This is a genomic window from Algicola sagamiensis DSM 14643 (assembly GCF_000374485.1).
Lineage (GTDB): Bacteria > Pseudomonadota > Gammaproteobacteria > Enterobacterales > Alteromonadaceae > Algicola > Algicola sagamiensis.
Genome location: NZ_KB894492.1, coordinates 368,537 through 426,207, shown reverse-complemented (window position 1 = coordinate 426,207; position 57,671 = coordinate 368,537). Strand labels below are relative to the sequence as shown.

Annotated in this window: 59 protein-coding genes (2 of these 59 running past the window's edge); 34 read left to right on the top strand and 25 right to left on the bottom strand. The window is 42.7% G+C overall.

Annotated features, from left to right (window positions below):
* Positions 1–370 carry the 3' portion of an alkaline phosphatase gene (locus C505_RS0105615; RefSeq protein ID WP_018691614.1) on the top strand. 1,211 nt of this gene lie to the left of the window's left edge, so 370 of the gene's 1,581 nt are visible here — the last part of the coding sequence; its start codon lies beyond the left edge, outside the window; its stop codon occupies positions 368–370.
* 60 nt (positions 371–430) lie between these two features.
* On the opposite strand, the gene C505_RS0105610 is transcribed toward C505_RS0105615, so the two are convergent.
* On the bottom strand, positions 431–832 hold the full coding sequence (locus C505_RS0105610) for a Spy/CpxP family protein refolding chaperone (RefSeq protein ID WP_018691613.1): 402 nt from the start codon (positions 830–832) through the stop codon (positions 431–433).
* Positions 833–993: 161 nt separating this feature from the next.
* Here C505_RS0105610 and C505_RS0105605 point away from each other — a divergent pair, with 161 nt between their 5' ends.
* From C505_RS0105605 to C505_RS21540, 3 genes are all read left to right on the top strand, one after another.
* A complete protein-coding gene (locus C505_RS0105605) occupies positions 994–1,695 on the top strand; it encodes a response regulator transcription factor (RefSeq protein WP_018691612.1) in 702 nt (233 codons plus the stop codon).
* A 71-nt stretch (positions 1,696–1,766) separates the two neighbouring features.
* Positions 1,767–3,101, top strand: coding sequence for an ATP-binding protein (locus tag C505_RS21545; RefSeq protein ID WP_157368823.1), 1,335 nt, complete (start codon positions 1,767–1,769; stop codon positions 3,099–3,101).
* Between the two features lie 60 nt (positions 3,102–3,161).
* Complete coding sequence (locus C505_RS21540; protein ID WP_018691610.1) at positions 3,162–4,136, top strand: alpha/beta fold hydrolase; 975 nt, start codon at positions 3,162–3,164, stop codon at positions 4,134–4,136.
* Here C505_RS21540 and C505_RS0105590 read toward each other — a convergent pair.
* Positions 4,127–4,831, bottom strand: a complete 705-nt coding sequence (locus C505_RS0105590; RefSeq protein WP_018691609.1) for a 2OG-Fe(II) oxygenase — start codon at positions 4,829–4,831, stop codon at positions 4,127–4,129. The two genes, C505_RS21540 and C505_RS0105590, sit on opposite strands and share 10 nt — an antisense overlap.
* A gap of 270 nt (positions 4,832–5,101) precedes the next feature.
* Here C505_RS0105590 and C505_RS0105580 point away from each other — a divergent pair, with 270 nt between their 5' ends.
* From C505_RS0105580 to C505_RS0105565, 4 genes are all read left to right on the top strand, one after another.
* On the top strand, positions 5,102–6,010 hold the full coding sequence (locus tag C505_RS0105580; protein WP_018691607.1) for a glutaminase: 909 nt from the start codon (positions 5,102–5,104) through the stop codon (positions 6,008–6,010).
* 9 nt (positions 6,011–6,019) lie between these two features.
* The gene (locus C505_RS0105575) at positions 6,020–6,415 is read left to right on the top strand and encodes an acyl-CoA thioesterase (protein ID WP_018691606.1); all 396 of its coding nucleotides are present in this window, start codon (positions 6,020–6,022) and stop codon (positions 6,413–6,415) included.
* 207 nt (positions 6,416–6,622) lie between these two features.
* Positions 6,623–6,973: an iron-sulfur cluster insertion protein ErpA gene (gene erpA / locus C505_RS0105570; protein WP_018691605.1), complete on the top strand. Its 351-nt coding sequence runs from the start codon at positions 6,623–6,625 to the stop codon at positions 6,971–6,973.
* A 153-nt stretch (positions 6,974–7,126) separates the two neighbouring features.
* Positions 7,127–8,767, top strand: coding sequence for a lytic polysaccharide monooxygenase (locus C505_RS0105565; RefSeq protein WP_018691604.1), 1,641 nt, complete (start codon positions 7,127–7,129; stop codon positions 8,765–8,767).
* Positions 8,768–8,801: 34 nt separating this feature from the next.
* Here the strand turns inward: C505_RS0105565 and C505_RS0105560 are convergent, their stop codons facing one another.
* Entirely contained in the window at positions 8,802–9,218 is a 417-nt protein-coding gene (locus C505_RS0105560; RefSeq protein WP_018691603.1) for a BLUF domain-containing protein, read from the bottom strand.
* A 79-nt stretch (positions 9,219–9,297) separates the two neighbouring features.
* Here C505_RS0105560 and C505_RS0105555 point away from each other — a divergent pair, with 79 nt between their 5' ends.
* Entirely contained in the window at positions 9,298–11,076 is a 1,779-nt protein-coding gene (locus tag C505_RS0105555; RefSeq protein WP_018691602.1) for a sensor histidine kinase, read from the top strand.
* Positions 11,077–11,708: 632 nt separating this feature from the next.
* Positions 11,709–11,948: a helix-turn-helix domain-containing protein gene (locus C505_RS0105550; protein ID WP_026317773.1), complete on the top strand. Its 240-nt coding sequence runs from the start codon at positions 11,709–11,711 to the stop codon at positions 11,946–11,948.
* Between the two features lies 1 nt (position 11,949).
* Here the strand turns inward: C505_RS0105550 and C505_RS0105545 are convergent, their stop codons facing one another.
* From C505_RS0105545 to C505_RS0105525, 5 genes are all read right to left on the bottom strand, one after another.
* Complete coding sequence (locus C505_RS0105545) at positions 11,950–13,251, bottom strand: AmpG family muropeptide MFS transporter (RefSeq protein WP_211215055.1); 1,302 nt, start codon at positions 13,249–13,251, stop codon at positions 11,950–11,952.
* Between the two features lie 53 nt (positions 13,252–13,304).
* Positions 13,305–13,628 (bottom strand): hypothetical protein, encoded by a 324-nt coding sequence (locus C505_RS21535; protein ID WP_018691599.1) that lies wholly within the window; start codon positions 13,626–13,628, stop codon positions 13,305–13,307.
* 170 nt (positions 13,629–13,798) lie between these two features.
* Positions 13,799–14,401 carry a peptidylprolyl isomerase gene (locus C505_RS0105535; protein ID WP_018691598.1) on the bottom strand — a complete coding sequence of 201 codons (603 nt, stop codon included), beginning with the start codon at positions 14,399–14,401 and terminating at the stop codon, positions 13,799–13,801.
* A complete protein-coding gene (locus C505_RS0105530) occupies positions 14,398–14,976 on the bottom strand; it encodes a YajG family lipoprotein (RefSeq protein WP_026317772.1) in 579 nt (192 codons plus the stop codon). The genes C505_RS0105535 and C505_RS0105530 overlap by 4 nt, the downstream gene beginning before the upstream one ends.
* A gap of 4 nt (positions 14,977–14,980) precedes the next feature.
* A complete protein-coding gene (locus tag C505_RS0105525) occupies positions 14,981–16,123 on the bottom strand; it encodes a methyltransferase (protein WP_018691596.1) in 1,143 nt (380 codons plus the stop codon).
* A gap of 26 nt (positions 16,124–16,149) precedes the next feature.
* On the opposite strand from C505_RS0105525, the gene C505_RS0105520 reads away from it, so the two are divergent.
* The 16 genes from C505_RS0105520 (at position 16,150) to recG (ending at position 31,660) form a co-directional block, all read left to right on the top strand.
* The gene (locus C505_RS0105520) at positions 16,150–16,764 is read left to right on the top strand and encodes an alpha-ketoglutarate-dependent dioxygenase AlkB family protein (RefSeq protein WP_018691595.1); all 615 of its coding nucleotides are present in this window, start codon (positions 16,150–16,152) and stop codon (positions 16,762–16,764) included.
* Between the two features lie 134 nt (positions 16,765–16,898).
* Positions 16,899–17,231, top strand: a complete 333-nt coding sequence (locus C505_RS0105510; RefSeq protein WP_018691593.1) for a BolA family protein — start codon at positions 16,899–16,901, stop codon at positions 17,229–17,231.
* 89 nt (positions 17,232–17,320) lie between these two features.
* A complete protein-coding gene (locus C505_RS0105505; RefSeq protein ID WP_018691592.1) occupies positions 17,321–17,869 on the top strand; it encodes a TRAP transporter small permease subunit in 549 nt (182 codons plus the stop codon).
* A complete protein-coding gene (locus C505_RS0105500; protein ID WP_018691591.1) occupies positions 17,857–19,227 on the top strand; it encodes a TRAP transporter large permease in 1,371 nt (456 codons plus the stop codon). Before C505_RS0105505 ends, C505_RS0105500 begins: the two co-directional genes overlap by 13 nt.
* Before the next feature lie 11 nt (positions 19,228–19,238).
* A complete protein-coding gene (locus C505_RS0105495; RefSeq protein ID WP_018691590.1) occupies positions 19,239–20,339 on the top strand; it encodes a TRAP transporter substrate-binding protein in 1,101 nt (366 codons plus the stop codon).
* A 156-nt stretch (positions 20,340–20,495) separates the two neighbouring features.
* On the top strand, positions 20,496–20,693 hold the full coding sequence (locus C505_RS0105485) for a hypothetical protein (protein ID WP_018691589.1): 198 nt from the start codon (positions 20,496–20,498) through the stop codon (positions 20,691–20,693).
* A gap of 9 nt (positions 20,694–20,702) precedes the next feature.
* Complete coding sequence (locus C505_RS0105480) at positions 20,703–21,248, top strand: hypothetical protein (RefSeq protein ID WP_018691588.1); 546 nt, start codon at positions 20,703–20,705, stop codon at positions 21,246–21,248.
* Between the two features lie 143 nt (positions 21,249–21,391).
* On the top strand, positions 21,392–22,582 hold the full coding sequence (gene fabV, locus C505_RS0105475) for an enoyl-ACP reductase FabV (protein ID WP_018691587.1): 1,191 nt from the start codon (positions 21,392–21,394) through the stop codon (positions 22,580–22,582).
* Positions 22,583–22,779: 197 nt separating this feature from the next.
* Positions 22,780–24,336, top strand: coding sequence for a Na+/H+ antiporter NhaC family protein (locus C505_RS0105470; RefSeq protein ID WP_018691586.1), 1,557 nt, complete (start codon positions 22,780–22,782; stop codon positions 24,334–24,336).
* 90 nt (positions 24,337–24,426) lie between these two features.
* Positions 24,427–24,954, top strand: coding sequence for an RNA 2',3'-cyclic phosphodiesterase (thpR, locus tag C505_RS0105465; protein ID WP_018691585.1), 528 nt, complete (start codon positions 24,427–24,429; stop codon positions 24,952–24,954).
* Positions 24,955–25,023: 69 nt separating this feature from the next.
* Positions 25,024–25,647, top strand: a complete 624-nt coding sequence (gene gmk / locus C505_RS0105460) for a guanylate kinase (protein ID WP_018691584.1) — start codon at positions 25,024–25,026, stop codon at positions 25,645–25,647.
* 54 nt (positions 25,648–25,701) lie between these two features.
* Positions 25,702–25,977: a DNA-directed RNA polymerase subunit omega gene (rpoZ, locus tag C505_RS0105455; RefSeq protein WP_018691583.1), complete on the top strand. Its 276-nt coding sequence runs from the start codon at positions 25,702–25,704 to the stop codon at positions 25,975–25,977.
* Between the two features lie 119 nt (positions 25,978–26,096).
* Positions 26,097–28,208, top strand: a complete 2,112-nt coding sequence (spoT, locus tag C505_RS0105450) for a bifunctional GTP diphosphokinase/guanosine-3',5'-bis pyrophosphate 3'-pyrophosphohydrolase (protein WP_026317770.1) — start codon at positions 26,097–26,099, stop codon at positions 28,206–28,208.
* Between the two features lie 3 nt (positions 28,209–28,211).
* Complete coding sequence (locus C505_RS0105445; protein WP_018691581.1) at positions 28,212–28,604, top strand: RidA family protein; 393 nt, start codon at positions 28,212–28,214, stop codon at positions 28,602–28,604.
* Positions 28,605–28,868: 264 nt separating this feature from the next.
* Positions 28,869–29,555, top strand: coding sequence for a tRNA (guanosine(18)-2'-O)-methyltransferase TrmH (trmH, locus tag C505_RS0105440; protein WP_018691580.1), 687 nt, complete (start codon positions 28,869–28,871; stop codon positions 29,553–29,555).
* Between the two features lie 26 nt (positions 29,556–29,581).
* Positions 29,582–31,660 (top strand): ATP-dependent DNA helicase RecG, encoded by a 2,079-nt coding sequence (recG, locus tag C505_RS0105435; protein ID WP_018691579.1) that lies wholly within the window; start codon positions 29,582–29,584, stop codon positions 31,658–31,660.
* Between the two features lie 20 nt (positions 31,661–31,680).
* On the opposite strand, the gene panP is transcribed toward recG, so the two are convergent.
* Positions 31,681–33,330 carry a pyridoxal-dependent aspartate 1-decarboxylase PanP gene (gene panP, locus C505_RS0105430; protein ID WP_018691578.1) on the bottom strand — a complete coding sequence of 550 codons (1,650 nt, stop codon included), beginning with the start codon at positions 33,328–33,330 and terminating at the stop codon, positions 31,681–31,683.
* Positions 33,331–33,607: 277 nt separating this feature from the next.
* On the opposite strand from panP, the gene C505_RS21530 reads away from it, so the two are divergent.
* Positions 33,608–35,548, top strand: a complete 1,941-nt coding sequence (locus tag C505_RS21530) for an EAL domain-containing protein (protein ID WP_083938272.1) — start codon at positions 33,608–33,610, stop codon at positions 35,546–35,548.
* On the opposite strand, the gene trmB is transcribed toward C505_RS21530, so the two are convergent.
* From trmB to mpl, 5 genes are read right to left on the bottom strand one after another with little or no spacing between them, the layout of a single operon-like run.
* Positions 35,524–36,198 (bottom strand): tRNA (guanine(46)-N(7))-methyltransferase TrmB, encoded by a 675-nt coding sequence (trmB, locus tag C505_RS0105420; protein ID WP_018691576.1) that lies wholly within the window; start codon positions 36,196–36,198, stop codon positions 35,524–35,526. The two genes, C505_RS21530 and trmB, sit on opposite strands and share 25 nt — an antisense overlap.
* Before the next feature lies 1 nt (position 36,199).
* Complete coding sequence (locus C505_RS0105415) at positions 36,200–36,973, bottom strand: ABC transporter permease (RefSeq protein WP_018691575.1); 774 nt, start codon at positions 36,971–36,973, stop codon at positions 36,200–36,202.
* 2 nt (positions 36,974–36,975) lie between these two features.
* Positions 36,976–37,887, bottom strand: coding sequence for an ABC transporter ATP-binding protein (locus C505_RS0105410; protein ID WP_018691574.1), 912 nt, complete (start codon positions 37,885–37,887; stop codon positions 36,976–36,978).
* Positions 37,887–38,510: a flavin prenyltransferase UbiX gene (locus C505_RS0105405; RefSeq protein ID WP_018691573.1), complete on the bottom strand. Its 624-nt coding sequence runs from the start codon at positions 38,508–38,510 to the stop codon at positions 37,887–37,889. The genes C505_RS0105410 and C505_RS0105405 overlap by 1 nt, the downstream gene beginning before the upstream one ends.
* On the bottom strand, positions 38,507–39,874 hold the full coding sequence (gene mpl, locus C505_RS0105400) for a UDP-N-acetylmuramate:L-alanyl-gamma-D-glutamyl-meso-diaminopimelate ligase (protein ID WP_026317769.1): 1,368 nt from the start codon (positions 39,872–39,874) through the stop codon (positions 38,507–38,509). The genes C505_RS0105405 and mpl overlap by 4 nt, the downstream gene beginning before the upstream one ends.
* A gap of 246 nt (positions 39,875–40,120) precedes the next feature.
* On the opposite strand from mpl, the gene C505_RS0105395 reads away from it, so the two are divergent.
* Together C505_RS0105395 and C505_RS0105390 are read left to right on the top strand one after the other, a co-directional pair.
* Entirely contained in the window at positions 40,121–40,423 is a 303-nt protein-coding gene (locus tag C505_RS0105395) for a hypothetical protein (RefSeq protein ID WP_018691571.1), read from the top strand.
* 1 nt (position 40,424) lies between these two features.
* Complete coding sequence (locus tag C505_RS0105390) at positions 40,425–40,634, top strand: DUF2970 domain-containing protein (RefSeq protein ID WP_018691570.1); 210 nt, start codon at positions 40,425–40,427, stop codon at positions 40,632–40,634.
* A gap of 47 nt (positions 40,635–40,681) precedes the next feature.
* On the opposite strand, the gene C505_RS0105385 is transcribed toward C505_RS0105390, so the two are convergent.
* The 9 genes from C505_RS0105385 to C505_RS0105345 all read right to left on the bottom strand — a co-directional run bounded on the left by C505_RS0105385 (position 40,682) and on the right by C505_RS0105345 (position 49,619).
* Positions 40,682–41,518, bottom strand: coding sequence for a Dam family site-specific DNA-(adenine-N6)-methyltransferase (locus C505_RS0105385; RefSeq protein ID WP_018691569.1), 837 nt, complete (start codon positions 41,516–41,518; stop codon positions 40,682–40,684).
* Positions 41,519–41,572: 54 nt separating this feature from the next.
* On the bottom strand, positions 41,573–42,910 hold the full coding sequence (locus tag C505_RS0105380) for an SPOR domain-containing protein (RefSeq protein ID WP_018691568.1): 1,338 nt from the start codon (positions 42,908–42,910) through the stop codon (positions 41,573–41,575).
* Between the two features lie 98 nt (positions 42,911–43,008).
* Entirely contained in the window at positions 43,009–44,073 is a 1,065-nt protein-coding gene (aroB, locus tag C505_RS0105375) for a 3-dehydroquinate synthase (protein WP_026317767.1), read from the bottom strand.
* Positions 44,074–44,091: 18 nt separating this feature from the next.
* Entirely contained in the window at positions 44,092–44,610 is a 519-nt protein-coding gene (aroK, locus tag C505_RS0105370) for a shikimate kinase AroK (RefSeq protein WP_018691566.1), read from the bottom strand.
* Positions 44,611–44,757: 147 nt separating this feature from the next.
* The gene (locus C505_RS0105365; protein WP_245556333.1) at positions 44,758–46,818 is read right to left on the bottom strand and encodes a type IV pilus secretin PilQ; all 2,061 of its coding nucleotides are present in this window, start codon (positions 46,816–46,818) and stop codon (positions 44,758–44,760) included.
* 32 nt (positions 46,819–46,850) lie between these two features.
* On the bottom strand, positions 46,851–47,378 hold the full coding sequence (locus tag C505_RS0105360) for a pilus assembly protein PilP (RefSeq protein ID WP_018691564.1): 528 nt from the start codon (positions 47,376–47,378) through the stop codon (positions 46,851–46,853).
* A complete protein-coding gene (locus tag C505_RS0105355) occupies positions 47,378–47,980 on the bottom strand; it encodes a type IV pilus inner membrane component PilO (protein ID WP_018691563.1) in 603 nt (200 codons plus the stop codon). Before C505_RS0105355 ends, C505_RS0105360 begins: the two co-directional genes overlap by 1 nt.
* 2 nt (positions 47,981–47,982) lie before the next feature.
* Positions 47,983–48,549, bottom strand: a complete 567-nt coding sequence (locus tag C505_RS0105350; RefSeq protein WP_018691562.1) for a PilN domain-containing protein — start codon at positions 48,547–48,549, stop codon at positions 47,983–47,985.
* On the bottom strand, positions 48,537–49,619 hold the full coding sequence (locus tag C505_RS0105345) for a pilus assembly protein PilM (RefSeq protein WP_040439451.1): 1,083 nt from the start codon (positions 49,617–49,619) through the stop codon (positions 48,537–48,539). Before C505_RS0105345 ends, C505_RS0105350 begins: the two co-directional genes overlap by 13 nt.
* A gap of 132 nt (positions 49,620–49,751) precedes the next feature.
* Between C505_RS0105345 and C505_RS0105340 the strand changes: the two genes are divergently transcribed.
* Positions 49,752–52,292: a penicillin-binding protein 1A gene (locus C505_RS0105340; RefSeq protein ID WP_040439346.1), complete on the top strand. Its 2,541-nt coding sequence runs from the start codon at positions 49,752–49,754 to the stop codon at positions 52,290–52,292.
* Positions 52,293–52,602: 310 nt separating this feature from the next.
* Here the strand turns inward: C505_RS0105340 and C505_RS0105330 are convergent, their stop codons facing one another.
* Together C505_RS0105330 and gpmM are read right to left on the bottom strand one after the other, a co-directional pair.
* Positions 52,603–53,784, bottom strand: a complete 1,182-nt coding sequence (locus C505_RS0105330) for a murein hydrolase activator EnvC family protein (RefSeq protein ID WP_018691559.1) — start codon at positions 53,782–53,784, stop codon at positions 52,603–52,605.
* A gap of 45 nt (positions 53,785–53,829) precedes the next feature.
* On the bottom strand, positions 53,830–55,377 hold the full coding sequence (gene gpmM / locus C505_RS0105325) for a 2,3-bisphosphoglycerate-independent phosphoglycerate mutase (RefSeq protein WP_018691558.1): 1,548 nt from the start codon (positions 55,375–55,377) through the stop codon (positions 53,830–53,832).
* Positions 55,378–55,649: 272 nt separating this feature from the next.
* Between gpmM and C505_RS0105320 the strand changes: the two genes are divergently transcribed.
* From C505_RS0105320 to gpsA, 4 genes are all read left to right on the top strand, one after another.
* Positions 55,650–56,078 (top strand): rhodanese-like domain-containing protein, encoded by a 429-nt coding sequence (locus C505_RS0105320; protein ID WP_018691557.1) that lies wholly within the window; start codon positions 55,650–55,652, stop codon positions 56,076–56,078.
* A 10-nt stretch (positions 56,079–56,088) separates the two neighbouring features.
* Complete coding sequence (gene grxC / locus C505_RS0105315; protein ID WP_018691556.1) at positions 56,089–56,346, top strand: glutaredoxin 3; 258 nt, start codon at positions 56,089–56,091, stop codon at positions 56,344–56,346.
* Between the two features lie 62 nt (positions 56,347–56,408).
* Positions 56,409–56,891, top strand: coding sequence for a protein-export chaperone SecB (gene secB, locus C505_RS0105310; protein WP_018691555.1), 483 nt, complete (start codon positions 56,409–56,411; stop codon positions 56,889–56,891).
* Positions 56,892–56,931: 40 nt separating this feature from the next.
* Positions 56,932–57,671, top strand: partial view of an NAD(P)H-dependent glycerol-3-phosphate dehydrogenase gene (gene gpsA / locus C505_RS0105305; RefSeq protein WP_018691554.1) — the 5' portion only. 256 nt of this gene lie beyond the right edge of the window; 740 of the gene's 996 nt are visible here — the first part of the coding sequence; the start codon lies at positions 56,932–56,934; its stop codon lies beyond the right edge, outside the window.

The window sequence follows — 57,671 nt, the reverse complement described above, 5'->3', positions numbered from 1 at the left end:
AGGCAACCCCATCCTTGGACTCGTCAAAGAAAACGATAAACAAGGGAACCCAAAAACCACTGCCAGCTTAGATAACAATGGACAGCCATACACAACGCTGGGCTATATGAATGGAAAAGGCTATCACGTAAAAGGGGACGATACGCGTCAGATTGGCCGCCAGGATCTAACCGATATTGATGTGACGCATCTCGATTACCATCAAGAGGCGCTCATCCCATTGAAATCAGAAACACATGCATCTGAAGATGTCGGGATCTATGCTTCTGGTCCAAGTGCCAGCCTTCTCACTGGCACGAACGAACAAAACGTCATATTTCATGTCATGAATCATGCTGCGAATTTAAAAGAACGAGTCACCGCAAGGTAAATCTCATCAAGCAAGCATCAGGAACATGCCTGATGCTTGCCCTTCTTATTGAAGATGAATTCAGTGTTTCTTGCGATGCCGTTCAGCAATTAAACCATTCCATTTCTCGCGTTGTTCAGGTGTCAGGATCTGCCATAGTGCATTCTCAAATTCAGCCCTTTTCATTGCTCGTTCCATTTTTTTCTGAAACAAGAGCTCATACTTTTGGCGAACAACAGCTGCATCAAACTGATCACGATGAACCAGCTGTTGGATCTCTTGTCTGATTTTACGAATATCCGCACCAGGCGCCTCTCCAGTCTTCGGCTTATGGGGACGCATCGCTTTCATTGATGCGCGTTGGGAATCGGTTAAAGAAAGTTGTTCTGCTAACCTATTTATAGGCGGTGCTTTTGCATTAGCGAATGCGGAAAAGCTCATCGTCAATAGAGAAACCAGCAAGCAAAGTGAAGACTTTTTCATAGACATAACCTCATGTGTCTCAGTAAAAATTGGATCTGGACACATCTGAGTGTAGTGCGAAAGATGCAAAGATAACTTAAGGTTTTGTAAAGTCTTTGTAAAAGTAATCACGGTGTATTTGAACTTGATATGATGACGATAAATAGCGAAGAGGGTTCATGATGCAATCGACATCGGTATTATTGATTGACGATGATGAAGACTTAACTGATCTTTTGAGTGAATATTTGACCTCGGAAGGACTTGAGATCACGATAAAAAATGATGGTGTCGAAGGGTTGAATGCCGCCATTCACGGTGAGCATCAATTGATCCTGCTGGATGTCATGCTTCCGGGGATGGACGGCTTTGAAGTATTAAAACAACTGCGCCAAAAGAAAATGACACCCGTCATCATGCTCACCGCTAAGGGCGATGATTTCGACCGAATCTTTGGCCTTGAATTAGGCGCAGATGACTACTTGCCAAAGCCATTTAATCATCGGGAGTTGCTCGCTCGCATCCGTGCGATGACACGTCGTATGGAACATCTTTCTACTGCTTCAATCAGTCCCAATTTAGCTCATAATGGTGTTCGCATTGTCGAGCGTACAAGGGAGATTTATTGCGAAGATAATTTGGTACCAGTCACTGGCACAGAGTTTCAAATGATGAAGGTTTTGCTTGAAAGCGTTGGTGAAATCGTTTCGAAAGATCAACTCAGTCAAGAAGCACTTGGCAGGAAGCTCAGCCCATTTGATCGCAGTATCGACATGCATGTCAGCAATATTCGCAAAAAGCTGGGTAAATTTACAAGGAATGAAAAAATTAAAACGGTGCGTGGCGTTGGTTACATTTTTTTACAGGGAGAAGCGGATCCGTGACGCTTCTCCTGTCCAAGCTGAATCCATTTAATTACCTTGTAGGAAAAATTTTCATTTTTTTCTGGCTGACAATGAGCAGTACCGTTGTGCTGACCTATGTCACCACTTATCATGACTTTTCACAAGCAGGTCCACAAGTTGCCGATTCGGTTGAACTCAGTCATCTGGATCAAGTAGAAAAACGCGTTTTCAGACTATCAAATCTGCATCCAAACCGCGTCCGCCGTTGGATTGGTCCCCCACGAAATGGAGACCATGCCATCCTATACGATCTCCAAAACAAGATGTGGTACGCCCCACCACACTTGATCCATCAATTTAAACATGAGCGGTTGAATGAAATGTTGAGCAGCCGTCAAAGTTATCGCTGGAATGAAGAGAAGTTTTTTGTGATTGGCCCAAAAAAAGCGACCTTCAATCAGCGAGAATACCTACTATTTATCATCAACCGTAAACCCCCGACGTTCTTCTTTCAGGTCAGTCGCCTCCCCCTTAAATTAAAGTTAATGATTGAACTGCTCACAACAGCACTCTTCAGTTATATACTGGCCTACTCCATCGCAAGACCAATCAAACAGCTCAGAACAACCAGCCACCACCTTGCCTGCGGCGACTTGACGTCAAGGGCACATAGTGTTGCAAAACGAAACGACGAGCTAGGACAACTTGGAAAGGATTTTAATTTTATGGCAGAACAAATTGAGCGTCTGATTTTATCGCATAAGCGACTCATGGGTGACATTTCCCATGAGCTTCGGTCACCTCTCACGCGTTTACAACTTGCTTTAGGTTTAGCACAAAGTGCTGAAGGAGAGGATGTTGAAAAATATTTTAAGCGAATCGAAAAAGAAGCCAATCAATTGGAAACCATGATTGCAGATGTACTCACTTTATCTAGGTTGAACAGTGAAACACAACATTTAGATATCGCTGAAATGCCGCTCAAAACCCTCGTCTCTCCGATACTGGAAGATGCCAAGTTTGAGGCCCATGCAGCCGGTAAAAAATTTATCTCTGGAGCAATCCCTGATGTGATGCTTTACGTCGATGCGCAGCTCATGGCCAGTGCCATCGAAAATGTGATCCGCAATGCTATCAAGTACACGCATGATGGCACAACAGTATCCATTGATTTTCAGTGTTTGGAATGTCAAAACCAGGAACGCCAATTAATGATTGCTGTTCAAGATAATGGCCCTGGAGTTCCGTCAGAACATCTAGATAAATTATTTGATGCTTTTTATCGGGTCAGTGACTCTAGGCAACGAAAGACTGGCGGTGCAGGATTGGGGCTTGCAATTACTTCAAAAGCGATTGAAATCCATCATGGCGCAATCACCGCAGATAACCTTCATCCGAATGGCTTAAAAATCACAATACATCTTCCGATTCATCTCATGGAGTAATTGAGCAATACGCATTGTAGAATTAGAATAGATGCATGTTCTATTCTCATCTAAAAATCCATGAGTTTTAAGAAGAAATATCAGGATCATATTCAGCCCTTTTGGCAAAAGCACCTCAACAGAGCAGAATTCAAAACAGCGGATGGGATAACCATTGCATTTGCACATATTCCATTTGAACCGAGCAATACACAGCCATGTCGTGGAACCTGTGTTGTCTCCCCTGGACGCATTGAGTGTTACGAAAAATATCAGGAGCTGGCTTATGAGCTGCATGCTCGTGGCTATCATGTGTATATCATTGACCACCGAGGCCAAGGCCATTCCAGCAGACTGCTTTCAAATTTGCACAAAGGCTATGTGAAGAAATTTCATGATTATGTGGACGATCTCCACCAGCTGATCACTGAGTTTGTTCAGCCGAACGCTTCTGGCCCCCTGTTGCTGCTTGGTCATTCGATGGGATCCGCCATTGGAATGCGCTATATGCAAACATATCCCGATGTCTTTTACAAAGCGATTCTCAATGCACCGATGTTTGGGATCCACACCGGTGCAATCCCCCAAGGTTTTGCGAAAGCTATGGTACAGCGTATGTGGGAGCTGGAACAAAAAATTGGTGAGGAAAGCTGGTACTTTTTAGGGCAAGTGAACTATCAATCGAAGCCATTCCAAGATAATCTTCTGACCCATGACCACGAACGTTATGCTTGGCTGAAGGAGCTTTACGAAGACAATCCGGCAATCCAACTTGGTGGTGTAACCGTACATTGGCTACTTCAGGCAATTCGTGCGATGGATCAAATTCTCATTCAAGCAAATGAAACATTACCTGAATTACTCATCCTGCAAGCCGAGCATGATCAAATCGTTGATAACGAAGCACAAAACCAGTTTTGTCAAAAACGTTTTGGAAGCCAATGGCAAGAACATCTGAAGCTCATCCCAAATGCCAGACATGAGATTTTCATCGAAACCGATAAAAAAAGAACCCTTGCCTGGCGTTATATGGATGCGTTCTTAGGTCACGATTGAGGCGCTCCGTATATTTGCTCTGCGCGCTGGAAAAGTACCCATGAAGTAACAATATATTTGTCATTGGAGACTGGAATACTACCCCGGTGAGTATGGGTGAAATAGGCTGGTGCAATCACCATACTCCCCGCTTTGGGTTTAATCGAACGCTGCTGATAAAAGAAATCGGTTTCACCACCCTCTTCGACATCATTGAGATAAAACATAAATAACAACGCACGATGCAAGGCTTCATTCTGGTTGAGTTCAGGATAAACCTCGCTATGCCAGTAAGGGTAACCTCCTTTTCCTTTATCGTACTTCTGAGCATTAATATAGCCGAGACGAAATAACTGCTGCATCAACACATGCGATTGCGGTTTGCCTACTTCGTCGTAGTTTTCCTGGGTAAGTTTAACGGGTTGGCCTGTTTTTGGATGATGAACTGTAAGTCCAAAGGGACCAATCAGTAAAAAATGATACTTAGTAAAGTACTCGGCCATCATCTGTCCTGTTACATGAGAGATATGTTGCAGTTCATTTGCAAACTCTTGGTGTTTATTGAGGTAAATATCTTTACTGAGCTTTTTCGATGTATCGACACCACCACCGGTAATGCCTTGCTCTTGATGCGGGCTTTTTTCAAATTTTCGAATAAAATCAGTGCAAAATTCAGGGCTTAGCGCGTTTTCATACACCTCGATAAAGTCGGTCATCCTGCTTCCATCCCATCAAAAGTTCAATACCGCATCTTGCCAAAAAGATGCAAGCTGTACCAGAAAAAACTGACAATCAAACATTTACTTCTCTGGTTGAAGATCAATCATTGATTCAGAGGATCATTCTTGTATAGAATGCCGCACTCGCAAAACTCACAATCTATCGCCATAGTTTTAGCGTGAATAGTTTTATCGTGATTAGTTTTATTTTGAAAATTTTTATCGTGATTGCGAAATTGTCATCCTGCTTGAAAAAAGAAGTGAAGCATGCAGCAAGTCTTAGACCGAATCCTTGAAGAAACCCGGAAACTCAACCCACCAGGGCAAGTTGCCGACTATATTCCTGCTTTACAGCGGGTCAATCCAGATCAAATCGCATTATCTGTCGCAACAGTCGATGGTCAACAGTTTTCCTCTGGGGATTGGGATACGCCTTTTTCAGTACAGAGCGTTACGAAAATCTATTCGTTAATCCTTGCGATGTTTCGTGAGGGTGATTCACTTTGGCAACGAGTAGGGATGGAGCCTTCTGGTCAAGCATTCAACTCGATAGTCCAATTGGAGTGGGAACATGGGATCCCACGGAACCCGTTCATCAACGCAGGTGCGATTGTCGTCAGCGATGTTTTGGTTGAACGTTACTCTGCCAGTCGCACTGCTTATTTATCTTTCGTCAGACAATTAGCGAATAATGACAAAATTCGTATCGATCGAGATGTTTATCAGTCCGAAAAAGAACATGGTCATAGAAATGCTGCGCTCGCTCATTTGATGAAGAGCTTCCATAACTTGCATTCCGATGTACCGACAGTATTGGATCAATACTTTTATCAGTGCTCTGTCGCAATGACAACTCAAGACCTCGCGCATTCATTTGCCTTTCTTGCGAACAAAGGCATTTGCCCATTTACCAAGAAAACAATTACCACGGTCAAACAAACAAGACAAATCAATGCATTACTGTCCACCAGTGGCATGTATGATCAATCCGGCACTTTTGCATTTGAAGTCGGTCTTCCAGCAAAAAGTGGCGTCGGCGGTGGTATTGTCGCGATTATCCCAAATCAGGGTGTCATTTGTGCCTGGAGTCCAAAGTTAAATGAGTATGGAAACTCAGCTGCAGGTATGATAATGATCAAGCAATTGGTTGAGTCACTGGGACTTAGCGTTTATTAGGACTCTGATATGTTTCAAGAAATCATTAAACCAAGGTTTGTCGAAACCGACGCGCTTGGTCATATCAACAACACGGTACTCCCTGTCTGGTTCGAAGCAGCAAGAACCCCGATTTTCCAAATTCTTCGCCCCGATTTGGCCCTAGAAAAATGGAATATGATCGTCGCAAGAATCGACGTCGACTTTCACGGTGAGTTGCATTATGGTGATGACGTTGAGTTACGCACCTATATCAAACGAATCGGCTCTTCTTCTTTCGACGTCTTTCAAGAAGCTTGGCAAGGTGGAGAAAAGCGCGCTTCAGGCACAACGGTTATGGTGCATTTTGATCATCAGAACAAATGCTCCGTCCCACTCAGTGACGAACATAAAGCAACAATGCAGGCACACTTATACCCTGCGTGATCATTGCTCCTTCATATCAACCTTATCGCTCTTTATACATCCTCTTGTGTATAAGTTGAGGCTGTTTTTGCTGTAAATAAACAGTCTTCGATTCCTCTGTCTGAAACATCACCTATTGCAGGAAGAGCCGAGGTGTTAGATAATTCACACAATCAGTACTTTGTTTTTTGTTATTGTACTGGTTCGATTGAATAAGTGAGGAGCAAGATGACTGAAGCCGTCCAACAGCAAATGCCTGTCGAATTTACGGATAAAGCTGCACTAAAAGTGAAGCAGTTAATCACTGAAGAAGAAAACGAAGCACTGAAGCTGCGTGTCTACATCACTGGAGGTGGTTGTTCAGGCTTTCAGTATGGTTTTACTTTTGATGAAAACGTCAACCCGGATGATCTGCAAATTGAAAAAGAAGGCGTGACAATGGTCGTTGATGCGATGAGCTTACAATATCTCGTCGGTGGTACTGTCGATTACCTTGAGGGACTTGAAGGCTCGCGTTTTGTGGTCAATAACCCCAATGCAACAACAACTTGCGGCTGTGGTTCTTCATTTAGCGTCTGATCTCGCCCTTTTCTTTTCGGGTGTTCTACTCTTGTGAACACCTGAATTAAACTTAAATTTAACTTTTACTTAACAATGCGTCATACTTAGTCTCGAGGTATGACAACGCTGTCTTTTACCTCCTTTTTCACTGACAACAAAAGGAGTTCAAAGATGAACCTGTATTTTCAACTTTGCTCACGCTTGATCATGTTTTTGTCGATCACGTTGAGTACACTTTTCCTGCTACTCGCCCCATCTCAAAGTATTGCGCATGGCTATGTCGCCTTCCCCAAAGCAAGACAAGCCTTTTGCCAACAAGATGGTGGTTACTGGTGGCCACAAGATGGGTCAGCGATCCCCAACTCAGCCTGCCGTGCTGCATTTATCAAATCAGGCACTTATCAGTTTGTACAATCAATCGAGTTTGCTGCATTGGTTGCCGACTATCATAATATGAACGCCGTGAAGGCGAAGATCCCAGATCAAACCTTGTGTGCAGGTGGCCATGCGAAGAAATCCGGTATAGATGTTCCACACGCGAACTGGCAAACAACACAAATCATTCTAGATAACGCCAATCAGTTTGAGTTACTGTTCTTCGCAGCAACGCCGCATAATCCAAGTTTTTGGCAAATTTACCTTTCTAAACCAGAATTTGATCCTTCGAGTGATCTGCTCCATTGGGATGATTTAGATTTAATTGCTGAACGCGCCGATCAACCAACGGTTACAATTGATGGTAATCCTTACTACCGATTCAAGGTCAAAATCCCACAAAACAGGCAAGGCCGAGCAGTCCTTTATACGCGCTGGCAAAGAAACGATCCAGCGGGAGAAGGCTTCTATAACTGTAGTGACATTGTACTTGAAGATAACGTCACAGAGCCAACATGGCACCAACTCGCCCCAATGATTCAACCAGGACTATCCGCCAAAGCAGGAGAAGAGGTCTGGGCACGAGCCTTCGATCACAAAGGGGATGAACAAATGATCCAAAAAGTCCGCATCGATCAAGATAACGAAACTGACTTTATTTGGGCTGATACACTGGCACAGCAAATCAATCAAACATCCGATACGATTCAAGTCGGAGAATTAAACGCTCAAGGAACCATTGATTATAACGCAAGAAACCGACTCACGAATCGTGTTTATTCGAAGCATAAAAAGATGACATTTCGTTTAGATGTGCGTCAGCCCACAGACAATATGCCACCAAAAATCATCAATTTTTCAGAAAAGATCAACGTATTGAGTGGTCAAACTGCCACAATCCAAGTCGAAGCAACCGACGTCGATCAAGATCCATTATCATTCGAATGGTCTTTTCCAAAAGGGTTTTTCGTTCATCCTGAGGGTGGAAAGGAAGTGCAAATTACCGCACCTGCCCTTTCCCAAAGCCAAGCTTTTCATTACAATCTATCAGTCAGTGATGGACAATCGATCACAAAAGCGGATGGACAAATCATTGTGCAAAAAAGCACATTAGATTGTATTCAAACAGATCCAAATGCAGATCATTATCCTACTTGGGTGAATGGAAAAGCCTATCAAGAAGTCGATCGTGTCAACCATCAACAACTCATCTGGGCAGCAAAGTACTGGACCAAGGCTGAGCCTAGCTTTACCGCAGAGAGTTGGCAACTGAAGAGTCAAATCCAACAACCTTGGAAGCGCGAAGCATCATACCCAGAAAAATCGATAGTCCACTATCAAGATCGAAAGTGGCAAAACCAGTGGTGGTCAAAAGGGGATCAACCAGGGGAGACAAATGTTTGGGTTGATCAAGGTGCTTCACCTTGTAAACCATAAACCAAATACCGCTCGCAACATACACCGTGAGCGGTTATATATTGTCCTGATGTTGAGCAAGCTGCTTTAAAATTTCTAAACCCTGTTCTGGATGAATATTGTCTGGCTCAAATTGGGTCAGATTGAGTTTATTCAATAATGATTCAAATGTTGGAGAACTCCCCGCATAACCCATTTGCCAGTCTTGAAACATCGGACGTTCAATATACTCATATTGGCTAATCACGATGTCATCATGTCTAGGATCATCAACAATATCCAAATAAAGTTGATTGACGGTTTCTCTCTCCCCTTCCAAGGACTGTAGAAAGTACTGATTGTCATAGCACAGCATGCCACACAGCCCCAGCTTTTGATTATTTGTTCTGGCAATAGTCAAAATGTCTTTTAAATCAGCAAGTGTCATCGTACGTGTCGCACGGCTAAAATAAGTTAAACGAACAAGCTTCATTATAAAAACCCGTTTCAGGTACACTTTATTGAAGGATAGTTGATAATAAAAGGATAAGAAATCGGCCGGAACAAGTCCTATGCTCACACTTCATATTCTCAATTTTAGCCAGTCACCCGAGAAGATCGTCGAATATATACCATCACAGCACCCTATCACACAGGTTGATCAGGTGAAACCGCTGAAGAAACAACTCCGCCGTGATGATACATACATGCTATTGATGGATCTCGATTGTTCCCAAACCGAAATAAAATCACTCATTGGCTATATCAGAGAAGGGCTTGCGAACCCCGTGATGGGGATCTTGCTTTATGGATCCAATGCAGTCAATCAGGACATCTCGGACTGTTTAGCTTTAGGGGCTGATCTTTGGCTTGATCTTTCATCTGTTGAACCACCAATCATACAAACGCAAGTCGAGCGCTTCATTAATAAGATACAGATCAATCATCAAGCACTCGTTCAAAGTCAGTTGCAAACCAACCTCCTTGTTTCCGTGACCCAGTTTTCTGAAAGCCGATCCCCTATGCAAGAACTGATAGCGGCATTTTCACAATCTCTTCATTCATTTTGTCATGCTCATGCAACTGTGGTTGTTCAAAGTGATGCCAATGAAACATGCTTGGTAAACCATACGATTGCCTTTCCTCTCCCATTCCCCGAACCTGTCCAAACAGCAGTCACAACCTACGCCAGTAAGTCATTCAAGTATCAGACACCAGATATTGATCTTTTTTCAGATGAAACGAGCCCTCCGCATATCGCTGAGCACCTTCGCACGAATATTGGTGCCTCCCTCGCTTTTCCGCTTGTCATTTACGGAAAAAACCTTTGTTCAATCCTTTGTTTTATTGATGAGAACAAAATGGGAAATATCACGGTAGAAAATATTTCAGTCATGAAAGATGCGGCAAAACAATTGCGTGTATTGATGGAGCGTCGATATTCCGAAAACCGTCTGAAGTCTCAATATCAACGCCTTAAATCAACACTATCAGAGCTGGAGATGACCAAAGATCACCTGATCCATGTTGAGAAGATGGCATCTGTTGGGAAGATGGCAGCGGGGATAGCACATGAAATTAATAATCCTCTTTCTTACGTCCTCAGCAACTTCAGTCCTTTGGATGAATATATTGATACCATGGTTCAGATGCTGCAACTCCATGATCAACTCATGTCCTCACTCAAATCGATACCTTCCTCAGACATGCATGAACAAATTAAGAAAAATATTGAAAGCTTTCAAAAAGAAAGTGACATTGATTTTATCTATGAGGATATTCGTGCCATCGTCAATGATTCTCGAGAAGGGTTATTACGTGTGAGAGATATTATTAGCGATCTCAGTAAATTTTCTCGCAAAGTACCACTTGAGTCTGCTTCCTTTGACTTATTTGAGCTTGTTGATGAAACGCTTCGTATTTTGAAATACGAGCTGCAAGATGCCTGTCAGGTCCAAGTTGATGTTGAGAAAGATGTCGAAATCATTGCTCATCGTGGGTTCGTTCAGCAAATACTGACAAATTTACTCAAAAATGCAGCACAGGTACTCAAAGAGCTCGACAAGCCCATTGATGAGAGGACGATTGAGATCCAGCTTCAGCAGGATAAAGCGTATTACCGTTTGTTCGTTATTGATAATGGACCAGGGATGCCTGCATCAATCATGAAGCAGATTTTTGATCCATTTTTTACCACGAAGAAAATTGGCAAAGGCGTCGGCCTTGGTCTATCCGTCTGTTACGACCTTGCCATCAAAATGGGAGGAACATTGACTGTCGAATCAGAGGAAAACACATCGACGCATTTCTGTTTATCGTTACCCTTAGACCCCAACCAACAAAAAGAGTGACTTTTTTGAATACAAAATTAATGCTATTTTCCTATAACTGTGTTAAGTATATATTTTGTAAAAAAGTGAAATTGAGTTAATTTTGTTGTCCCTATAAATATTCTTCCGTATTTAAATAGGAAACAACCCAAACTTAACTGTATGTTTTCGGTAAGGCGAATAATATAACTCATTGAGTTAAAAAGTATAGTGCTATCAAAGTTAATCCAATTGCAAGATTAAACTGAATGATAAAGTAAAAGCCACTTTTTCCCTGACTTATACTCCAGTTATTATGACGAAGATAGCAATACCAAGCTAAGCACATAATGATCGGTAATAAGAATAAAAATCGGAACATAAGATGGTTTTCTCCTTTGAAACAACCGAATAGTCAGGTGTTTTAATCAAGTCATCAGGCTTAATCAATAAGCGTTAATAATTTTATTTTTCCAGAATATGTACAATTGGATTTCAGCACAAAACTCATACTTTTTACATTGCCCATTAGTCTTATACGCTGTAAAATTTCATTTTTGTCATCTATACCTTTTATAAGATAGATAACACTTTATTAGAACTTTTTTGGCAGATTTTTTAACCGTCCTTTTTAGGGCATCGTAGTACATGGGGTAAATTGGGAGTAATCAGTAATGATGGGTAAAACAGTCTCCTCAGACGAAAATAGCAAACTCACCGCTTGGCTAAAGGAAAAGCGTCATGAAAAGGGTCACACTATGCGAAGTCTTGCTAAAATCTTAGGCACACTACATTCTTTCGTTGGCAAAATCGAAAATCAAGAACGCCGTCTCGACGTCATTGAGTTTGTTCGATATTGCCAAGCGTTAGAAATCGATCCTCAAGAAGGATTGAAGCATGTCTTAAAAGGATAATTTAATCCTGTCGCTGGTACCATTGGCTTCGGCTTAGTAGGACAATGAGTACCAAAGCAGGGATGCCCATTAACGCAGTGAAATAGAAAAATTTTTCATAGCCAAGCGACGTAACCATCACACCAGACGAGCCCCCTACAAACTTCGGAAATAACAGCATCACAGAGCTAAGGACTGCATATTGTGTCGCTGAAAATTCCTTATTCGTGATATTTGATAAAAATGCGATAAATGAACTCGTAGCAATACCTGCACTCAGATTGTCCATGGAGATCACCCCAGTCAACCAAAGTGTATTAGGACCGATAACAGATAATTGAGCAAAGAGTATATTTGTGACTGCTGAGAGCAGCCCGCCCAAAAACAAGACCTTCAGTGTTCCAAAATAGTGTGCAAGCAAGCCACCAACAGCCGCACCAACCAAGACCATGATCACACCGTAAACCTTAGAAATTGCTGCAACCTGGGTTTTTGTAAAACCAACATCCACATAAAATGGATTGGCCATCACACCTAAAACAATATCTGACAAACGGTATGTCGCAACGATCCCAGCGATAAGTAACGCATGCTTCCAATGAAAGCGTTGAAAGAAATCACGAAATGGTGTGATAAAGGATTCAATAAATGATAGCGTTTTCGACTCTTTTGCAATGTTTGTAGGCTCAGCAGCAAAAAAGGTTGTCACCAAACCAATCATCATTATCACAGCAAGTACCTGATAAGTACTTTGCCAAGCAGATAAAGTATACGCTTCATTTCCATTGGCAAAAAAGTCAGCCAGTAATAAAGCGCCAGCCGATGCCATGATCATTGCAAAGCGGTAACCGATTAAATAAGACGCAGCTAATAGTGCTTGATCATCTTGTTCAGCAACATCAATGCGGAAACCATCAATCAGTGCATCTTGTGTTGCAGAAAAAAATGCCAAGCAGAGCGCGCAAGCAGCCAATACGATAACACTTTGATTTGGATCCTGAAAACTCATAAATAGGATCATCAATATCAAACCAATTTGAGTGCAGATCAACCAGCTTCGACGACGGCCAAAATTTGCCCCAAAGAAATTGATCCGATAGCGATCCAATAAAGGTGCCCAGATCCACTTTAAGGTATAGGGCAAAGAGACCAGGCTTAATAAGCCAATGAGTTTACGATTAATATCGGCTTCTGCTAACCAATACGAGAGTGTTGAAAACACCAGCATATAAGGTAGACCAGCAGCGAATCCAAGAAATAAAAAAACAAAGAATTGAGGTGTCCGAATAGATTCCGAAACAACCTTCAGTTTATTCACAAACATGGTTGCATACATATAGATACGACTCGAGTAAAAATAGTAGAGACGGTATTCGCTTATGGACGAATACCGCAAAATTCGGTGAGTTCCGTTCTGTAGCCTGTCAACACACGGATGCAGGTTTGAATTTCATGTTGGACTTGTTCATCTTCTAATAAGATCCCTTCCGACCAGAAGTTGACTTGATGTAACAAGTGCCAAAAGACCTTTTCTTTCGTAGAATAAGGCTGATTGGGGGCAATTTCCAAGACCGACCACTCTTCCAGCGTATCCCAAGTAAATAGGTTTATCTCAGAGTACGGGATCCGGTTTGCGAGGAATGCACTGACATAATAGGCAAGTTGCCTTCCTTTGAGCTCAATAAATTCATGTATGTTCAAAGCTTATTCTCCTAGATCCTTAGGAATTATTATTCTTTTCCCTTCCGAGCAAACGAGAAACTGTGCCTGATCGAATATGCCATGTTTGATCGAAAGGACGAAACACGATTTTAGTATAGCCAGTTTTTCCCAAGCAGAGAGATCGTTTCAGAATAAGCAAAGAACCGAACTTACTTGGCTCGGGGTTTGACTGGCATTACCTCCACCTTTTTTAGGATAAGCGGTTCAACGGGTACATCTGGCCATCCTAATTTAGGATGAACATCGGTTTCTACTACCCCCATTTTTTTGAGAACATCCTGTCCTTCGACAACTTCTCCAAAAACACAGTATCCCCAATTTCTGCCAGGATCCAGATTCCGATTATCCGAAAGATTAAAATAAAATTGACGAGTTCCAGAATGAGGATCTCGTTGCCTCGCCAGTGCAATTGTCCCGGTGCCGTTCTTGAGGCCATTCCCTGATTCATTAAAAACTGGCTTATTCGTTGGTAACGCATCATATCCATTTGAATACCCCCCTCCTTGAACAACAAAATCTTCAATGACACGATGAAAGACGGTGTTTTCGTACGATTTGTCTGACACATACGATAAGAAATTATTCACTGTCAGTGGTGCACGAAGGCGATTTAACTCGACAATGATCACGCCTTGATTGGTGGTCATTTTGACTTGAGGAAATAGGTTTCCTTCTTGTACTTTCGCGCCATCAATTGCTGCAAACGCTTTTACAGCAAAAAGAATGAAGCTGATCAGTAAAAGTTTTTTCATGAAAAATCATCCTTTAGATGTGAACGTAACTCAGGATCTTTGAGCAGATCATTCAACACTTTTTCGATCAAACGATTTGTTTCCGTTTCAATTTGATTCGCATCCACTTTGAGCGAGTTTGTGTATTTACTTGTACGTACATAGGTCTTCTTAAATGCAGTGTTATTTGATTTTACAACCACTTGTAACTCTAATATCCCTTCAAGGCGAAAATCAATCGGCTTCTGTAACACATGCGTTGAAAGTCTAAGTATATTCACAGTCAACGTTTTTGGGCTATCTGGATTGAGCGTAGCATGACCTGACTGCCAATATTCACGGAGTTGATTTTCAATTTTTGGTGCGACTGGCTGCGTGCTTTTTACCCAATATGTGGGTTCACCGGATTCTTTGATTTCCGCAATCCCTTTATTTTCTCGGTGATCATTGACTTGAAAATGAAAAGACATATTCGAGAAAAAGTAAGGCTGCACTGTGTTTGTGGTGACAGGATTAATGATCACATTCGGGATCCTGGATGAACATCCCGACAGGATCACCAAAAATAAATACGGGAGAAGGAACTTAGTTTTCATTTTATCAACTCCGTTTCGTTGCACTTAAAATAACAAATTTATGATTCGATGCCACTGTTGTGACATTCCCAAAAATTCTTTTGAGTTTCACGTGGTAACCTAAATGTCGATTTCCAACAACCCTTAATTCACCACGGGACCGAAGTACTCGCTTCGCATCTTGAAACATCTGCCATGCAATATGATCAGTCACTGCATTTTGCTGATGGAAGGGTGGATTACACAACACTAAATCCGCTTGTCCAGAGGAAAGCGATGAAAGACAATCATCAACGACAAAGTTTGCATCTTCTTCTCTTGTGATACAGTTTTCCTGAACGTTTAACCTTGCTGATTCCACCGCCATATGCGATTCATCAACAAATGTAACCTGCGCAACCTGTGGGCATGACTTGAGTAAATGCACTCCTAAGACACCATTACCACACCCCAGATCAATCACACGAAGTGCATCACCAACTGGAAAAATATGCGGCAAAAACGCACGCGCTCCAAGATCCAACTTTTCATTAGAGAAGACATTTGCATGGTGGTGAAGTTTCATTTGATATTCAGGAACTTCAAAATAAGTTTGAAATGTCCCATGATCGATACCTTTTTTCGCTGTTTCTAAAAAAACAAGACGAGATTTCTTCACTGCAAGAGATGTCGATACATCCGTAAAATAAAGTTCCATACGTTTGAGGAGCTTAACTGGAATGTCTTTTGCTTTGCCTGAAAGGATCACTTGTGTTTTGCTTAAGTCCCACCCACTCATCATCGCGAGTAAATATTCTAAATAGCGAATTTGTTTTGGCAACTTGATTAAGATGTAGTCGAAATGTGCTTTCACTTCATCTAATGCACTGAGTAGCGGTGGTAGAGTTTTCTCAGGGAAGTTTTGTCCGAAGTTATGTTCAATGCCAAGTTGACTCACTTTAGAATCCGTCATCACCATCGTTTTTTGCTCTGCAAATAAACAAGTGAGTGCGCCAAATGTATCATTGATTAAAAGCAATCGGGTATCGGGCTTTAATCCTCGTTGAACCACTTCTTCATACAGCAACTCATCAGCAGCATCCCATGCAAGGAGGCTCCTGTTTTTTTGTTGGGGCGGATATCGATCGAGGGTCAAGACACGATCATTCATGGTAAACTGGTTATTCATCGAAAATTTTCAGGCATCAAAAAGCAATGGCGTATTGTCGCACCTTTGAAATCGAGACTCTAGCACCAAATAAGGAACAATTGACGGCTGACATTTGGTGGCAACCCAAGTTTCTATCCTCAGTTTGTGCCAGTCAGCTTTTTGAACAACTTAAGAAAGAGATTATTTGGGAGCAACCTCAGATTCGAATGTTTGGGAAAATGGTCCGCATTCCTCGTTTACAAGCGTGGTATGGTGATGATAGTGCAACCTATCAGTATTCAGGTCTCACCAATCAGCCACATCCTTGGACTGATACATTACTTGCTTTAAAAACAGAACTTGCAGCATATCTTCAACAACCGCTTAATAGCGTCCTTATCAACCTATATCGTGATGGAGAAGACAGTATGGGTTGGCACCGTGATAATGAAAAAGAACTTGGTGAACGTCCCCTGATTGTTTCGATTAGTTTGGGTACTCCAAGACGATTTTTACTCAAAAATCGAAAGACAGACGAACGAATTGAGCGCTTACTTACCCCCGGAAGTTTACTGGTCATGGAGGGAGACTCACAAGAAATTTGGCTCCATAGCGTACCTAAAATGAAACGCGTCTTGTCAAGCAGAATTAACCTTACCTTTCGTTATATTCACCCGTAAAATTGTCTTGGAAAAATATAACCTGCACCCGCAACAGCTTAGTTAAAAATGGCAAAAACTTTTCGGAATAAGCATGATATTATGTCCGCATCACACTACAGTATTGAATATGAAAATCATGAAGGAGGCTTGGCATGATCATTCAGAATGAAATCGAACGCAAATTGCTGGAAGCCTTTGAGACCCAGCATCTGGAGGTATTGAACGAGAGCGAGAAACACAATGTCGCTCCGGGTTCTGAATCTCATTTTAAGGTGACGATTGTCACCGATGCCTTTGCCGGGCTTCGCTTGATCCAGCGCCACCGTCAAGTCAATGAACTATTGGCTGATGAGTTAAAAAAAGATATTCATGCTTTGGCATTACATACGTATACGCCACAAGAGTGGTATGAGTATTATTCCGAAGAACCACCTCCATCCCCGAGATGCTTAGGCGGCTCTAAACGTGAGAAAGCGTCCTTGTGACGCTTTTTTTGTCCCTATATCTTTCCTATCGTTCCTTTTTCTGTTACTTATTTCTCTTCCTATAAGAATTAAAACATAAAGAATACCCTATGAAGTTGCTCGTCGTACTTGAACGTCATCTTCAGGCACTGATCCGTGTCCTTGGACAGTCCATCGCCTGGTTGACGTTCATTATGGTCATTCTGACCTGCCTGATTGTGCTGTTGCGCTACGGATTCAACCTCGGTTGGATCTGGTTGCAAGAGCTCGTTTTATATATGCATGCTGCCGTGTTTATGTTAGGCGTCAGTTATGCCTTTCAAAAAGATCAGCATGTCCGCGTGGATATCTTTTACCGAAGTTTCTCAGCAAAAACCAAGCATTTGGTGAATCTGTTTGGGCATATTTTTCTTTTATTTCCAGTCAGCATTCTCATTTTGTGGTTTAGCTGGGACTATGTTGCGATGTCTTGGCACATCAAAGAGAGCAGCCCTGAAACAGGTGGTCTCCCATTCGTTTATCTTCTAAAGAGTTTGGTCCCTATGATGAGCTTGCTTCTCATGATTCAAGGCGTTGCCAGCTTCAGTGGCTGTATTCTTGCCCTTTATCGCATCAAACATGAAACAAACGACAAGGAGGATAAGGCATGGAATGGTTAGCGCTGATCATGTTTCTATTTGTATGTTTGATATTGTTGCTTGGATACCCTGTCGCATTTAGCCTTGCAGGGGCATCACTTATCTTTGCAGGGCTTGGTATTGCAATCGGTGCATTTGATGACAGCTTTATTCACCTCCTGCCCAATCGAATTTACGGCGTTATGATTAACCCAACACTCATGGCTGTACCATTATTTGTTTTTATGGGTGTTGTCTTAGAAAAATCACAAGTCGCAGAGCGTCTCCTTGATGCAATGGCACAAGCCTTTTCCGGAGTCAAAGCTGGCCTTGGTATTTCTATCACACTTGTTGGGATGCTACTCGCTGCCAGTACCGGAATTGTCGGTGCCACAGTTGTCACTATGGGATTACTTTCCCTACCCGCCATGCTCAAACATGGATATTCCGCCCAGTACTCTTCCGGAATCATTGCTGCAACAGGCACACTTGGACAAATTATTCCTCCTTCAATCGCACTCGTCCTGTTAGGTGATGTGATTTCCAGTGCTTATCAACAAGCTCAACTGAAACAAGGTATCTTTAATCCAGAACCTGTGTCTGTTGGTGAATTGTTTGCAGGTGCTGTGATCCCAGGGCTGATTTTGGTTTTACTTTATATGTTGTATTCATTTGGACTCGCCACATTCAAGCCTGCATCCATACCTGAGATGGATAAAACACAATCACGATTCCCACTCAAATCCTTGCTGAGCGCACTACTTCCCCCCCTTGTCCTCATTGTACTAGTTCTCGGTAGTATTCTTGCGGGGTTTGCAACACCAACAGAAGCCGCTGGGGTCGGTGCAACGGGTGCATTACTGATTGCTGCTCTTCATCGAAAGCTCTCACTAAAGACTTTACAGGAAATTTGTGTCTCAACACTCCATGTTACAGCAATGGTCTTTATGATCCTGATAGGCGCAAGCTTGTTCTCGCTTGTTTTTCGTGGTTTTGGTGGTGAAGAGCTTATCCATCAGTTCTTTGCAAACCTGCCAGGGGGAGTGATTACCGCAACACTCATCGTCATGCTGATCATGTTTCTGCTCGGTTTTATTTTAGATTTTATTGAGATCACCTTTGTCGTTGTGCCTCTCGTTGCCCCCGTACTGCTGGCTATGGGATTGGATCCGGTTTGGCTCGGGATCATGATTGCCGTCAATCTGCAAACATCATTTTTAACGCCCCCCTTTGGCTTTGCACTTTTTTATCTGCGGGGTGTTGCACCCGACTCTTTACCAACACGTGCAATTTATCAGGGTGTGATCCCATTTATTTTCTTACAGCTGGTACTGATGGCAATGATGGCCTATTGGCCCATCTTGACAACATGGCTACCCGATACAATTTATAAATCATAAGGATAATAAGAATGACAAAACAACTGATCTCCCTGCTCTGCTTTGTGATGTGTTGCAGCATCTTTATTACAGGGTGTTCGAAGGAAAAAACAGAATCAGGACAATCTCAGAAAGCACAAAAAACCTATCAATGGAAAATGGTCACCAGTTGGCCAAAGAACTTTCCAGGGATTGGTGTTGCACCTGAACGGTTCGCTAAAAATGTTGAAGCCATGAGTAACGGTCGTCTAAAAATCAAAATTTTCGGTGCTGGTGAGTTAGTTGCCGGGCTGGAAGTCTTTGACGCTGTTTCTTCTGGCAGTGCTGAAATGGGGCACAGTGCCGCTTATTATTGGAAAGGGAAAATCCCAGCAGCACAGTTTTTCACTGGGATCCCATTTGGCATGAATGCGCAGGAAACCAATGGCTGGCTTCATTATGGGGGCGGTATGAAACTCTGGGAAGAGTTGTACGAACCTTTCAATCTTATTCCAATGGCGGCGGGCAATACAGGTGTTCAACTTGCAGGTTGGTTTAAAAAAGAAATCAACAGCGTTGATGATCTCAAAGGTCTCAAAATGCGTATCCCTGGCTTAGGCGGCGAAGTCCTTAAAGAATTAGGCGGGATCCCAGTTGCACTGGCTGGCGGTGACTTATTTGCGTCGCTTCAATCTGGAGCTATAGATGCAACAGAATGGGTTGGCCCATACAACGATTTAGCATTTGGCTTCTACCAAGCAGCAGATTACTACTACTACTCAGGCTGGCACGAGCCAAGTGCAGTTCTTGAGCTTATCGTCAACAAAAAGGCTTTTGAATCCTTACCGAAAGATCTTCAAATGATCGTCAAAGTCGCCGCACGCGCTTCTAACCAAGATATGTTGGATGAATACACAGCCAGGAACAATGATGCTTTGAAACAACTTGTAGAACAGCACAACGTCAAACTCAAGAAGTTCGATGATGAATTGATCCGAACGCTCAAAAAGACCATGCAGGCTGTCATTGAAAAAGAAGTCGCCAAAGATCCACAAATGAAAAAAGTATGGGACTCTTACAGCGACTTCCAGAAAAAAGCGGTTGAATATCATCGCATTTCAGAGATGGAGTATTATTTGAATCGGGATAAATAACTGTTTTCTTGATCTGTTTAGATACACTGACACATGAAGAAACAGAAAGGGCTGAAACTCATACATGACTGGTTGGGGCAAAAATAATCATCAAAATAACCCTTTATTACGATTTATTTTTGAGTCCAACCAAATTAAAAATGAATAAGACTGTTAATGCGTGAAGCAATCATGAATATGCAAAAATCTTATTATTGGAAATCAACAAACAGTCAAGGAAGGACAAATGAACTAATTGAAATTGAAGAAATACAGTGCACTAATATCAACGGAGGTTCTCAGAATGAACATCCTATATCAATCCCTTTACTAAGCGTAAACGAAAATGACTTTGGTGGTGGCTATGACCCTTGAGCAACACATATGAGCATTGATTATTTTCTCACTTTTGAAAACCAGATACACAACTTCTTATTTGGCTTGCTTATCTTAACTTTCTTGTTGCACCGAAAGGATGATAGCTTTCTATCAACGATTGTTGTCTTATGTTTGATCAGCTTTATGGGGATTGCTGTCTCTCCTTCCTTATTAGAGGTAAGCTCAAAACCACACATATTAAGTAAACTTGCTTGGCATGGCAGCCATGCTTTGATTGTTCTCTTTGGTATTGGGTTACTTCAATTACTACATGAACAACGGCAAATCACAATCGGCATATATGGAAAGGTTGTGATTCATGCATACGCCATTATCATCATTCTTCATTGTATACGCTTCATGGTAAAGGCAGTGATAGGACTCCAGTCCACTATATTTAGAGACATCTACCAATATGGCATTTTTGGGATCAATATCTTTGTCGTGGTTATAGGGTTAGTCGGACTGTTCGCTATCACTTTTCAAAAGATCATCTTAATCAACCAATCTAATATTGAAGTCAAAACATGGTCTGATAAACCAACTGATTGAAGGTACATTTCTCTTTATCGAGAAATAATCTTTCAGTCGCGCCTTTTTTTCATCTAATCAGATCTGTTTTTCACACAGAAGTCGCTACACTATCGGTCAATTCTGATAAATTACAGATCCGTTTTGACAGGAAAACCACCAATATGATTATTCAACCAAAGGTTAGGGGTTTTATTTGTACGAATGCACACCCAGCTGGCTGTGCTGCCAATGTACAAGAGCAAATTGCTTATGTGAAAGCGCAAGGTGAATTCAAAGATGGTCCGAAGAATGTTCTTGTGATCGGTTCTTCAACTGGGTATGGCCTTGCTTCTAGAATCAACGCAGCATTTGGTGCAGGTGCAAAAACATTGGGTATTTTCTTCGAAAAAGCACCCACAGAAAAGAAAACTGCGACCGCTGGCTGGTATAACACAGCAGCATTCCAAGCTGCGGCTGAAGAAGCAGGACTTTGGTCAAAGAACATCAATGGTGATGCTTTCTCTGATGAAGTGAAAGAAAAAGCACTTAAAGTCATCCGCGAAGAAATGGGAAAAATTGACCTTATTGTTTACTCCCTTGCTTCACCAAGAAGAACACACCCAAAAACTGGTGAGACGTTTAACTCAGTATTAAAGCCAATCAATCAAGCCTATGAAGTGAAGAACCTCAACACTTCAAAACGCGAAATTGAAAGCATGACCGTCGAGCCTGCTTCTGAGAAAGAAATTCAGGACACAATTGCTGTTATGGGTGGTGAAGATTGGGAAATGTGGCTTGATGCACTCAAAGGTAAAGATTTGCTTGCAGACAACTGCCAGACACTTGCCTACACCTATATCGGTAAAAAACTGACTTGGCCAATCTATGGGAAAGCAACCATTGGACGTGCAAAAGAAGATCTTGATCGTGCAGCATCAGCGATTACAGATCGCTTATCAGATATCCAAGGTCATGCCTATGTATGCTCACTCAAAGCGCTTGTGACTCAGGCAAGTTCTGCGATTCCTATTATGCCTCTATACATTTCATTGCTTTACCGTGTCATGAAAGAAGAAGGCACTCACCAAGGATGTATTGAGCAAATCCACGGATTATTCCAACAGCTTGCCGATGCTGAAGGACACAAAGACGCGGCAGGAAGACTCTGTATGGATGGGAAAGAACTCGCTGACCACGTTCAAAACAAAGTTGAATCACTTTGGAATGAAGTCACGACAGAAACCATTGATACATTGACAGATTACGAATGTTATCATGCAGAATTCCTCAAACTTTTCGGTTTTGGAATTTCTTCTGTCGACTATGATGCCGATATTTCTCCGCTTGCGCCGATTCATCAACTCATCGACTAATTGATATTGAGGTGAATCTGTAAAAAGATGAATCAGTTACCCCGAATTGACCAGCAAAGCGTCAATTCGGGATTTAAGAACAATTCTCATTCCGGTAAACTACTCCGTCGGCTTTGGTCGCAAATAATAAATACTCGTCTCGCAATATGCGTGCATCATATTGCTTTATCAAACAAATTGAAGGTTGTATTACTCCCATGGAAGTCACATTTTCTGATTCTGCGTTGTCGCTTCTTCCGGCAGTGCTTTCATTAGGACTCGCGATCATCACGCGTAAAGTCCTTCTCTCGCTCGGATGCGGTATTCTGGTTGGTTCGTTGATGCTCAATCAATATGATCCACTCCTCACCATCCAATACATTGGAAATCTATTTAAAGGGTTATTTTGGAGCGAGGATGGCCTGAATACAGGGAAAGTCTTTATTCTCTTATTCCTATTGCTCTTGGGCATGATGACCAGTCTGATGATGGTCAGTGGTGCAACACGCGCATTCGCAAACTGGGCACGAAAACGCATTCAAACAAGACGATCCAGTATGATGCTTACCGCATTTTTGGGTATCTTTATTTTTATCGACGATTACTTTAACAGTTTGGCAGTCGGTGGCATTAGCCGCCCGCTCACGGACCACTACAAAGTATCACGTGCCAAACTCGCATATTTGCTGGATTCAACAGCCGCATCCATGTGTGTGATCATGCCACTCTCCAGCTGGGGTGCGTTTATCATCACAGTCATCGATGATATTTTGAAAAAACATGAAATCCAAAGTGCATCAGCACTTGGTACTTTTATGGAAGTCGCATTTCTCAATTACTACGCCATATTCGCATTAATTATGGTGCTCTTCGTCGCATGGTTTAACCTCAACCTGGGTCCAATGGCTGAAGAAGAAAAAGCGGCAGCAAATGGTCAGCTATTCAATAAAGAAAAAGGTGTTCCAGCAGGAACTATCACTGATTTACCAGAGCATGATCACGGAAAACCTCGCGATCTTATCATTCCAATCCTCACATTAATCGGCGCAACCATTTTCTTCATGATCCAAACAGGTTTGAGTTCACTGTCAGCTGATGGCAAAGCACTCACACTGATGGGTGCCCTTGAAAACACTGATGTTGGTACCTCTCTTCTTTACGGTGCAGTTTGTGGTGTCCTCATCACACTCGCGATGGGTCTTGTGAATAAAGTCTCTGTGCCGAATACAATGCAAGGCCTGTTTCATGGTGCAAAGTCCATGCTCCCAGCCATTTATATCCTGCTTTTTGCATGGGGTATTGGCAATATCATTGAAGCGATGGAAACAGGTAAATACTTGTCCAGTTTTGTTCAAGGAAATATCTCACCTGCGATGTTACCGATGATCCTGTTCATTCTATCCGGCATCATGGCTTTTGCGACTGGAACAAGTTGGGGAACGTTCGGCATCATGCTTCCAATTGCGGGCAGTATTGCCGCAACGACTGACCCAACACTCATGATCCCAATGCTATCAGCGGTGTTAGCTGGATCTATCTTTGGTGATCATGCTTCACCCATTTCAGATACCACAATTCTGTCATCCACAGGTGCCAGCTGTCATCATATCGATCACGTTGTCACTCAGTTGCCTTACGCGTTCATCATCGCAGTCGTCAGCTTGGTCGGCTATGGCGCGTTAGGCTTTACGGGATCTGCGCTTGTTGGCTACATTGCAGGAGGTATTTTCTTTATGGTTCTGATGCTGGTTTTAAAGAAGAAGTACGCCGAGTAATTAAACACTAACACTGCCGCCAATTGTGCTTTTTTGCATCGATTGGCGGCGATTTTGCTAAACTTATATTTTAAGCAGCAAGGTCATTCTATGCATACAAAGCGACTCTTCTTTGCCTTTAATCCACCTGATGATTTAAAACTAGATGTTCATGGATGGTGCCAACAATCTCTACAATGCGAAAATCCGCACCCAATCCCATATGAAAACTACCATGTCACGGCATTGTTTTTAGGCGCTGTCTCAGAGCAACATCTCAATGATTTGTATTCAATAATGGAAACCTTCGAAGGAGAGGCATTTGATCTCTGTTTTGATGAAGTCAGTTATTGGAAGCGCCCCCGTATTTTGTGTTTGACCACCTCCGTCATTCCGATTCAAGCGAAACAAGCTGCGCATTCGCTCGCAGAAAGTGCCAATCAATATGCTTCTCCTCATATTCATAAAACTTATCGACCTCATATCACGCTCTCTCGCAAAGAAAAAAAGCTCATCCAACCGGACGTACAGCCGCAATTTCGCTTTCATATTGATCGTGTTGGATTATTTGAATCAAGACAATATACAGAGGGCACCAAATATATTTGTCTGAAAGAGAAATATCTGCTCTCGCAATAAAATTTTGCACTGTTATGGTAGACTTACGCCCATATTTTAATTTTCAGAATCAATTGAGCAGCACCATCTATGCAAGCAAGAGGTAATTTATTCGTCCTATCCGCACCCAGTGGTGCAGGGAAATCCAGTCTAATTAAGGCACTTCTTGAACGGTATCAAGATATTGCTTTGTCTGTTTCACATACCACAAGAGCATCAAGAGAAGGAGAGGTCGACGGAACTCATTACCACTTTGTTGATCAAACGCAGTTCCAGCAACTCGTGGATGACGACAATATGTATGAATGGGCACAGGTGTTTGGCAACTTCTATGGTACCTCGAAAAAGGCCATTGACGACCAACGCAACAATGGACTGGATGTATTTCTTGATATCGATTGGCAAGGTGCTCGTCAAGTGAGAGAAAAAGATCAGACCGCAATTACAATCTTCATTCTTCCACCATCAGTCGAAGAGTTACGACGCCGATTAAATTCCCGTGGACAAGATAGCGAAGAAGTGATCGAAGGAAGAATGAACGAAGCACAGTCTGAAATTTCCCACTACAATGAATTCGATTTCATCTTGGTGAATGACGATTTTGAAGAAACGCTGACACAACTCGAGCAGATCATTTTTGCTCATCGTCAGTCTCGTGATTATCAGATCGAAAAATATGGTGAAATGATCAAACAACTATTGGCTAACCAGTAGTCATTTAGTACACTATTATGTCTTGTAAAAAATTCTGAATGTGTTGGAGTTCTCATGGCTCGCGTAACTGTTGAAGATGCAGTAGATAAAATTGGTAACCGCTTCGATTTGATCCTTGTCGCAGCACGACGTGCGCGTCAGCTTGCGGTAGAGGGTAAAGATCCTTTAGTCGAAGTCGAAAATGACAAGCCGACTGTCATCGCTTTAAGAGAAATTGAATCTGGCTTGATTAACAATACCTCAATGGATGAACAAGAGCGTATTGAGCAAGAAGAACAAGAAGCAGCTGAGTTCGCCGCTGTGGCTGCAATTGTTGGTAACAACAAATAATCGGATGAATGTCCTCCTGCCAGCACATTAGTGCTGGCTTTATTCCCCTATCCTCGTATATTCTTAGTTATATCACGCTTACCTTTTGTTTTAGTTACTTGAATTTAATGGAGCATTCTGTGTATCTGTTTGAAGGCCTACAAAAACAGATTCTTGCCTATTTACCATCGGAGCAAATAGAGCCGGTAAAACAAGCTTATGTCGTCGCAAAAGACGCACATGACGGCCAGTTCCGATCTAGTGGCGATCCGTATATCACACATCCTGTTGCTGTCGCCTCTATTCTTGCTGAGATGAATCTGGATCAAGAAACCCTCATGGCGGCCCTCCTCCATGATGTAATTGAAGATACAGATTACAGCAAAGAAGATATCGCCGAGCTTTTTGGTCCAACTGTGGCGGAACTCGTTGAGGGTGTCAGTAAACTGGATAAATTAAAATTTAAATCAAAAGAAGAGTTTCAGGCAGAAAACCACCGTAAAATGATCATGGCGATGACTCAGGACATTCGTGTGATCCTGATCAAATTGGCTGATAGAACCCATAATATGCGCACATTGGGTTCATTAAACCCACAAAAACGTCGCCGTATTGCCCGCGAAACCTTAGAAATATACGCACCAATCGCTAACCGTCTCGGTATTCATGATATAAAAAATGAGTTGGAAGACTTAGGTTTTATGGCGCTTTATCCCATGCGCCATCGTGCTCTGGGAGCCGCTGTTAAGCAAGCCCGAGGGAATCGAAAGGAAATCATCAAAAATATTCAAAATGAAATTGAATCTCGCCTTGGTGCCGCAAGTATTGGTACAAATGTCATTGGACGAGAAAAACACCTGTACAGTATTTACAAAAAAATGCGCAATAAGGAGTTAATGTTCAATGAAGTTATGGACATTTACGCATTCCGTGTCATCGTCGAGAACTTGGATACTTGTTATCGCGTTTTGGGTGTTGTTCACAACCTTTACAAGCCAATTGAGACAAGATTTAAAGACTATATTGCTATCCCGAAGACGAATGGTTATCAGTCGTTGCATACCTCTTTGATAGGTCCTCATGGTATTCCTCTGGAAATTCAAATCCGGACCCATGAAATGGATCTGATGGCAGATAAAGGGGTAGCAGCACATTGGGCATACAAACATACGGATAAAAGTCAGGGAACAACTGCACAACAACGCGCCCATCGATGGATGCAAAGTCTGCTTGAGCTTCAACAGAGCGCTGGCTCTTCTTTCGAGTTTATTGAAAATGTGAAAGCTGACTTTTTCCCAGAAGAAATTTATGTCTTTACGCCGGATGGACGGATCGTTGAACTCCCAATGGGTGCAACAGCAGTCGACTTTGCTTATTTTGTCCATACAGATGTTGGCAACACTTGTGTGGGATGTAAAGTAGACCGAAAACCATATCCATTGTCTAAACCACTTGATAGTGGGCAAACTGTCGAGATTGTTACAAGTCCAGGCGGCAGTCCGAATGCAAACTGGCTCAACTTTGTCGTCACAGGTAAGTCCAGACTTGGCATTCGGAATTACTTACGCTCTCAACAAAATGAAGCCGCAATGAACCTCGGGCGCCGACTCCTCGCATCCGCACTTGGTGAAATGCAGATGAGCGACTTGGATCCAGATAATATTCAACGTGTTCTTGAAGACTTGAAACAACCTTCTATGGATGATTTGTGTCGTGAAATTGGCCTCGGAAATCTCATGAGTATTGCCATTGCACGTCGTTTGAAAGGAAATTTTAACGATGAAGAAAGCGAGACACCAAGCAAAGAAAAAGGTAGTATTCCAATCGTCGGCGCGGAGGGTATGCTAGTCAGTTACGGTAAATGCTGCCGACCGATTCCTGGCGATGAGATCCTTGCTTTCGTCAGTCAAGGAAAAGGACTGACTGTTCACCGTCTAGAGTGCCGGAATATCAAAGGTTGGGAAAGAGAGCCTGCCAAGTACTTCCCTGTTAGATGGGATGAAACAGGCGATAAGACTTTTTCTTGTGATATTCGAGTGGAGATTATCAACCACCAGGGCGCACTCGCAAAATTAACAAACGTGATTGCTTCTGTTGCCTCAAATATACAAAATCTAAGTACAGAGGAAAAAGAGAGCAATCTCTATACCATCAACATTGAGTTGACCGTCATTAATCGTGTTCATCTCGCACAAATTATGCGAAAAATACGGATTATGCCTGACGTTCAACGCGTTTATAGAAGGAAGTAACTGATGTCTAAAGTGATCATTAATACTGATCAAGCTCCTGCAGCGATTGGAACCTATTCCCAAGCGGTTAAAGTCGGCAACACTGTTTACCTTTCTGGTCAGATCCCATTTGTTCCAGAAACAATGGAAGTTATCAGCGAAGACTTTGCTGAGCAGGCGCAACAGGTATTTAAAAACCTTGCAGCAGTTTGTGAAGCTGCGGGTGGTACATTAAATAACATGATCAAAGTGAATATCTACCTGACAGACCTCAGCAACTTTGCAACCGTCAATGAGATCATGAGCCAGCATTTTCAAACACCTTACCCTGCAAGAGCAGCAGTTGGTGTTTCTGAATTACCAAAAGGGGTTCAGATTGAAATTGAAGGCGTGATGGAAGTACCCAACGTTAACTAATCTCGTTGCTTATTGAATGAAAAAAGAGGCTGTTTCAGACAGCCTCTTTTTTATGAGCTAAAGTTCTTGATATTCATCTTTTTTTCCTTCCCACCCATTAAAAGGCGTCCCCTCAGCTTTTTAAAACAGAACAGTGTGTGGGAGAACGAGAAAGTAATACAGCGTGAAAATCATCCTCAGAGAGCAAACCTCAATCGAGGCGCGAGGAGAGAAGTTTGGTTTGTGCCAAATGAACGACGAAGCAACAAAGAGTGAGGCTTTTTCATGACGCCAGAGCGTTGGAAGAGAATGAATGAGATGCTGGATCTACGCCAGCCGGATTTGACGGTATGTGTCGAACAGGTGCATAAAACCCATAATCTTTCTGCGATTATTCGTACTGCGGATGCTATTGGTATTCCTGAGGTTCATGCCGTTTGGCTTTCTGAGGATAAGCGCTTAAAACGTGGGACTGCTTCTGGGAGTCAGAATTGGGTCAAAACTGTTGGCCATGCGACGATTGGGGATGCAATTTCCACTTTAAAATCCCAGGGTATGCAGGTTGTCGCCACTTGTTTATCCGAAACATCTGTCGATTATCGCAACATTGATTACACCAAGCCTACTGCCCTCTTGATGGGGCAGGAGCGCTACGGGATCACTGAGGAAGCTTTAGCACTTGCCGACCAGCATATCATTATTCCGATGGTGGGTATGGCGCAATCGCTCAATGTGTCCGTCGCTGCGGCAATTCTGATGTATGAAGCACAACGACAAAGACAAAATGCGGGATTGTATGAGCAGCCTAGAATGGATGAACAAGAAAAACATCGGATCCTATTCGAAGGCGGTCACCCGATTTTTGCAAGACTTTGCCGAGAAAAAGGGGTAGATTATCCTCCTTTAGATGAAGACGGACAAATTGCTGCCGAATCAGAATGGTGGCAACGCATTCAGCAATCAAAGAAATAGTGAAAAATATTCAGGTGATGTAAGGTATGATGCGTTCACTCGCACAAGTTTCTGTCCAACAATTAAAAGGTGTTGGCCCGAAAATGCTGGAACGATTAGAAAAAATCGGGATCCATAGTATTCAGGATCTTCTATTTCACCTGCCTTTGCGCTACGAAGACCGCACTCACATCTACGCGATTGCCGACTTGCGTCCGCAAATTCACGGGACAGTGCAAGGAACTGTCGAGCGTTCGGAAATCGTCAATGGCAAACGCCGGATGATGACCGTCAATATCAATGATGGTACTGGACGTCTCACACTGCGCTTTTTCCACTTTAGTGCTGCCCAAAAGCAAACATTCGCAACGGGTGCACATATTCGTTGCTATGGTGAAGTCCGCCGAGGTCACCGTGGTTATGAGATCACTCATCCCGAATATAAGTTTGTTGAAGAAGACGCTATTCCAGAACTTGATGATGTTTTAACACCTGTTTATCCAACAACAGATGGCCTCAAGCAGGCATCGCTTCGCAATCTAACCGAGCAAGCGCTTACTTATTTAGAAAGTGGCCGTCTTGATGAATTATTACCGAAGGAGTTTGCACCAAACCAGCTGTCGCTTGGAGGAGCGATCTATACACTCCATCGACCAACTCCGGATATTTCCATTACACAATTAGAAACTGGCACGCACCCTGCTCAACAGCGATTGATTTTTGAGGAGTTACTTGCGCAGAATCTCAGTATGCTCAAACTTCGTCAGCATCATCATGGCCATCAGTCCATTCCGATGACAATAGATGAAGACGTCGAGGCCAAATTTTTATCGCTGTTACCTTTTTCTCCAACCAATGCACAACATCGGGTTGTGCAAGAAATCCGTCATGACCTCAAGCAATCGATTCCCATGATGCGACTTGTTCAAGGAGATGTTGGTTCTGGAAAGACACTCGTTGCAGCTTTATCGGCGCTCACAGCAATTAGCCAAGGCTATCAAGTCGCACTGATGGCACCAACAGAACTGTTGGCAGAACAACATGCAATCAGCTTTCAGAATTGGTTTGAACAATTGAATATACAAGTTGCTTGGCTTGCTGGTAAAAGTAAAGGTAAAGCACGAGCTACAGCGCTCGACATGATTGCAAGTGGCAATGCGCAGATGGTGGTGGGGACTCACGCTTTATTTCAAGAACAAGTGGTTTTCAATAACCTCGCTTTAGTCATCATTGATGAACAACATCGTTTTGGTGTCCATCAACGTTTAGAACTACGCGCAAAAGGTGCCTCTGGCGATGTTTACCCACACCAGCTCGTCATGACGGCGACACCAATCCCCAGAACCCTTGCGATGACAGCTTATGCAGATATGGATACATCAATCATTGATGAGTTACCGCCAGGAAGGACACCAATCAATACCATAGCAGTCCCAGATAGTCGGCGTGAAAATATCATTGCCCGTGTTGAAGCAAACTGCTTAAACGAAGGGCGTCAAGCATATTGGGTGTGTACGCTGATTGAAGAATCCGAAGTCCTTCAATGTCAAGCTGCTGAAGATACCGCAGCGGCATTAATCGAAGCACTGCCGGATCTGAAAATTGGACTTGTTCATGGCCGGATGAAAGCACAAGAAAAACAGTCCATTATGGCTGAATTCAAAGCAGGCCATATTCACTTGTTGGTTGCGACAACCGTCATTGAAGTCGGGGTTGATGTGCCCAATGCTAGCCTCATGATCATTGAAAATCCTGAGCGCCTTGGATTAGCCCAACTCCACCAGCTTCGCGGCCGAGTTGGACGAGGCTCCATCGCTTCGCACTGTGTGCTTCTCTACCAAGCCCCATTATCAAAAACCGCACAAAAGCGTCTTGGTGTTCTTCGAGAAACAAACGACGGATTCGTGATTTCACAGCGAGATTTAGAGATCCGAGGGCCAGGTGAGATCCTCGGCACACGCCAAACAGGTATTGCAGAACTCAAAGTCGCAGATTTGGTTCGGGATGCTTATCTGATCCCAGATGTTCACCGTGCCGCAGGCGAAATCTGGCAACTCATGCCCGAAATAGCACCACCACTCATTCTACGCTGGCTCGGGAATAAACAAAAATACGCACAAGCTTAGCACTAACGCGCTATCTCCGCTTATACCTCTTCTAATTTGGATACCAATAATTGACGAATTTTTGGGTAAATACGCGTACTCTGCTGCGCCAATTCTTTTTGTTCATCCAAAATATTTCTGAGGTTCTCTTTTGTCGTCAATGGATTGGCAAGCACCACACGAAAGACGACCAGGTTCTTTCTTGAATAAGCAGCAACGGGTAATTGGGTTCTGGATACAAACGAAAAGCCCGCTTCGCGTTGACGTTTTTGGATAAATTTTGTCAGCCCATTCAGCAGATCATTCATTTCAGAAGCCTCATCATCAGTACATTCTGATAAATAGGCTTGAACACCATCTGGCAAATATCGATAGGTCAATAAACAAAGCTCTGGTGCCGTGATGAGTTCGTAATTTGGATCCGATTTGATCATCTCAGCAAACATCCGTGCTTTTTCAATACTGCCATCGATGAGAAGCTCGTAACCACGTCGTCCAATAATTTGCAAACTGCTGTGGACCATCATCGCCATACCTGGACGAGACCCTTCCAACGTATGACTACCTAAATCTTTTGAACCTCGACGGAGGATATACTCCGCATGGTGCTCAATAGCATCTGCATTCGATGAATTTTTAAACACAACCATCCCTGCTCCCATTGGTATATACATCTGTTTATGTGCATCAATGGTCACGGAATCAGCACGCTCAATTCCTTTGAATAAATGACGGTAGTTGTTCGATAACAACGTCGCACCACCCCATGCTGCATCGACATGGAAGTAACAATCAAGCTCCTCGGCCAAATCAGCGAGTTCATCCAGTGGGTCGACATTTCCTGTTTCTGTTGTTCCAGCAACACCAACGATCGTCATCACCTGAATGTTTTGAGACGCCAGCTCCTTTGCTTTCTGCCGCATCGCTGAAGTATTCACCTTGTTATTTGCATCTGTTTCAACGGATATCAACATGTCTCGACCAATACCGAGCAAGTCAGCCGTTTTACCAAGAGAGTAATGTCCCCTTTCGGAAACAAGTATTGCTAAACCTTGATAGCCATAATACTGCATCGCACGAAACAGTCCTTCCTTTGCAATGCCGCGAAAGTTGCCATCAGGCTTCAATAAACGATTTTTCGCTATCCACAGTGCTGTCATATTCGCCACTGTACCACCAGAACAGAATGAGCCTAATGACAGCGTCGAGCTATGCATAGTCTGTGTGTAGAACTTTTCATCAAAACCATAAACAAGGCGGTGCATCATGCCGAGCACTTGTCTTTCTAATGGTGTAAACGCTTTTGATGTTTCGATTTTGACAAGGTTTTGATTCAAACCAACCATCAGCTTGGATAAAGGAAGAAGAAAGTAAGGTAATGCTGAGGTCATATGCCCAATGAAGCTCGGTGAAGCTGTATGTACAGACTGAGATACCGCTTTTTCAAGCAAATTTTGAGTATACGTCGAAACAAAAGTTGGCTCTTCAGGAATGACTGGATCGCGGAAGTCTTTCTCGATTTCATGCAATGGCTTTTCAACAGCCACGATGTTTTCTTTCAAAAACCCTGCAAGATTCTCTGAAATTTCGTGTTCTACCTGACTTAATTTCGAATCTGGGGCTTCTGGAACCGTAAAGATCCGAAGAATTGCGTCAAGGGATGCCTCAGCGGCACGTTGCTTTCCCGACATAGATAACTCAAATAACCTTTATATTCAGTATGTTAAAACCCGTAAAAAGTATTTCGACTTTTAAAATACAGGCCAAAACCCTGCCAACTATCAATGCTGACAACACTAAGCGAGCGTAACTCTACTCTAACTGAAATGAAAAGTCTCTATTTTGCACTGAGAATTTGCTCCCTTCAATGCATGTTCATAAAGGTGACGGAGAAATAGAAAAAAGTATTTAGTTTTTATTTTTTCCTCTGTTACAGTAATAAAATGCACGATTCCATAGACTTATCACATGCCGATACTTAGACAGAGTCGCTTCTTTCTTTCTGGGTTAATCATATTCATTCTATCCATGGGAGGGTACATCTATTACTCCTACCAAAAAACCCATGATGCGATTATGGCACATGCTGATGAAAAGCTGCGTGCTGCAGCATTAGGTGTTCGGGATATTCTAGGTCCCTACTTTCATGATGGAATCATTGATAAATCTCACATTTCACATCAAGAATATAGCCAGATCACTCGGCGGTTATCTGACTTTTCAAAAGGCATTGGTGTTCAATATATCTACTCAATGATCTTAAGGAATAACAAAGTTTATTTTACTTCATCAAGTTATACCGATGCCGATATCGCTGAAGATAAAATGACTTACTTCTTTGACTACTACCCTGAGGCAACAGAAGCAAATAAAGCTGCATTTCGCTCAATTTCACCCGTATATGAAGAGTCGGTCGACCCCTGGGGACACTTTCGCTCCATCTTATACCCAATGGTCAGTCAAGATGGTACGGTTTATCTTGCTGGAGCAGACATTCTGATTTCAGACTTAAACAACCAGCTCAATACCGCAATACACGATGCGTTGATCACTGGGTGCTTCTTCTTCTTTCTCCTCGTTCTCACTGGATTAATTTATCGGCATACGATGCGCCGTAATTTGATTATTGATGCATCAACTGGATTTCAGAATTATCTCGCGCTTTCTGAACAACTTGAACATGATCGCGAAATCCATCATCAGGTCGCAGTCATTATTGTGAACGATTTGGAACAAATCAGTAGTTTTTACGGGATACAGGTCGCCAACGAGTTAATGGCTGCTTTAATGCAGAAAATATCTCTCTCCATGTTTGGCTACCGACTGTATCGATTAAATAGTAACTCGATTGCAATTCGACGGACTTCAAAGTTGCCAGATCATGAGCTGGGTGATCGACTCAAACAGCTGGATCTCGATCAACCCATATTACGTTACCCATGCTTGTATGCATCTGTGGTAATTGGCATTGCTGTTGGAAGTAAAGAAATTGTCATTGAAAATGCGGTGATCGCCGCAAATCAAGCGCATGCCGTCAGAGATCCAATTATTACCTTTGATCAATCTCTACATTCCATCAAAGCCTCATATATCCATAATTTGATTATCGCCAGAGATGTCCGCGAGGCCTGCAGTAAAGAAAAGATAGAGCCCTATTTTCAACCCGTTGTGGATTTGACAAATGGCAAGATCCTGATGTTTGAAAGCTTAGCCCGTATTGTCACACCGAATGGCACAATTCTAGAACCACACGATTTCCTAACTGTCATTGAGAAAAGTCGACTCGATCATCTACTTTCTCGATCCATCTTCCTTAAGACCGCTGAGTATTTTAAAGATACGAATTACAGCTGGAGCATCAATCTCACTTTAAATGATCTTATGGATGAAGGATTTCAAACCCTTGTGAAAAATTATCTGGCCACATACCCCAACCCTTCTCGGGTTTCTTTTGATTTATGTCTAAACCAATCCATCGAATCTTTCTCGCAAATCAGGCAGGTGATCCAGTCTCTTCGTGCCATTGGGATCAAATTTATTGCCGATGATTTCGGCTCAGGCTTTTCAAATTTTTCTTACCTGATCAAACTTGGACTTGATGGGTTTAAATTGGATGGAAATCTGACCAAACAAGTATGTCTCGACAACAGTATTCGATTGTACATCAGTTATTTACTACGCTTTGCGAAAGACACCGATATGATTGTTATTGCAGAATCTGTTGAGGATAGAAAAACACTGAGTGAATTAGAAAAAATTGGCATTGAGTACGCCCAAGGCTTCTATTTTGGGCGGCCAGCTTCCGTGCCAAACTTGCTCTCAGGGGATGAAAAAACTCAGCCCCCGCCAAGTCATCACCCCATCATCCATCAAAGCGATCAAACTCAATCTGAACCCTGGCAAAGTTGACAAGAAACTTGCCAAGTCTGATGGCCACTTTGGAGGTATTTGCGTTCAAATGGTGTCATTGGTTCATCAACAATATATTGCGCCTTATGACTTTCAATTCCTGCAATTTCCAACGCACGGTGAAACTCATCAATATACGTCTGCCAATTGCTGCGCACAAACAACTGTCCGCCCAACTGTAAAATTGTTGAAAATATTGGTGCGCCATGCCATCGGCGCTGGAGATGTTTCGATTTTGGCCAAGGGTTTGGATACAGCAAGAAGTGAATATCAATCACCCACCCCGCTTCTAATGCCAGTCGCCAAAAGTCATTTAAGTCTGCTCTTACAAGCACATAGTTCTTCTCTGCTGTCACATCACCGTCGTGTCGATTGATTCTAGATAAAGATTTATCAATGCCCACCACAAGTGCATCTGGATGACGTTGCGCAATGTACTGTGTACTTTCACCCACCCCACAACATGAATCCAAAATTATTCGTCCAGAATGAGCCTGAACCAGTTGATTGACCTGTTCAAAAGCTGCAACTGTGTGCGCAGCGTACGGCTTTTGGAATTCGGTCTTTAAGTGCTTTGTCACCACGGTATCCAAGTGTTCATGGATACCCTCTTGATTTGATACAACTTCGCGCGAGTTTCCTGTAAACATCTTAGCTGCGTAACCCTTTTCCTGTAGAAATTAAATACATTGCTAACCCAAAAAATACAGCGATAAACCCGATCATGACTGAATATGCCGTCCACATCGACACATCACTAATCCCTAAAAAGCCGTAACGGAAGGCATTGACCATATATACGATTGGGTTGAGTTGACTAACGCCTTGCCAAAAAGGAGGCAATAAGCTCATTGAATAAAAAACACCACCCAAATAGGTCAGTGGTGTCAAAATGAATGTCGGGATAATATTAATATCATCAAAACTCTTCGCAAAAACGGCATTGATTAAGCCTGCTAAAGAAAACAAGGCAGAGGTTAATACAACCGTCGTAAAAATAATTGGAATGTTATGTAATTCGATCGCTGAGAATACCATTGATACCAGTGTAACGATCCCACCAACAAGTATACCTCTCGCCATGCCTCCCACCATATAACCTGCAACAATCACAGCATTTGGAACTGGGGCAACCAACATTTCTTCAATAAAGTTTTGAAATTTAGCACCAAAAAAGGATGATGTGACATTCGCGTAACTGTTCGTGATCACAGACATCATGATGAGACCAGGAACGATAAAACTCATATAATCAACGCCTTGCATTTCACCAATACGCGAGCCAATTAAGTTACCAAAAATAACAAAATACAAAGACATTGTAATGGCTGGCGGAACCAAGGTTTGCACCCAGATCCGCATAAAACGAGATATCTCACGATAAATAATACTTTTTAATGCAATTCCATAGCTTGGGTGCCACATGATTACTGCTCCCCCTGTACCAATCGAACAAATAATTCTTCTAAGCGATTTGCTTTATTTCGCATGCTTTTCACCGTAATCCCTGCCGCAGAAAGCTTATCAAATATATCATTGAGCGCTGTCGATTTTTCAACATCCACTTCCAATGTATGATCATCGACCCAAGTTGAGAATAGGCCTTCGATTTTCGGCTTGAATGGCATGGGATCCGTATCAAGAATGAACGTTTCCTGATTGAGCTTAGCCAATAGGGACTTCATAGATGTGTTTTCTACTATTTTTCCTTTATCAATGATGGCAATGTTACGGCAAAGCATCTCTGCTTCTTCTAAGTAGTGTGTCGTGAGAATGATCGTGATCCCTTGTGCATTAATTTGGCGAAGAAAGTCCCACATGGAGCGTCGTAACTCAATATCTACACCTGCTGTCGGTTCATCCAGAATCAGGAGTTTAGGCTCATGGATCAATGCTCTGGCAATCATGAGGCGACGCTTCATTCCCCCAGATAACTCTCTTCCTCGATTATTGCGTTTATCCCACAGATCAAGCTGCTTTAAGTATTTTTCTGCACGTTTGACCGCTTCCTTTCTCGGCACGCCATAATATCCTGCCTGATTGACAACGATTTGTTCTACGGTTTCAAATTGGTTAAAGTTAAACTCTTGTGGTACAAGTCCAATTTCCCGTTTCGCTTCATTGAGATGGGTTTCCAAGTTGTAGCCAAAAACCTCTACTTTTCCGCCAGTCTTATTGACAAGCGAGCTGATCACCCCAATCGTTGTCGACTTTCCAGCACCATTTGGCCCTAACAGTGCAAAGAAATCCCCTTTTTCTACTGTCAAATCGATGCCTTGAACCGCTTTCACCTGATTTGGATATGTTTTTTCTAGTTGTTGAATTGCCAATGCATACATTACTTCTGATATCCCCATCGTGGAACAAGCATTTGTTCCACCTCTAAATGATCAAGAATTCGAGCAACCATAAAGTCAACCAAGTCATCAATTGACTCTGGTGAATGATAAAATCCGGGTGAAGCAGGCATGATCACCGCACCGAGTTGCGTCAGTTTCAACATGTGCTCAAGATGGATTGCGTTATAGGGTGTTTCACGCGGTACTATAACCAGCTTCCCACGCTCCTTTAATACCACATCAGCAGCGCGTTCAATCAAATTATCACTGGTTCCCAATGCGATAGATGCCAAACTGCCCGTGCTACATGGGCAAACAACCATTTTTTTGGGTGCAGCAGAGCCAGACGCAACCGGAGAAAACCATTGGTCTTTGCCAAACACTTCAATTTGCCCGGGTTCGGCGTTTGTCAGTTGTATAAAGAACTCACTCGCTTTTTCCGGTTTTGAAGGAAATTGGATATCGGACTCTGTCGCCAATACAACACGTGCAGCACTGGAAACCATCAGGTAAACCTGTTGCTTCGCCGTCACCAGTGCCTGAATCAGCTTTAAAGCGTAAGGCGCACCAGAAGCGCCTGTTATTGCAACAGTAATTTTTCCTTGGAGTTGATCTTTCTTCATGAAGTATGCGTCTCTGCTTTCAAAGATAAAGCCTGAATCAATTTTTGATGCAAACCATCAAACCCGCCATTGCTCATGATGAGGATATGGTCTCCATCTTCGACGCTTTCAAGCAATGCATGAAGGATTTCTTCAACATTTTGATGGATCTGAATTGCTTCAGCGCCACTCAGTGACTCAAATGACCACTGTTGTGATGTCGACTGAAGTACATGGATTTGGTCTGCCTTCGCCAGTGATGGCAGCAATGTCGTCTTATGAATGCCCATTTTCATCGTATTAGAGCGAGCTTCCAATACGGCAACAATTTTGGCTTCACCAACATGGTCGCGTAAGCCTGACAATGTTGTTTGAATCGCCGTTGGATGATGCGCAAAATCATCATAGACAGTAACACCTGCAAACTCACCAAGTTTCTCCAGTCGCCTTTTCGGCGCTTGAAAATGAGATAAAGCATCGATGCTATGCTCAGGTAAAACCCCGACATGACGAGCTGCGGCAATCGCCATCAGTGCATTTTGCATATTATGTTCACCGATCAAAGGCCATTGAACTTGTCCTTGTGCTTTCCCCTCAAAGTAAATCTGAAAAGTACTGCAATCATTTTCAGTTTTCTTCGCATACCATGAAGCATCTTTGCCACTCAACTCCAGCTCGGACCATATGCCTTGTTCACGAACTTCTGCCAGTGCTACGTCATCTTCAGGCGCTATGACTTTCCCACTCTGAGGAACAATCTTCATCAAGTGATGAAATTGACGTTGGATATCCTGTAAATCACGGAAAATATCGGCGTGATCAAACTCCAGATTATTCAGGATGAGTGTTTTCGGATGATAGTGAATAAACTTGGAACGTTTGTCGAAAAATGCACTGTCATATTCATCTGCTTCAATGACAAAAAAAGGTATTTCCCCAAGGCGAGCAGATACACCAAAGTTTTCTGGTACACCACCGATAAGAAACCCAGGTTTCATTCCGTTATATTCCAGCAACCATGCAAGGATACTGGATGTCGTTGTTTTTCCATGTGTACCAGCAATAGCGAGCACCCACTTTTCTCTAAGTACATATTCTGATAGCCACTGTGCACCTGACATATATGGCAGGCCCTTCTCCAGAATATATTCTACACACGGGTTTCCTCTTGATAACGCATTGCCAATCAAAATGAGATCGGGTACTGGTTCCAATTGCGCAGGAGCATACCCTTCGGTCAATATGATCCCCAAAGACTCCAGTTGTGTGCTCATGGGTGGGTAAACATGTTGGTCAGAACCCGTGACATGGATGCCCATCTCTTTTGCAATTGCTGCGATCCCACCCATAAATGTACCGCAGATTCCAAGAATATGTAGATGCATTATTTTGCACTGCCTTTAAATGAGAATATGCCATTGTCTAATGGCAAAGATTATCTTTGCAAGCAACAATCTGTGAAAAGCCTTCACTGGCAGTTTTCCTGCTCGGCTAACCGATGAATATAATGACGCCTCACGTTATAAAGAAAGGAACATCGACGATTGAGATCAGTTCACTTTTTATATAGAATCGGAATGAGTTGTTATGTGGTATAGGACCGTAACGTATTCAATGGAGCGTCTCTTAATATGAAATTGAAATCGCTACTCGCGTTATCAGCGTTAAGCCTAAGTTTGCTATATGTATCTCAACATGAGCCTGCGTGTACAAGAGATACGACAACTGAATCCCATGTTAAAAACGGACAACACTTGGCGCCTTCCGCCGATGTGTCAACAGACATTTGTCATGCGCAAGCTTCAAATCAAAGCTGGTTTGCTTGGTTTACGGGTAGCAGCCGTTCTTTTCAATTTCATTTCGTTGATCTATTCGAGTTGATGAACTTCCAACCCAAGCGTCGTTATCAACCACCAGCAAATGAAGGACCTTAATATGTCCGTAAAGACTGTGCCAAAAAAAACACGTTTTAATCTTTTGATGATTGTGCAAAGTGTCTTTGCCGCTGCTTTTGGTGTCCAGAGTAATCGGAGAAGAGAAGAAGATTTCCAACAAAGTTTCTGGCCTTACGCTGTTGCAGGTATTCTTTTTCTTATAATCTTTCTTGTCAGTTTGATGGGGATCGTACAATTAGTATTGCTTTAAGTTGTCTTATAAAAGCGTACTACGATCATGGTTTGCCTACCTATGGATTATTTATGTGACTGTGGGTGATACATCGCGAATAACTCTTTCACCTTTTGGCGTGTATGCCCCTTCTGACTGATTGTTCGGCCAACATATTTTTGTTTTAAGTCCGTCGCTTGTTCATAAATCTTGCGGGTGAGTGTTGTATCATGGTTACTAATCAGGACCGGTATACCCTTTCCAAAGGATGCTTGCTCTGCTTGGTTTGCAAGTTCAGCTTGATCATCAAGTGAAAACCCATTCCCCGCATAAGTAGTAAATGAAGCTGTTTTACTTAAGGGGACATAGGGCGGATCACAGTAAACAATATCTCCAGTTTTCAGCTTGTTGAATAAACTCTTATAATCCATGCAGGTAAACTCAGCTTTTTGCGATTTTTCTGCAAAAAAATGAAGCTCTTTTTCTGGAAAATATGGTTTTTTGTATGAACCAAATGGGACGTTGAATCCACCCTTTAAGTTATAGCGACACAGGCCATTGTAACCGTGGCGGTTTAAATATAAAAACAGCAGCGATCGCTCAAACGTATCTCGGCTGGCATTAAATGCTGCTCTGATCTCTAAATAGCGATTTTTTTGATTATTTTCAGGAGAAAAAAGCTTACGCGCTTCAGCAATATAGACGTCATGCTTTGTTTGCAAAAGCTGATAAAGATGGATGAGATCCTTGTTGATATCATTGAGCACATACGACTCAAAATCCGTATTCAAGAAAACAGAACCAGCACCAACAAAAGGCTCAACTAAACGCCCTTCTTTTGGCAAAAATGCAGCAATATCTTCGACCAACGCGTACTTACCGCCAGCCCACTTTAAAAATGCTCGGTACTTTTTTTTAGCCATTCTGGCGTCTGCACTTCTTTCAAAATAAAACGCGTATTTTAAAACGTTTCTCAGCTATTGAAGTAGTCTTTTTTGATTTATTTTTATTTCTTCTTGTACTGCTTTTGTTGGCTTCGACCAAGGTGACTGCTTCTGTAGCGATTTTGGTAATGAGGAGATATGTGATTTTGCATCATCTCTGTTTTGGAATGGCCCCATCAACACAATATACCAGTCTTTGGATTGCCGCTGCGTTTGATAGACAAGCAGGTCATTGAGTTGCTGATACTCTGAAATAAATTTCTTCATCACACTTTCCTGACTCAGCCCTGCTAACTGTAAAATATAAGTGCCTTCCGGAAAATCCAAAATCTTTTGGTGATCAAAACGATTTAAATAAATCTGTTCATGTGTTTGCTCAAGCTGAGGGGGACCAGCTTCATTCGCCATTGGTGTTGGGGGTTCTTTGACTGTTTCAATAGAAACAATCTCTTCATTGAGTACTAACTCAGTATCAACCGTTTGTTCAATATTCTCTTCATCAGATCCGATAGAACTTTCTTGCTCAACAGTTTTATCCGGATAGCTTTTGGGCTCATCCAAAAGTTCATTCTCTGACTTAGCCGGATTTTTTAATGCATTTGCTTGTTCAACGCCCTGATATAAGTGTTGAGGGTCAAGTACAGTCTGATCTACAGACGGTGTCTGTGAAATTGTTTCTATCGCTTCTACGTGGTCAGTTGGCTTATTTTTTTGTTTCGATAAAGCGTGTTGTTGTGGGCTTTCCTCAATTTGGTATAAAGACCGAAGCGCTCCAAAAACACCGATAGCCATGGTCACTGCAAAACCAAACAAATAAAAAAAGCGAGATAATGGTCGAAAATTCTTCTGTTCAGGTTGCGTTGAAGGTGAGTGATTGAACTCATGAAGCATGGATTGTGAAGTATAAGATGGGCAATAAATCTCAACGGGCTCTGGTAACATCTGACGAATAGGTGCAGTAATCCGATCAGCCTCATTCACAATAAAAATAACCCGAATCTTTGATGAGCAATTTAAAAGTATCGCAAGCTCGCGCTGGATAGATTCCCACAGTTGATCGAAGTTCTGGATCATCATTAAGTAATGATCCGTTGATTGGCTGGCCAATATTTCAAAAGATTCAAACAAAGGGAGCTCAGGATCAATCTCGTCATTCGGAAACCATTGTTGAAAAAGTTGATGAGAGATGATGTCTAAGCTTTGCTCTTGTGTTGCCGACAAAAAAGCTCTATTTGCCTCTGGTGCAACGCGGTCGAGGTTGACAGGCTCCGGTAAAACACTCGGCTGTGGCTGCGTAATCAAAAAAACAACGGACTGGGTGTACCGAATCAGAAAATCTAATCGTTCAAAGAGTTCATCATGATCTAACATTGGAATTTGTTTAACATGTGTGCCACTGACGGCATCTTATCAAGTTATTTGGAGCGCTGTATAGAGGAGGAATAGGGAAAAGTATGATAACTCGTTGATTATCCGAGGATCGCTTGGAGTTCATCGAATCGAACATCATCAAATATAGCAGTTCGGCCAATCTGAGTAGGTAGAATAAAGCGCATCGTCCCTTCTTTATTCTTCTTATCCTTTTGCATATGTGGAATATAGTCTTTGGCTCGCATTGATTGCGGCCCCTCAACAGGCAGTTGGAATACAGCTAAAATTGATTTTACAGCGTCAACATCCGATTGTGGAAGCCAATTTCTCAACTGAGCAATCATCATCGCATAAACCATACCAGCAGCAACGGCTTCACCATGTAGCCAGTCACCATATCCTAACTCAGCTTCAATCGCGTGCCCAAAGGTATGCCCTAGATTCAGGAGTGCTCTCAACCCCTCTTCTTTTTCATCTTTGGAGACAACTTCCGCTTTGATTTCACAGCAGCGCTGGATCATCGATTGGATCACAGTCGGCTCTTTGGCAAGAATGTCAGACTGATGCTTCACAATCCAATCAAAAAAATCTCTATCCCATAAGATCCCATATTTGATCACTTCTGCCATACCCGCTGAGAACTCTCTTGGTGGTAATGTATTCAACATGTCCGTATCAATCAGCACTTGTTTTGGCTGATAAAATGCACCAATCATGTTCTTACCCAACAAGTGATTCACTGCTGTTTTTCCACCAACGGATGAGTCAACTTGTGCCAATAATGAGGTGGGGATCTGAATAAACGGAATGCCACGCTGATAACATGCAGCAACAAACCCACAAAGATCACCAACGACACCACCGCCCAATGCAATCAATGTTGTATCACGCCCCAAGTTCGCAGAGAGTAACTGCCCGACCACAGCTTCAAAAGTCTGAAGATTCTTATATTGCTCCCCATCATCAATGATGACTGGTAGAACATCAAAATCTTTTAGCCAGCTTTGGATTTGTGTTTGATAAAGTGGATAGATCGTTGAATTGCTTATCACTGCAACACGCTGCGTCGAAATAAGGCGTTTTGCAGATAAAGAAGAAAAGAGTGATTGTCCGATATAAATCGGATAGCTGCGTTCGCCAAGGGATACTTCCATCTCTATCATGAACACAGCTCCGCTTCGTTAAAAGTCTAAGCGATCAATAATTTGATTCGCGACAACCTTTGCGCTTTGTTCGTCGGTTTGAACGACGAAGTCCGCGACTTCTTCATACAGTGGATTACGCTCTTCAGAAAGGCGCACTAGAACATCCCGAGGATTTTCTTCCGTCTGGAGTAAAGGTCTGCGTTTATCCCGTTGGGTTCTCGCAACCTGCTTATCAATTGGCGTCTCTAAATAGACAACGATACCACGTGCAGAGAGTTTGTTACGGACGTCTCTGCTTAACACAGATCCACCGCCAGTCGCAAGTACAATACCTTGCTTCTCAGTCAAATCACTGATCACTGTTTCTTCACGTTTTCTGAAACCATCTTCACCTTCGATATCAAAAACCCAACCAATATCAGCACCTGTGCGGCGCTCTATTTCCTGGTCAGAGTCAAAGAAATCCAGATGAAGTTGATCTGCAAGATGACGTCCAATTGTACTTTTACCGGCACCCATAGGGCCTACAAGAAAGATATTACGTTTTTCAGCCATAGCTCTCGTACAAAATCATATGTCGAGTTAATTAAACACACCGCTCCAAGGCATTTCGAGGCCGGGAATTATCTCAACAAATGTATAGGTAATGCAAGAAAAATATATGATGTCGCTGCCCGCCGGAAGACAGGCAGCGGTAACTTATTAATTAATCGGGGCTTGCTGGGAAATTCTTGGTGTAACGAAGATCATCAGCTCTCGCTTAATGTTTTCACTACGTGTGCTTCGGAACAGAGCACCCAAATAAGGAATGTCACCTAATAGTGGCACCTTTGTTTCACTATTTGTCGTACTATTCTGATAAACACCACCAAGGACAATCGTTTCACCATTGTTCACGAGGACCTGCGTATTAATTTCCTGCGTGTTAATTGCCACAGCTTGACCTGTCGCTGTTTGAACGATATCACCTTGCGTATCCTGAGTGATTTTCAAATCAAGAACGACTTTATCATCTGGTGTTATGTGTGGCGTTACTTCAAGACTTAGTACAGCTTTTTTGAAGGTGACCGTCGTTGCACCACTTGATGAAGCTGAAACATAAGGAAGTTCAACACCCTGTTCAATCCGTGCCTTTTGCTCATTGGCAGTCGTTAAACGTGGACTTGCAATAATCTCACCTTGGTTTTCATTTTCAATTGCTTGCAATTCAAGATCTAGAATCGTGCCATCCCTTAGCTTCGCAACATGAAAACCAATCGAACCCGCACCTGCGACTGGGAGGTTTACATTTAAGCGCTGGTTTGAAGCGGGTACTGTGCCGCCTTGAATGGTTTGCGCACCTGCCAACGTCCCTGAAATCCCAAGGCTATTCTGTTGATCTGAAACACCCCACCGGACACCCAAACCATCACTGGCGGTATCATTTACGGTCACAATACGAGATTCAATCACAACTTGCTCAACCGGACGATCAAGCACTTTAACCATACGCTGCACGCTTTCAATTGTTGAAGCGGTATCACGAACAATTAAGACATTGGTACGCGTGTCCGTGCTGACATTACCCCGTTCAGTCAAAAGAGAGGTGCCCTCACCTTTCAGCAATTTCGCCATCTCATCTGCTTTCGAGTAATTCACCTGAATAAACTCGGTATAAAGGGGTTCCAGCTCCTGTACTTGCTTTCTTGCCTGAAGCTCTCTCGCCTCACGAGCAGCAAGTTCTTCACCTGGTGCAACCATTAGGATATTGCCATCCATTCGTTTATCCAAACCACGAACTTTCAAGACAATATCTAGGGCTTGATCCCATGGAACCCCGTCAAGACGGAGTGTAATGTTCCCTTGGACTGAATCACTGGTGACTAAGTTGAAGCCATTATAATCCGCGATAATTTGAAGGACTGTTCGGACAGGAATATCCTGGAAGTTCAGTGATATCGGCTCACCTTTATATTCACGACCACCATCAAGGAAACTTCGTGCAGACTCATCTTTAATCACGGATAAAGTGAATATATTATCAACTTGCTGATACTCATATTTAAATGAGCCACTGGTATCAACCACAAGTCGACTATTACTCGCCTCTTTGAATGTCTCTATTTTTGTTACAACAGTTCCGAAGTCAACAACATCCAACTGGTAAATCAAATCACCTAGAATGTCAGTATTGTGGAACTCAATGATGATCTTACCTGCTTTTTCTAAAACATCGACCGCTGCCATATTCTCTTCAAGGAAAACAAGTAATCGGCCATCACCTTTCACACCGCGGCGAAAATCAATTGCCTGAATTTTATTGATATAGGCATCATCTTCCGTTTGTGACTGTTGGACTGCTTCGTCTGTTACAACATTATCTGAGATTGTAAGATAGAAGCGGTCCTGAGATACACGGGTTTGGTAAATTTTCAAGAATTCAAGATAAATCGTCACCCGGAAGCCTTCGTCCACGAATTCCGATTTAACATTTTTGACGCCCGCTTTATCAATGATGAGTTCTTCCAAACTCTCATCAAAATCAGCTTCATCAAAGAACACTTCGATTCGGGCCGGTTCATTAAAAACCTGAATGGACGGCTCAATATAGAGTTCTTCATCAAAGATAAATTCCAGCTCAGTCTGACCTTCGATGACAGGGTTATAACGCAGCTCATACAAAAGAGGTACCGCATTAGCCTGTCCCGATAGTAAACAGACGAGCAAAGTCAGTCCTAACCAACTGATAAATTTGTTAAGTCTTGTTGTTCTTAAGTTCATCATAATTGCTTGCCTAATTAACATCCATACCCTGCTTACAGTACAGGCTCTATCATTTGTACGACTGATGGACGCTCTTTCCAACACCCAGAGCCATCCGGAATCAGTTCCACGATTTCAACTTCATTCGGACTCACACGCACAATCTGACCGTGATAAAGTCCCATAAAAAATCCGCGCTTAACACGGTGTAATGAACCATCCGATGCCTGGATCAGTGCCCAAAGCTCCTCATCACTGCCCAAAGTTCCTTTCATCGCTAGGTTATCCAAAGCGAATTTCTCCAAAGGGCCTTTTTTCCGACGGGGATTTGGGTGTAAACAGTCTTGAATTTGTAATAGCTTATCCTGAATTGCTTCAGGCTTCGGTTCTACAAATGGACTGCGTCTATCACGTCCTGTATACGCGATATGCTCGAATTCTTTAAATTCGGGCATTGGTTCAATTCGGCGTGTAACTTCGCTTTTGACTTGCTCAGTATAGTCTTGAAGGTCTTCAATATCGTCAAAACAAGCAGTCAGGAAGAACGGCGTTATGCACAAAAGTAGGTATTTACGGATCATTACTTACCCCTCGGCTCTTTGTAACGATATGTCTTAGCGACTACATCGAAGAGCAACAAATCGCCCTGCTGCGACTTAATGTTAAAGTCATGCAGGCTGACAATACGTGGCAGGGCTGCAACTTTACTCACAAATTCCCCAAAGTCATGATACTGACCAACAACACGTATTTTTAGAGGTAACTCCGTGTAGAACTCTTTCTCTACCTCAGGCTGCCAATTAATTTGCTGAAATGAAAGTCCGGTTGTAGTACCAATATAGGTAATATCATCCAGCAATCCTGGGGTCTCATGGGTTGTCGGCAATTTCTTCAGCAAGGTTGCGAATGTCGCTTCCATATCTTTCATTTGCTGACGATATAAATCAAGGTTTGCAGCCTTGGCATACATATTGCGGTAATCCGTCCGAAGTGACTGCTCTTGTTGAACAAGTGAGTCATACCGTGTCATCGTATCATCAACCAGAACAAAAAATAGTAGAGCCAATGTCATCACGCCTGCCAACAAAAATGCAAAAAGCTTGACAACAATGGGCCATGACCCGACATTTTCCAAGGTAAGTTCTGATAACTCGATAGATGATGTATCGACTTTGAGGTTCATTGCTATTTCTCTCCCCCTTGTACTGCATCATATCCTTTGATTTTCATACTCATTTTAAAGTCACTGAGTAGACGGAGCTTTTGCTTACCAGTGACAATCTCAGAAATAACCGCTTCTGCAAGTAACTCAGATTCTTCAACTTCCCGCATCATATTTGCCAATCGGTTATTGGATTCACTCTTACCAACAATACTTATCCCAACCCCTTTCTTTTCCAATGTTGTCAGGTAAACACCCGCTGGAACAACTTGTGCGACTTCATCCATGATTAACGTACCAAGATTTCGGCTAGCCTGTAACTGTTCAATCAAATTGATTCGTTTTTGCAGATCCTGTTTCATTTTCTTCAGCTTTTCAATTTCGGCAATCTGCTGCTTCAAAACTGAAATTTCCTGGTTCAAAAAGCTATTTCTTTTTTGCTGACCATCAGCTTTTATCACGTAAAATTGGTTTATCCCTAACATGATAACAGCACAAACAGTGACTATTGCACCTACGATGACGAGGAACTTTTGCTTTTCCTCCTGTCGAGCCACTTCCCGCCAGGGGAGTAGGTTTATATATGCCATGAACTAAAGCTCCTTAACGCTAAACCAGTTGCAACAACAAGGTTGGATGCTTTTAAAGCCAGCTCTTCTTTCTTCACCGATGAAGCAGCGCCCATTTCTACAAATGGATTTGCAACAATTGTATGAATCCCTAGCTCTTCGACTAACAATTTGTCAAGTCCAGCAATACAACTCGTGCCCCCTGAAATCATCAAATAATCAACCTGCTCGTGACCACTTGATGTAATAAACATCTGAATTGCCCGTCGAATCTGTTGCACCAAAGCCGTTTGAAATGGTGCAAGAACTTCCATTTCATAATTAGGAGGCAAGTTACCACTTAACTTCGCAACTTCCGCATCCTCATAGGGTTGGTTATAGTACGAAGCAATGGATTTTGTATACTGATCACCACCAAAAATCTGATCTCGCGTATAAATCACTTCCCCGCCTTGCATGATGGAAAACAGCATCATGTTGGCACCGACATCAATCAAAGCTATATTTTTTTCTGATGCGTCAGAAGGAAGCTGGGACATACAAAATTCAGCACCACGAGCTAAAGCGTACCCTTCAACATCGATCACCTTGGCTTCTAGTTGTGCACCAGCCAGAGCATCCACTTTCGTTTGAACGGTTTCAGTGCGAGCAGCACTCAATAAGACGTTTATTTTACTCGGATCGGCTGGATTTGGCCCCAATGGCTCAAAATCTAGACTTATTTCATTGAGAGGATATGGAATCAAGCTATCTGCTTCGATTTCAATTTGTGATTCCATTTCGTCTTCACGCATGCCTGCATCCATGAATACAATTTTGGTGATCACGCTCGATCCAGACACCGCAGCTGCTGCTTGCGTAATCTTTCGACTGAACTTTCTTCGTATCTTCTGGATAGCCCGACCAACTGCTTCAATATCTTGAATTTCCCGGTCATTCATCGCACCTTTGGGTAAGGGTTCGATAGCGAATGCATCCAACCGATATTTAGACCCGCTACCACTGAGCTGGACTGCCTTTATGGCGTGAGAGCCAATGTCGATTCCAAGCATCATGGTACTTTTTTTGCCAAACAATTCCTTAACATTCATCGCCTGTGCCACTGTTTCTATCTTACCAAGGTTAAAATATATTTTTATTTGCCGTATAGTATAACAAGCATACTTTAGATTTATACTAACAGTCTTGTAAAATAATTGGGAGTAAAAAGTTAGGATTCATCCGTGGCCTGGTTAAAAAAAATATTCTTTTTCATTATAGTATCTTTTTTAGTTTTCGCGTTGAGTGTGGCAGCAATCTATTTTTCAGTCCGTTCAGAGCTACCCAGTGTTGAGACGTTAAAAGATGTAAAATTACAAACACCAATGCGAATTTTTAGCCAAGATGGCCAATTAATCTCTCAATTTGGTGAAAAACGCAGAATTCCGCTTTCGATTGACGAAATTCCTGAGCAACTAAAGCAGGCTATTTTGGCAACGGAAGATGCGAGATTCTATGAACATCCGGGTGTCGATGCCATCGGAGTCGTGCGTGCAGCCGTTTCTCTGATTGTCACAGGAAAGAAAAAGCAAGGCGCTTCAACCATTACGATGCAGCTTGCTAGAAATTTTTTCCTCACCCGAGAAAAGAAGTATTCTCGTAAAATTAAAGAGATTTTCATTGCGCTACATATTGAAAAACTCCTCACAAAGGATGAAATTCTTGCGTTATATCTAAACAAAATCGAATTGGGAAATCGAGCCTTCGGAGTCGGCGCTGCAGCTCAAGTCTATTATGGTAAAGATATCAGTCAGTTAAACCTTGCTCAGCTTGCAATGATTGCAGGTCTTCCTAAAGCGCCATCCTCACTCAATCCGATTCGACACCCTGAGCGTGCTAGAAAGCGCCGTTCTGTGGTGCTCGGTCGAATGCTGACTGTGGGTTATATTTCTCAGAATGAATATCGAGAAGCCAATGAGCAGCCTGTTACAGCTCGATATCATGGGGCAAATATCACAGCACCAGCTCCGTATATTGCCGAGATGGCCCACAGCAAGATGCTAGAGATGTTTGGAGACGATATCTATACCAATGGTTATAAAGTCTATACAACAACACCTTGGGTGCTACAGGAACAGGCAATTCAAGCACTTAGAGAAAATTTACATGCATACGATGAAAGACATGGCTACCGAGGTGCACTTGCCAATATTCTAGAGGCTAAGACAAGTCTTCCAGAAGCGCCTGAGAATGACTCTGTAGAAACGATACGATTAGCTGATAGATTGGATGATGAGGCCATCAAAGAAAGCTTTCAGAAGTATCCTGCTCGCGCTGACGGTCTTTTCTATGCAGTTGTGACGGAACTCGAGGAGCAGTCTGCTGTTATCCGTTTGAAAGATGGGAGCCATCATATCCTCCATTGGGAAGGGATGCGATGGGCTAGGCCATTTATTGACGACAACCGTCAAGGAAAAGCACCGAAATCCAGTCATGAAATCTTAGCATTAGGTGATATTATTCTTGTTCGACAAAATAACGATAAGGAATGGCGTCTCTCACAATATCCTGATGCTTCTTCAGCACTCATTGCTTTAGACCCGCAAACTGGTGCGATCCGCTCAGCAGTTGGGGGGTATAGTTTCTATCAAAGCCAGTTTAATCGAGCGACACAAGCCAAACGGCAAATTGGTTCGAATATTAAACCATACATTTATTCGGCTGCGCTTGATCATGGTTTTACATTGGCATCACTTGTCAATGATGCGCCGATTACCAAATGGGATAGAACACAAGGAACCGCGTGGCGTCCGAAAAACTCCCCTCCAGTTTACGATGGACCTACTCGTGTGCGTGTTGCTTTGGCAAAATCAAAGAACGTTGTCTCAGTAAGGCTACTCCGCGCAATCGGACTGGATACTGTGATTGAACGGCTGGTTGATTTTGGCTTCGACCCATCAGATATTCCACAGAATGAAACCATTGCGCTCGGTTCATCCTCATTCACACCATTGGAAGTTGCAACAAGTATGAGCGCATTTGCCAATGGTGGTTATTTAGTGAGTCCTTTCCTCATTGAACGTGTTGAAGATAGCGACGGGAATATTATTTATGAGGCAAACCCTGACATTGCCTGCTCTTTCTGTCTTGATGAGCGTTATTCCAACGAAGACCGGGACGATGCGATTGTTTTCCGCCCCGAAGCCAAACGGATTATCAGCAAACAAAATGCTTTCTTAGTTGCAAATGCTATGACCAGCTCTGTGTCTGGAGGCGGTAGCTGGCGGCTGAAAACAGGTTGGAATGGTACAGCTTGGCGTGCTCGTTCACTAAAAAGAAATGATCTATCAGGGAAAACAGGTACTACAAATGATATGAAGGACACATGGTTTACTGGTTTTAATCATGATTTATTAACAACTGTGTGGGTTGGTTTTGATAATCCATCTCGATCGCTAGGCATGACAAGTCGTATTCGTGGTGCTGAAAAAGGCCAAGTCTTTGGACGTGAAGCAGGTGCAATTGCTGCATTACCAGGCTGGATCAGATATAACCGTGAAGCACTAAAAAACCTGCCATCTACCCCAGTATCCATGCCTGAAGATATTGTCACAATCCGAGTCGATCAGGGGACAGGCCTATTAAGCCGCAAGTCAGATGATACAACACGTTTTGAGTATTTTAAGGTTGGCACTGAGCCCACTGAGTTTGCGGAGGAAAAATCAGAAAATATTAATTTCGATCTTGAAGAAAGTGATGAAACAATGGAAGATTTATTTCAGTAATCAAGGCATGGTTTGAATGGATAAACAATTGAGATGTTATATTTTAGGACGATGCATATACATCGCGACCACTCTTGTAGAAAAATCAGCCAGATTGCAAACCTGGCTGCGACAACATAAAGTTTCGAGGCAACCGCTTTCATATTGAATTGTCAAAGTTTTAATTTACTAACCGCTGAATAAAACAAGTCAAGGGAATATCTTACAAGATGGAATGGCATTTGATTACTGGATGTTCTCTTATTTACCTGCTCAGTGTGCTGCTCGCTCAATTGCAGCAGCACCGGCAACAAACTGAAAAAGAAATAACTTAGCTATTACACCAACTGACTGGATCGAGCGCTTGGCCTTTATGACGGATTTCAAAATAAAGGCCACTTTCCAACTGACCACCACTTTGCCCGACTAACGCGATTGGTTCGCCCGCTTCAACCTTTTCACCTACTTTTTTCAGTAATGTTTGGTTATGTCCATATAAGCTCATATAACCTTGGCCGTGATCAACGATCAGAACCCAGCCAAAACCTTTCATCCAATCAGCAAATAGAACGACGCCTTGATGGATTGTCTTCACGGTTTTACCTGGCCTGCTGTTAATCACCACCCCTTTCCAACGTAAGCGGCCTAACCGGGGTTGTCCAAAAGCATTGCGTAGTTTTCCCTTGGTAGGCCACAATAATTTTCCGCGTTTTCCATTGAGGCCATTCAACTGGATTTCTTTCGCTTCCTGCTCTTGGAGAAGTTGTTGTAAGGTTGCAGTGAGTTGTTCTCGGTTTACCTGCAACGTCGAAAGTGAGCGCTTATCATTTTTTAAGTTTTGCTCTAAGTTCCTGACAACTTCATGACGTTTTCTTTGCTCTTGCTCAAGGGTTGCTTGTTGCGCAAGCTGCTCACGCTTGAGTGCCATTCTATCCGATTTCGCAACCTGAGTTTTTTCTTCAGTTTGCGAAATCTGATCGATGACATGACTCAATTGTTGCAATTGTCTTGATCTGGCTTTGTTTAGGTATTGATAGTAAACAAGCACCCGCTCAAACTTACCGGGCTCTTCTTGATTGAGTAGTAACTTAGTATAGTCATGATCGCCGTTGACATAAGCACTGGAAATAAGTCCTTTTAACGCTTGTTGGTGTTTTCGTTTTTCACGATTCAAGCCTCGGATTTCTTTTTGGAATTGCTTAAGTTGTTTATCTAAGTCCTGAATATCCATTTCTGTATCATTTAACTTTTTTGCGACCTGCGAAATAATACTCTCTGCTTGCTTGAGATCTTGCTGGATCGTATCGAGTTTCGATTGGTGATGTTGGATTTGGAGTCTTTTTTTCTTGATTTCGTCCGTGATTTCATCAATTTGAGTGGCTGTTTTTTCTTTTTCCTTCACGGTTTCAGCAAATGCAGGAAAAGCAACTAAGGCGCTGAAAAGCCATACGCGACAGATGGCCGTCAATGAATTGATAGGCTTGCTTTGAAAAATACTGACGCGATATGGCACTTCTGCTCCTTATTATTATTTTGAATTGAAAATGTAGAACCTAGCTTACTTCAACGTCATCAGTGTCTTGCCGGTCATTTCCTCAGGGATAGCCATCCCCATCAAGTGCAACATCGTTGGTGCAACATCACTCAATTTGCCACCTTCCAACATCGGGGTTGCAAGACGACCGACATAAATAAATGGAACAAGATTGCTTGTGTGTGCGGTATGGGCCTGACCGGATTGCTTATTGACCATCTGTTCCGCATTACCATGGTCCGCGGTAATCAGACATTCGCCACCCACTTCTTTCAAGGACTTCAGGACACGCCCTATGCTCTGATCGACTGCTTCGCAGGCTTTAACTGCTGCATCAAACTTTCCAGTATGTCCAACCATATCCCCATTTGGGTAATTACAAATAATGACATCATATTGCTGGCTAAGAATCGAACTGATAAGTTTATCTGTCATCAGCTCAGAATTCATCTCTGGTTGTAAATCATACGTCGCCACTTTTGGTGAAGGGATCAGCTCACGAGATTCTCCTTTGAATGGCTCTTCTCGGCCACCATTAAAGAAAAACGTCACATGGGCGTATTTTTCTGTTTCTGAAATACGCAGCTGCGTTTTCTGATGTTTTTCCATCCATTCCCCAAAAACGTTACTGAGTTTTTCAGGTGGATATGCGCAAGGCGCTTGAATATCTGCTGCATACTCAGTCAACATCACAAACTCTGAAAGCTTCGGCTGAATTGTCCTCTCAAAACTAGAAAAGTCACTCTCAGTAAAGCTTCTAGATAGCTGTCGGGCACGATCTGCACGGAAGTTCATGAAAATAACCGTATCACCATCTTCAAATGTCGCAGACTGACCATCTTCACCTAAGATCACTGACGCCTTGACGAATTCATCATTCTCATCCCTTTCATAGGCGCTATGAAGTGCTTCAACTGGATCCGTGAATTGGAATTCAGCCTTACCCTGTGTCAATAATTGATAAGCAAGTTCCACACGATCCCAACGATTATCTCTATCCATCGCATAGTACCGCCCGATGATAGATGCAACCCGTCCTTTGCCATCTGTGGTCAGTTTTGTTTGGATTTTTGCGATGGCATCTTCAGCACTTCGTGGTGGTGTATCACGCCCATCAAGAAAACCATGAACATAGATTTTCTCAGCCCCTTTTTCAATTGCGAGATCAATAGCTGCATGGAAGTGATCTTCATGGCTATGCACACCACCTGGGGATAATAGCCCCATCAGATGAACAGCTTTGCCATTAGAGGCGGCTTTTTCAATCGCAGAAATGAGGGTTAAATTCTCAAAAAAGTCACCATCACGAATCGCTTTTGTGATCCGAGTAAAATCTTGATAAACAATTCGCCCAGAACCTAGGTTAATATGACCGACTTCAGAGTTACCCATTTGCTCATCCGGTAAACCGACATCGAGCCCAGAACCAGAAATCAACGTCTTCGGGCAGTTTTGCCAAAGTTCATCCAATACGGGTGTATTTGCATGATAAACAGCATTATTTTCTGGAGACTCGTTGTATCCCCAACCATCCATGATGATGAGGACAAGCGGTTTCTTCTCGAATGACATATGTGCTCCCTTTAAAATTTCGAAACAACTAAAACTAGCCTTATGGATGTGGGGTCTAGTTTGGGGGAAATAAAGCCTGTCGGCCTGAAGAATGTGAATGCATTTTATCCCAATTCATTGAGATTGAATAGGGTCAGATAGACAATTGATTCCCATCATTTCCATGCGATTTGGTCTAATTTTCGGCCCCTTTCGGCTGGCAACTTATCATAATCTGTGTATACTTCTGCCTCTATCAAAATCATCTTACATAAAAAGAGTTATTGATCCTTATGGAGCAGTTTATTGAGTTTCTCGGGCGCCATCCCTTTCTCACAACAGCGTGGGTTGGGCTATTTCTTGCGCTCGTCTATTCTTATGTCAAAAGTGCGATGTCTCCCGTTAAAGGTGTAAATCCTCAAGAGCTTTCCTTGATGGTGAACCGCGAAGATGCCATTCTGGTCGATATCCGCCCCGACAAAGATTACCAAAAGTCACATATCGCGAATGCTGAGCACGTCTCATTAGAAAAGATTATGAAAAATGATTTTGGGAAGCTTGAATCCAAAAAACAAGCCCCCATTATTGTAATCTGTGCAGCAGGTGTCTCCGCATCTCAAGCTGCTGGAAAAATGGTCAAAGCTGGATTTGAGAAAGTCCATATTCTATCTGGCGGCATGAATGCATGGACCAATGCAAACCTTCCCGTCACGAAGAAGTAAGGGGTATCCCGTGGCTGAAGTGATTATTTATACGAAAACTTATTGTCCATATTGCGTTAGAGCAAAGGCATTACTGGATAAAAAATCTGTGAAATACACGGAAATTAACATTCAGAATGAGCCGCAGCGACGTGATGAAATGATTAAAAGAGCAAACGGTGGCTACACCGTGCCACAGATTTTCATTAATGACCAGCATATTGGCGGTTGTGATGACATGATGGCACTTGAACATGCTGACCGTCTCGATGCTTTACTCGAGAATTAGTGATCAATTGAAATCAAATGATCAATTGAAATAATTAAGAATATAGAACTAAGGAAGTCGCTATGGCTGAGCAAAACGAAAATACTGTAAATGAAGAGAATGCACCACAATTTGCAATCCAACGCATCTATGTAAAGGATATGTCATTCGAATCTCCTAAAGCACCAGAAATCTTCAAAAAAGAATGGCAACCAGATGTCAAACTAGATTTGGATACGCGTTCTTCTGAGCTTGAAGAAGGTGTTTATGAAGTGATCCTTTCCATCACGGTTACAACGAAAGTTGAAGAAGAAACAGCATTCCTTTGTGAAGTTCAGCAAGCAGGTATCTTCACGATCATGAACATGCCTGAAGACCAGATGTCTCACATGATGGGATCTTTCTGCCCGAATATCTTATTCCCATATGCAAGAGAAGCGATTTCTAACATCGTGAACCGCGGTACATTCCCTGCGCTCAACCTTGCGCCAGTGAACTTTGATGCGCTTTATGCACAATACCTTCAGCAAAACCAGCAACAAGCTGCTGAAAAATTAGACGCATAATTCCAAATATCAAAAAGGGTATCACGTGACAAAATCAGTGATGTCAGTTTTAGGGGCGGGCTCTTATGGGACCGCCCTTGCTTTATGCCTTGCCAGAAATGGGCACACAATCTCACTTTGGGGCAGAAATAAAGCACATTTCGAACAAATGCAACAAACGCGTACCAACGAGCGCTATCTACCTGGGGTCACTTTTCCAGATTCACTACATTTAGAAAGTGATTTAGAAAAAGCCGTTAAATCCAGTGAAACAATCTTGGTTGTCGTCCCTAGCCATGCATTTGGTGAGACACTGCAACACATTCAGCCTTGGCTAAAACCAAATGCTCGGATTGCTTGGGCCACAAAAGGATTAGAGCCAGACACAGGCCGATTACTTCAAGATGTAGCCAGGGATATACTTGGCAGTAAAATCTCACTTGCGGTGTTGTCCGGACCAACCTTTGCAAAAGAGATGGCTGCAGGCTTACCAACAGCGATTTCTGTTTCTTCGACAAATGACCAACTCAATCAAGATATTGCAAGGTGGCTCCATTGTGGACGTTCATTTCGTGTTTATACGAATCCAGATTTTATTGGAATGCAACTGGGCGGTGCAGTCAAGAATGTGATCGCAATTGGTGCAGGGATGGCTGACGGGATCGGTTTCGGAGCCAATGCACGCACGGCGTTGATTACACGTGGTCTCGTTGAACTCACGAGACTAGGCACCACACTCGGTGGGCAACCAGAAACCTTTATGGGTATGGCTGGTTTGGGTGATCTCGTTCTAACCTGTAC

What these genes read in the sequence shown, in the direction of transcription:
- fabV (WP_018691587.1), top strand. Translation starts at nt 21,392, where the DNA reads ATGATTATTCAACCAAAGGTTAGGGGTTTTATTTGTACGAATGCACAC.
- C505_RS0105510 (WP_018691593.1), top strand. Translation starts at nt 16,899, where the DNA reads ATGATCATTCAGAATGAAATCGAACGCAAATTGCTGGAAGCCTTTGAG.
- C505_RS0105470 (WP_018691586.1), top strand. Translation starts at nt 22,780, where the DNA reads ATGGAAGTCACATTTTCTGATTCTGCGTTGTCGCTTCTTCCGGCAGTG.
- C505_RS0105520 (WP_018691595.1), top strand. Translation starts at nt 16,150, where the DNA reads ATGGCGTATTGTCGCACCTTTGAAATCGAGACTCTAGCACCAAATAAG.
- aroB (WP_026317767.1), bottom strand. Translation starts at nt 44,073, where the DNA reads ATGATAGAGATGGAAGTATCCCTTGGCGAACGCAGCTATCCGATTTAT.
- C505_RS0105355 (WP_018691563.1), bottom strand. Translation starts at nt 47,980, where the DNA reads ATGAACCTCAAAGTCGATACATCATCTATCGAGTTATCAGAACTTACC.
- panP (WP_018691578.1), bottom strand. Translation starts at nt 33,330, where the DNA reads ATGTCGGGAAAGCAACGTGCCGCTGAGGCATCCCTTGACGCAATTCTT.
- erpA (WP_018691605.1), top strand. Translation starts at nt 6,623, where the DNA reads ATGACTGAAGCCGTCCAACAGCAAATGCCTGTCGAATTTACGGATAAA.
- C505_RS0105320 (WP_018691557.1), top strand. Translation starts at nt 55,650, where the DNA reads ATGGAGCAGTTTATTGAGTTTCTCGGGCGCCATCCCTTTCTCACAACA.
- C505_RS0105580 (WP_018691607.1), top strand. Translation starts at nt 5,102, where the DNA reads ATGCAGCAAGTCTTAGACCGAATCCTTGAAGAAACCCGGAAACTCAAC.
- C505_RS0105550 (WP_026317773.1), top strand. Translation starts at nt 11,709, where the DNA reads ATGATGGGTAAAACAGTCTCCTCAGACGAAAATAGCAAACTCACCGCT.
- C505_RS0105380 (WP_018691568.1), bottom strand. Translation starts at nt 42,910, where the DNA reads ATGTTAGATCATGATGAACTCTTTGAACGATTAGATTTTCTGATTCGG.
- C505_RS0105345 (WP_040439451.1), bottom strand. Translation starts at nt 49,619, where the DNA reads ATGAATGTTAAGGAATTGTTTGGCAAAAAAAGTACCATGATGCTTGGA.
- C505_RS0105365 (WP_245556333.1), bottom strand. Translation starts at nt 46,818, where the DNA reads ATGATGAACTTAAGAACAACAAGACTTAACAAATTTATCAGTTGGTTA.
- C505_RS0105350 (WP_018691562.1), bottom strand. Translation starts at nt 48,549, where the DNA reads ATGGCATATATAAACCTACTCCCCTGGCGGGAAGTGGCTCGACAGGAG.
- C505_RS0105405 (WP_018691573.1), bottom strand. Translation starts at nt 38,510, where the DNA reads ATGAAGAAAGATCAACTCCAAGGAAAAATTACTGTTGCAATAACAGGC.
- C505_RS0105575 (WP_018691606.1), top strand. Translation starts at nt 6,020, where the DNA reads ATGTTTCAAGAAATCATTAAACCAAGGTTTGTCGAAACCGACGCGCTT.
- C505_RS0105535 (WP_018691598.1), bottom strand. Translation starts at nt 14,401, where the DNA reads ATGAAAAAACTTTTACTGATCAGCTTCATTCTTTTTGCTGTAAAAGCG.
- gpmM (WP_018691558.1), bottom strand. Translation starts at nt 55,377, where the DNA reads ATGTCATTCGAGAAGAAACCGCTTGTCCTCATCATCATGGATGGTTGG.
- C505_RS0105485 (WP_018691589.1), top strand. Translation starts at nt 20,496, where the DNA reads ATGCGTGAAGCAATCATGAATATGCAAAAATCTTATTATTGGAAATCA.
- C505_RS0105410 (WP_018691574.1), bottom strand. Translation starts at nt 37,887, where the DNA reads ATGTATGCATTGGCAATTCAACAACTAGAAAAAACATATCCAAATCAG.
- C505_RS0105590 (WP_018691609.1), bottom strand. Translation starts at nt 4,831, where the DNA reads ATGACCGACTTTATCGAGGTGTATGAAAACGCGCTAAGCCCTGAATTT.
- C505_RS21545 (WP_157368823.1), top strand. Translation starts at nt 1,767, where the DNA reads ATGAGCAGTACCGTTGTGCTGACCTATGTCACCACTTATCATGACTTT.
- C505_RS0105360 (WP_018691564.1), bottom strand. Translation starts at nt 47,378, where the DNA reads ATGATCCGTAAATACCTACTTTTGTGCATAACGCCGTTCTTCCTGACT.
- trmH (WP_018691580.1), top strand. Translation starts at nt 28,869, where the DNA reads ATGACGCCAGAGCGTTGGAAGAGAATGAATGAGATGCTGGATCTACGC.
- C505_RS0105390 (WP_018691570.1), top strand. Translation starts at nt 40,425, where the DNA reads ATGTCCGTAAAGACTGTGCCAAAAAAAACACGTTTTAATCTTTTGATG.
- C505_RS0105560 (WP_018691603.1), bottom strand. Translation starts at nt 9,218, where the DNA reads ATGAAGCTTGTTCGTTTAACTTATTTTAGCCGTGCGACACGTACGATG.
- C505_RS0105545 (WP_211215055.1), bottom strand. Translation starts at nt 13,251, where the DNA reads ATGTTTGTGAATAAACTGAAGGTTGTTTCGGAATCTATTCGGACACCT.
- C505_RS0105495 (WP_018691590.1), top strand. Translation starts at nt 19,239, where the DNA reads ATGACAAAACAACTGATCTCCCTGCTCTGCTTTGTGATGTGTTGCAGC.
- C505_RS0105415 (WP_018691575.1), bottom strand. Translation starts at nt 36,973, where the DNA reads ATGTGGCACCCAAGCTATGGAATTGCATTAAAAAGTATTATTTATCGT.
- aroK (WP_018691566.1), bottom strand. Translation starts at nt 44,610, where the DNA reads ATGGCTGAAAAACGTAATATCTTTCTTGTAGGCCCTATGGGTGCCGGT.
- C505_RS0105395 (WP_018691571.1), top strand. Translation starts at nt 40,121, where the DNA reads ATGAAATTGAAATCGCTACTCGCGTTATCAGCGTTAAGCCTAAGTTTG.
- C505_RS21530 (WP_083938272.1), top strand. Translation starts at nt 33,608, where the DNA reads ATGCCGATACTTAGACAGAGTCGCTTCTTTCTTTCTGGGTTAATCATA.
- C505_RS0105445 (WP_018691581.1), top strand. Translation starts at nt 28,212, where the DNA reads ATGTCTAAAGTGATCATTAATACTGATCAAGCTCCTGCAGCGATTGGA.
- recG (WP_018691579.1), top strand. Translation starts at nt 29,582, where the DNA reads ATGATGCGTTCACTCGCACAAGTTTCTGTCCAACAATTAAAAGGTGTT.
- C505_RS0105525 (WP_018691596.1), bottom strand. Translation starts at nt 16,123, where the DNA reads ATGAATAACCAGTTTACCATGAATGATCGTGTCTTGACCCTCGATCGA.
- C505_RS0105555 (WP_018691602.1), top strand. Translation starts at nt 9,298, where the DNA reads ATGCTCACACTTCATATTCTCAATTTTAGCCAGTCACCCGAGAAGATC.
- trmB (WP_018691576.1), bottom strand. Translation starts at nt 36,198, where the DNA reads ATGTTTACAGGAAACTCGCGCGAAGTTGTATCAAATCAAGAGGGTATC.
- C505_RS0105385 (WP_018691569.1), bottom strand. Translation starts at nt 41,518, where the DNA reads ATGGCTAAAAAAAAGTACCGAGCATTTTTAAAGTGGGCTGGCGGTAAG.
- secB (WP_018691555.1), top strand. Translation starts at nt 56,409, where the DNA reads ATGGCTGAGCAAAACGAAAATACTGTAAATGAAGAGAATGCACCACAA.
- thpR (WP_018691585.1), top strand. Translation starts at nt 24,427, where the DNA reads ATGCATACAAAGCGACTCTTCTTTGCCTTTAATCCACCTGATGATTTA.
- mpl (WP_026317769.1), bottom strand. Translation starts at nt 39,874, where the DNA reads ATGCATCTACATATTCTTGGAATCTGCGGTACATTTATGGGTGGGATC.
- C505_RS0105610 (WP_018691613.1), bottom strand. Translation starts at nt 832, where the DNA reads ATGAAAAAGTCTTCACTTTGCTTGCTGGTTTCTCTATTGACGATGAGC.
- C505_RS0105500 (WP_018691591.1), top strand. Translation starts at nt 17,857, where the DNA reads ATGGAATGGTTAGCGCTGATCATGTTTCTATTTGTATGTTTGATATTG.
- C505_RS21540 (WP_018691610.1), top strand. Translation starts at nt 3,162, where the DNA reads ATGAGTTTTAAGAAGAAATATCAGGATCATATTCAGCCCTTTTGGCAA.
- C505_RS0105505 (WP_018691592.1), top strand. Translation starts at nt 17,321, where the DNA reads ATGAAGTTGCTCGTCGTACTTGAACGTCATCTTCAGGCACTGATCCGT.
- C505_RS0105565 (WP_018691604.1), top strand. Translation starts at nt 7,127, where the DNA reads ATGAACCTGTATTTTCAACTTTGCTCACGCTTGATCATGTTTTTGTCG.
- C505_RS0105530 (WP_026317772.1), bottom strand. Translation starts at nt 14,976, where the DNA reads ATGAAAACTAAGTTCCTTCTCCCGTATTTATTTTTGGTGATCCTGTCG.
- C505_RS0105605 (WP_018691612.1), top strand. Translation starts at nt 994, where the DNA reads ATGCAATCGACATCGGTATTATTGATTGACGATGATGAAGACTTAACT.
- rpoZ (WP_018691583.1), top strand. Translation starts at nt 25,702, where the DNA reads ATGGCTCGCGTAACTGTTGAAGATGCAGTAGATAAAATTGGTAACCGC.
- gmk (WP_018691584.1), top strand. Translation starts at nt 25,024, where the DNA reads ATGCAAGCAAGAGGTAATTTATTCGTCCTATCCGCACCCAGTGGTGCA.
- C505_RS0105480 (WP_018691588.1), top strand. Translation starts at nt 20,703, where the DNA reads ATGAGCATTGATTATTTTCTCACTTTTGAAAACCAGATACACAACTTC.